This window comes from Archangium lipolyticum (assembly GCF_024623785.1).
Lineage (GTDB): Bacteria > Myxococcota > Myxococcia > Myxococcales > Myxococcaceae > Archangium > Archangium lipolyticum.
Genome location: NZ_JANKBZ010000002.1, coordinates 633,423 through 690,240, shown reverse-complemented (window position 1 = coordinate 690,240; position 56,818 = coordinate 633,423). Strand labels below are relative to the sequence as shown.

Genomic DNA, 56,818 nt, shown 5'->3' with positions numbered 1-56,818 from the left:
CCTCGGACGAGGTGCTCGCCGTGCGGCTCGTGGAAGGCAAGGTGGCCTTCGTGGACGCCTCGCTCTGGCCCGTGGTGTACCGGGTGGCCATGGAGCCCTCGCGGCGGCGCCGCTCGCTGGAGGGGCTCGCTCCCCAGGCGCGCGCCCTGCTGTCGGCGGTGGAGCGGGACCGGGTGGTCCGCCTGGACAAGGACAGCGAGTGGACGAAGGCCCGCGAGGCACTGGAGGAGCGGTTGCTCGTGCACCTCTCCGAGACCCAGGCCGAGAGCGGCCGTCACGTCACCGTGCTCCGCTCGTGGCGGGACTGGGTCTCCCCCACCGTGAAGGAAGCCGCGGAGACCCTCACCTATGACGAGGCGCTCGCGCGGCTGCGCGAGGCCTGTGGTGGGGCCCCCGCGGGGCTCGGCCCCTGGGTGCCCTGAAATCCGGTCATCAGCCGGTTGCGCCAGAAATCGAACGATCGTAATAATCCTTTGGCTTCAAGAACGGACGACCGACACCGTGGGCAAGCGAGAACAGACGCACCAGCGCATCCTGGAGGCCGCCGTGCGGGTGGCCAGCCGGGAGGGGTTGGAGGCGCTCACCATTGGCAAGCTGGCCGAGGAGACCCAGATGTCCAAGGGCGGCCTCTTCGCCCACTTCGGGTCCAAGGAGAGCCTGCAGCTCGAGGTCCTGGACTTCACATCGGAGGCCTTCAACGCCCGGGTCGTCCAACCAGCGCTTCAGATGGAACCCGGACTGCCGCGCCTGCGCACGCTGTTCGAGTGCTGGCTGGCGTGGCTGAGCCGCCCCGAGGTTCCCGGCGGATGCATCCTGCTCTCCGCCTCCTCCGAGGTCGATGACTGCCCCGGACCGGTGCGGGACAGCGTGGTGGCGCAGATGCGCAGCCTGCTGCTGATGATCGTCAAGCTCGCGCGCCAGGCCCAGGAGCAGCAGCAGTTGCGCGCCGGGCTGGATGTGCACCGGCTGGCCTTCTCCGTCCAGGGGCTGCTGCTCAGCTACCACCACTCGCACCGGCTGCTTCAGAACCCCAGGGCCCTGGAGCACGCCCGCGCGGCCTTCGACGACCTGTTGGCCCAGGCCATGAACTGACCTCTTCACCCCACGACGAACCCACGAGGACCACGCATGCCCGAAAATCATACGACCGTTCGATTCCAGGAGAGACCCATGAAGCGCAGGCGCGTGGTGGTGACGGGGCTCGGGCTCATCACTCCGTGTGGCACCGGGGTGGAGGCGAGTTGGAGGAATCTCATCGAGGGCCGGAGTGGAATCCGCCCCATCACGCTGTTCGATGCGAGTGCGTTGGAGACGCGCTTCGCGGGCGAGGTGCCTGACTTCAAGCCGGAGGACTTCATCGACCGGCGGGAGCTGCGAAGGATGGACCGCTTCGAGCACCTGGCGGTGGCGGCGTCCGACATGGCCCTGGCCGATTCGGGCTTCCGCGTGACGGCGGACAACGCCGAACGCGTGGCGGCGATCGTCGGGAGCGGAGTCGGCGGAATCTCCTCGCTGGAGGAGACATACCGGAAGGCCCTCGAGAAGGGCCCGGATCGCGTGAGCCCGTTCTTCATCCTCCAGATGATCGTGAATCTCTCGGCCGGCTACATCACGATGCGCCACGGCATCAAGGGCCCCAGCTGGGCCACCAACTCGGCCTGCTCCACCAGTGCCCACGCCATTGGCGAAGCGATGCGGGGCATCGAGCGGGGCGACTTCGATGTGGCGGTGACGGGCGGCTCCGAGGCGCCCATCTGTCTGCTGGCGGTGTCCGGCTTCAACGCGATGAAGGCGCTCTCCACGCGCAACGATGCCCCGGAGAAGGCCAGCCGTCCCTTCGACGTGGACCGGGATGGATTCGTCATCGCGGAAGGAGCGGCGATGCTGGTGCTCGAGGAGCGGGAGCACGCCCTGGCGCGGGGAGCGCGCATCCACGCCGAGCTCGCGGGCTACGGCGCCAGCAGTGACGCCCACCATGTCACCACCCCGGCGCCCGGACACGAGGGCGCGCGGCGCTCCATGCGGCTCGCGCTGAAGGACGCGGCCATGAGCCCCGCGGAGGTGGGGTATCTCAACGCACACGGAACCTCCACGGACATCGGGGATGCCCTGGAGGCGGAAGCCATCGAGGCGGTGTTCGGCGAGCATCTCCCCTCGCTGGCGGTCTCCTCCACCAAGTCGATGACCGGCCACATGAATGGGGCGGCCGGTGCGGCGGAGGCGGCGATCAGCATCCTGGCGCTGACCCGGGGGTTCCTGCCGCCCACCATCAACCTGGAGCGTCAGGACCCGCGCATCCGGCTGGACTGCGTACCCAACAAGGCGCGAGAGCGCCGGGTGGACGCGGTGATGAGCAACTCCTTCGGGTTCGGAGGAACGAACGTGTCGCTCCTGTTCCGCCGGCCCACCTGAGCCAGGAGGCATCACCCCGAGGCTCAGTACATGTCGGGCATGCAGGGCGGCGGTCCGGAGAAGAGCGCCGTGGCGGTGCGCAGGGAGGTCTCGTCCGCCTCGAGCACCCCGGCGAGCTGGAGGGCGGCGGGCGAGAGGAAGCCGCTGTAGAGCGACGCGAGCGTGCGCACGTGCAGCTTCATGTCCCCATCCCCTCCGGGGCGCACCTCGGCCTCGCCGTTCTCCACCTCCAACACGAAACGGCCCCGGTTCTCCGGGAAGAGGTCATCGTCCACCTCCAGGTGCAGTGAGCCCGAGAGCCCCGCCGGATAGCCACGCGCCTGGAGGGCCGCGGGCACGTCCAGCACGCGCAGCATCCAGTAGAAGAGGTGCTTCACCTGGTACGTCTGCTCGCGCAGCAGGAAGAGCATCGGGTCCGCCGGACCGCCGCGCCACACCACCTCCGTGGCCAGCGAGCGGTGGTCGCCGATGAAGCTCAGCAGCCGCCGGCACGCGGCCGGGGTGAGCGCCACCAGGTCCGTGAGGTTGAGCTCCTGCTTGAAGCTCCGCGGATCCGCCCGGCGCGTGAGGAAGAGGTAGCCCTCCACCCCGGAGGAGCCCTCCACGAGGTAGCCATAGGCGGTCTCTCCCTTGGGGTGGGTGACGCGGTTCCAGGTATACGGAGTCCGATCGATCCACCCCTGCTGCCGCTGCGCGTGGCGGCGGTAGACCGCGTGGAGGGCCGGCATGTCGGACGCCTGGACCGGCCGCAGCGAGAGGGACCTCTCCTGGAAGTCGAGCCCTGGGACCTGCACGCGGATCTCGAAGCGCGAGCCGGCCTGCTCGAAGCCCACGCGCCGGTAGAGCGGCTGGGTGGCGGGATAGAGGCTGACGAGGGGTACGCCCTGGCCACGCAATTCCCGGAGGCCCGCCTGCATCAGACGGGTGGCCGTGCCCTGGCCCCGGCTGGCGGGAGCCACGCCCACCCCGCCGACCCCCACCATGGGCACCGAGCGCCCACCGAACCATTGACCCATGGGAATGAAGACGAGCGTGGCGACCACCGAGCCACCCTCGCGCAGGACCCTCTGTTGGCCCTGCCCGTCCTCGACCCGCTTGAGCCAGGGGCGCATCTCGTCCGGGCTCATGCCAAACGCCTGAGCGACGATGTCACACATGGTGGAGATTTCCTGCTCCCCCTGCGGCTGTCCGAAATGCTGTGCGGTCGTATCCACGCTGTCCTCCCAGATGGCGCGCAGCCTAGGCCAGAAGTTCCCTGCCCGCTCCACTGCCGAGCGACCCGGCAGCTGGACAGCGCCTTTTCAATGGTTACAGGGAGGGCGTCCGCGCCCTCCGAGGGCGCCCGGAGGAAAAATGTCCGTCGATACTCAACGGGAGACCCACAAGTTCCAGGCGGAGATCAACCAGCTCCTCAACCTGGTCATCAACTCCCTCTACAGCCACAAGGAGATCTTCCTGCGCGAGCTGGTGTCGAACGCGTCGGACGCGCTCGACAAGCTGCGCTTCCGCTCGGTCACCGAGCCCGAGCTGCTCGAGGGAGCCTCGGCGCTGGAGATCCACCTCCTCCCGGACGTGGAGAAGGGCACGCTGACCATCGAGGACACCGGCATCGGCATGACGCATGACGAGCTGGTGAAGAACCTGGGCACCATCGCCCACTCCGGCTCGCGCGAGTTCCTGGAGATGGTGTCACAGCGGGGCCAGAAGGACGTGAACCTGATCGGCCAGTTCGGCGTGGGCTTCTACAGCTCCTATCTGGTGGCGGACCATGTGGAGGTGGTGAGCCGGGCGGCGGGCAAGGACACCCAGGCGTGGAAGTGGACCTCGGATGCCAAGGGCAGCTTCACCGTGGAGCCCGCCGAGCGCGCCACGCGCGGCACGTCGATCATCCTGCACCTCAAGGAGGACCAGAAGGAGTTCCTCGACGAGTGGCGCCTGCGCTCGTTGGTGACGCAGTACTCGGACTACGTGAACCACCCCATCAAGCTCCAGGTGAAGAAGACCACGGGCGAGGGGGACGCGAAGAAGACCGAGACGCAGCTCGAGGTGGTCAACAAGGCCAGCGCCCTGTGGCAGCGGTCGAAGAGTGAGATCACCGACGAGCAGTACCAGGAGTTCTACAAGCACCTGACGCACGACTGGGAGCCGCCCCTGGCGTGGACGCACTTCCGGACCGAGGGCAACCAGGTCTTCACCGGACTGCTCTTCCTGCCGAAGCAGCCGCCGTTCGACCTGAACAGCCCGCAGCAGCGCGGGGTGCGGCTGTTCGTCAAGCGCGTGCTCATCATGGACCGCTGCGAGGAGATGCTGCCGCAGTGGCTGCGCTTCGTACGGGGCGTGGTGGACTCGGACGACCTGCCGCTGAACGTGTCGCGCGAGCTGCTGCAGGACTCGGCGGTGGTGCAGGCCATCCGCAAGCACGTGACGAAGAAGACGTTGGACATGCTGGAGAAGCTGGCCAAGGACAAGCCGGAGGACTACCGCACGTTCTGGCAGGGCTTCGGCCCGGTGCTCAAGGAGGGCCTGGCGGTCGACACCGAGCACCGCGAGAAGCTGGGCGCGCTGCTGCGCTACGAGAGCTCGCGTGAGGAGGGCCTCACCTCCCTGGCGGACTACGTGTCGCGGATGAAGGAGGGCCAGAAGGCCATCTATTACGTCTTCGGCGAGTCGCGGAAGGCGGTGGTGGACTCGCCGCACCTCGAGGCGCTGAAGAAGCGCGGGTACGAGGTGCTGTACATGACGGACCCGGTGGACGAGTGGGCGTCGCAGGGGCTGCGCGAGTTCCAGGGCAAGCCGCTGGTGTCGGCGATGCACGCGGACCTGAAGCTCGAGGAGACGGAGGAGGAGAAGCGCGAGAAGGAGGAGCGCGCCAAGGGGCTGGGGCCGCTGGCGGACCGGATGAAGGAGGTGTTGAAGGAGCACGTGCGCGAGGTGCGCGTGTCGGATCGCCTCACGGATTCGCCGTGCTGCCTGGTGGTGCCGGAGGGCGGCTCGCACGCGTTCGTGGAGCGGCTGCTGCGCGAGCGGGGCCGGAGCGTGCCTCGGGTGAAGCGCATCCTGGAGGTGAACCCGGCGCACCCCATCATCGAGCACCTGCGCGCGCTCAACGAGAAGGAGGCGGGCTCGCCCCAGGTGACGGAGTGGGTGGAGATGCTCTACGACCAGGCGCTGCTCACCGAGGGCAGCAGCGTGGAAGACCCCAACCGCTTCGCGCGGCGGATGACGGCGCTGATGACGCAAGTGGCCCAGACGCCGGGCAGGACCACGCCCGCGGGCGCGGTGGCCTCGGGGCCCGAGACGCCCGCCTCGGACGCGGTGGCCTCCGGTCCCGAGACGCAGGTGACGCGCAACTGAGGGGACTCAACGGACGCCGCGGCGGCGGACCTCGGCGTCCATCACCCGCTTCTCCACCTTCACCCGGGCGAAGTTGGAGAAGATGCCTCCCGGTGGCTTCCCCGTCAGCACCTGCATCTGCTTGCGGAGCTCCTCCAGCGTCTTCTCCGCCTCGGCCCGCCGCGTCTCCAGCTCGGCGTTCGAGGCGAAGCGGATGGAGAGCATCGCGTCCACCTCGACCCGGCCGTCCAGCTCGCTCTCCAACAGCTTGAGCGAGATGGCGCGCGGCGACGGGTCTCCCAACGCCCGGGCCACCATGGCGCGGATCTCCTGCGCCACCGTGCTCAAGGCGCTGACGTCCGCGGCGGCCTCCAACCGCTCCATGCCCGAGGCCAGCTCTCCCAGCAGGGGCGACGTCGCCTTGCGCCCCGGCGGTGCCAGCAGCTGCGTGACGTAGGCATCCATCCCGTCCCCACCGGCCTGCTCCACCGCCAGGCGCAGCAGGGGGAGCCAGTCCTTCTTGAGCTGCCCTCGCACCGCCGCCACGGGGGCCTTGAGCTGCGCGGCCTTCTGGAGCGCCTCGTCCAGGCCCGCCAGGAGCGCCTCGGACGGCAGCAGCCCTCGCGGTGGGGCGGAGCGGTCATGAAAGAGGCTCTTCCGGACCTCGGGAGCCACGCCGGTGAAGGCCGGCCGTCCCGGAAGGGTGGCATCCCCGGTGAAGGCCGGCCGCCCCGGGCTCGTCTTCACCTCGGACGTCTCGAACCCGTCCCCTCCCGACCAGGCGGGCCGCCCGACGACGGTCCTCTCGCTCTCGCGCGACTGGGTGCGCGGAAGGGCGATCTTCCGCGGCTGCATCTGCGTGGGGGCCTCGTCATCCTCCCCCAGCGGCACACCCTTCGTTGGAACCTTCGGCTTGGACGGCGGAGGCGGCATGGGGCACCCTGGAGGCCATGTTGCTACGGTCCGGCCCGGCAAGGAAAGCGCGCCGGAGGAGGATGGACAACGGATGCCTCAACTCGACGAGGAGGCGCTCGTCCATCAGTTCTCCGGACTCGACCGGCGCGCGCTCGGAGCCTTCTACACACCCGCCCCCCTGGTGGAGCGCACGCTGGCGCTCGCCCTCGCGCATGCCGGCGACGGGCCGCTCGCCGTGGTGGACCCCGCCTGTGGCGCCGGAGCCTTCCTCGCCGCCGCGGCACTCGCCCGCCCCGAGGCCCACCTCGCCGGGCTGGAGCTCTCCCCCGAGGTGGCCCGCGCCTGTCAGGCCCGAGTGCCCGGCGCGGACGTCCGCGTGGGAGATGCGTTGCGCGGCGGGCTCGAGCCCCTGCTCGCCAATCTTCCCCCCTCGCACCGGGAGGTGTGGGTCGGCAACCCGCCCTACAACGGCACCTCCTCGCTCCTGAAGGACCGCGACGCCTACGCCCGCCTCCGCGCCCTGCTGCCCCTCGCGCTCCCTCCGGGCACCAGCCTGCGCGATGACTTCGCCTTCTTCCTCCTGCTCGCCGCGCACCGGCTCTCCTCGCGCCCCGGCGTCCTCGCCTTCATCACCCCCACCAGCCTCCTCGACGCCTTCCTCTACGCCCCCCTTCGCGCCACGCTGCTGCGCACGTTGACCCTGCGCCAGGTGGTGGACCTCGGTCCGGGCGCCTTCGCCGGCACCCAGGTGCGCACCTGCATCACCGTGTGGACGTCACCGCTGGATGCACGGGCTCGGGCCGTGTACTCCAGATACCCTCACCCCGACCCTCTCCCGGAGGGAGAGGGGATGGTGGGGGTTCCCTTCACTCCCGAGGCCCCCGAGTGGCGTCTGGCTCCGACTCCCCCGGAGGCCGCCGAGCTCGATGCCCGCTGGCGCTCCGAGGGAGAACCGCTCACCTCGCTCGTCCCCGTGAGTCTCACCGGCGTGAAGACGCGCTTCGATGAGCTGCTGGTGGATGGGGACCCCCGGCGGCTGCTCTCCCGCCTCGAGGACTTCGCGCGCACACCGCTGGAGGCGCTCGGGGAGTTCGCTCGCGCGCATGGGATTCCCGAGCCCCTGCTGCCCAAGCTGCGCGCCTTGAAGGAGGGACCGCCCTTCGCGGTGGACTCCTCCTGCGTGCGTCCCTTCTTCCGCTACGCCGGCGCGCGCCACCGCGGCACCCTCCCCCCCGAGGCTCGCGCCTTCTGCTACCTGGACCGGCGCCTCATTCCCCGCGGCGACCACCGGCTGCGCGGCCCGTGGGATCCGCATCGCGGCGCGGTGAAGCTCCTCTTCAACGTGCGCGAGCTGCCCCTGTCCGCCGCGCTCCTGGAGGAGGAAGGTTGTGTGCACGACCACCGGCACGCCCGCTTCGCTCCCCTGCTCGTGCCCCAGCGTGTACGTGACGAGGGCCTCGACATCACCCGGGTCACCCCCTCCGGGGAATCCCTGGGCCCGCTCGTGCCCAATCTGTCTCCCCGTGGACTGGCCTGGGCCGAGGGGCTCGGTGGCCCGCTCGCCGCCTTCCGGGCAATCGTGCGCTTCCTCAATGGCCCCGAGGTGCAGCGACGGTGGGCCCCCGTGTACGGCGCCTCGCGCGTGGTGCCTGTTCCCCTGACTGCTCTCCAGCCTTGAGGAACGCGCACGGCGCATTAGTGTCCACCTTCACTCTCGGCCCGGAAGTCCGGAACCGGGAATTCCCGTGGAGAAGGAGATACCCCGAATGAAGACTCGCGCGCTGCTGACCGCTGCCGTCCTCTGCCTCGCAGGCCCGGCGTTCGCCCAGGGCAAGGCGCCCACCGCCAAGGAGAAGGCCGCCACCAAGAAGGAGGAGAAGGCCGCCGAGAAGACCGAGAACAAGCAGGCCGCCGCCGGTGGCACCACCGCTCGCGCCGAGATGAAGGACCAGAAGGGCCAGTCCATGGGCGAGGTGACGCTCACCGAGACGCCCCATGGCGTGCTGGTGAAGGGCTCGCTCTCCAACATCCCGGCGGGTGAGCACGCCATCCACATCCACGAGACGGGCAAGTGCGAGGCCCCCTTCAAGACCGCGGGCGGCCACCTCAACCCGGCCAAGAAGAAGCACGGCATCCTCGCCGCCGAGGGCAAGCACGAGGGCGATCTGCCCAACCTGCACGTGCCCGCCGATGGCAAGGTGCAGTTCGACTTCTTCGCCCATGGCCTGAAGCTGAAGGACGTGGAGGACCAGGACGGCGCGGCCATCGTCGTCCACGCGGGTGTGGACGACTACCAGAGCGATCCCGCCGGCAACGCCGGTGACCGCATCGGCTGCGGCGTCGTGACGAAGTAGCCCTGGCCCTCCCGGCGTTCACCGCCGTGGAGCGGGTGGGCGCACCTCGAAGACGTAGGCCAACGGGACGCCCTGGCGGCTCACCACGTGGAGGAGCCGCCCCGGCGTCCGCTTGTGCCAGTCCCAGCGCTCGGTGGTGAGGATGATGTGGGGGTCGCGTCCATCGGACGCCCCCATGAAACGCCCCCCGGAGGCGCGCTCGAGGAAATAGGAAGAGAGGAAGTCGACGGAGCGGTTGGCCACGACGATGGGCTCGTTCGTGTCCGGGTGGTACTCGCGCAGGAGCCACTCGGCGGCCTCGCGGTAGCTGGCGCCCCAGTAATCGGTCTCGAAACGTCCGGCCGCGCCCCGCAGACCCCCCGCCAGCAGCCGGTTGAAGTACACCGACTGGTAGGGGTGCAGGCTCACCATCTCCCCCACCACCCAGGCCATTCCGGCGGCGCACGCCACCGCGACCCCCACCCGCACCGCGCGAGGCCCCACCACGTCCCACAGCGAGGACACGCCCCACGCCGCCAGCACCGCCAGCGGCGGCAGGACGAAGAGGAAATGGCGCATGCCGTCATAGACGGTGGAGCGCGCCACGATGGCGGCTGCGATGGGGAAGAGGACGGCGAAGAGCAGCAGTCCCGCCTTCATCCATCCTTCCCCGGCCCACCGCCCCCCCGCGCGCCAGCGGGCAACACAGGCGCCCACGCCCGCGAGCAGTCCCAGGTAGAAGAACTCGGGAAGGCTGATGCCGATGGACACCGGCAGGTACGTCCAGGGCAGTTGCCGCCCACGCACATCCCGGCCGAGGAAGCGCAGAGGCTGGTCCCATCCGAACGCCGCTGCCTGGCTGATGGCATGGATCGGGTTCTTGAACGGGCGCACCAGACCGTAGGGCCAGAAGAGCACCATCACCACCCAGGCCACGGCCAGCACCAGCAGCAACCCCAGGAGAAGCCGGCCCACGTCCCGGAGAAGCTCCCGGCTGCGCGAGTCGGTGCGCCAGTGGTGGACGAGCAGCCCTCCACCCCAGGCGAGCCCCACGTAACCAAAGTGGAAGATGGCGCCCGAGCGCACCCCGAGCACCAGACCCAGGATTCCGCCCGTGAGCAGCGCATGGCGCCAGGGCACGCGCGGCAGGAGCTCCATTCCGCGCACCACGGCCGCGAGCGCCCACACGGACAGTGCGGCCAGGGGCAGATCCTTGGGGTTGTTGAAGGCGTGTCCCCAGTAAAGGGGGTGCAGCAACAGGAAGAGCGCGGAGAGGAAGCCGACGCGAGGGCCACCGCACACGCTCCCCAACCGCCACGCGCCACCGAGCCCCACGAGCGCGAACAGCCCGTTGACCAGGTGGCGGCCCTCGTAGACACCAGCGGGGAAGCGTTCCCCCACCCACTGGGCGAGCGCCTCGAAGAAGCCCCCGTAGAGGAAGAGGTCGGCGAAATCGACCGCGGAACGGTCTCGCCCCAGCGTGCGGAACCAGGCGAGCACCCGCTCCGCGTACTGCCGCTGCATGTTCTCGTCCCAGGTGAGCCCGTAGTCGAGGAAGGTGGCCAGCGCCAGCGCCGTGGCCACCCCCATCAGCACACCGGAGGCGAGGTTCCACGGACAGGTACGCACCGCCTCGCGAAGCGCGGCCAGCGGGCGTGCCCGGGGCCGCGGCGAGGCGGCATCCAAGACGTCTGGGGGTGGGGCATCCATGGTCGCGGCGTCATACCACGCCCCTGGCTGCCCCTGACCCGCCGCCATGCCCACCAGGCAAGCACGCGCTCCCGGCGATCAGCCCGGCATCGGCCCCACATAGCGCGACGCGGGGCGGATGAGCCGCCCGGTCGCCCGCTGCTCGGAGACGTGCCCGAGCCACCCGGCGACGCGGCCGCAGGCGAAGGCGGGCGAGAACATCGTCCGATCGAGCCCCACCGCGTCGAGCAGCACGGCCGTGTAGAACTCCACGTTGGCGCGCAACGGGCGGTCCGGGTAGCGCTGGCGGAGAAGCTCCTCGGCCGCGCGCTCCACCGCCCGAGCCAGGGCGAGCCGTTCGGTGCGCAGACCGCCGCGCTCGAGCCGCTCGATGGCACGCTCCAGCACCGCCGCGCGTGGGTCGCGCACGCGGTAGATGCGGTGGCCCATGCCCATGATGCGGCGCCCGGTCCGTAGCTCCTCCTCGAGCCACGACGTGGCCCGCTCCGGCCGGGCGATGGCATCGAGCATGTCCAGCACCGGCCCGGGCGCTCCCCCATGCAGCGGCCCCTTCAAGGCACCGATGGCCCCCACCACCGCCGACACCGCGTCGGAGCCGGTCGAGGCAATCACCCGCGCGGTGAACGTGGAGGCGTTCAGCCCATGGTCGGAGACGGTAACCAGATAGGCATCGAGCCCGGCGGCCCTGTCGGGCTGGGACTCCCCCGTCACCATGCGCAGCAGATCGGCCGCGTGGGACAGCGCCGGGTCCGGCCGCACCGGGGCCAGCCCGCGCCCGCGCCTCGCCCATGCACCCGCGAACACCGCGAGGGCTCCCGTCAGCAGGAGGTGTGTCGCCAGCTCGCCACCGGGGTGCGCTGGCACGTGGGCCGCCGCGGCCCGCAGTGCATCCATGCCATCCTCCGCCGAGAGCGCGTCACCCAGCCCCTCGAGCAGCCCGAAGGCACGCACCCGCGCCTCGCCCAGTGCGGCCTGGAGTGAGCCCGGGAGCGGCTCCTTCGCATGAGGCGCCCAGAGCCTCGCGCATACCTCCTCGAAAGAGACGGAACCGGCGAGCGACTCCACGTCGCCACCGGCGATCACCAACCGTCCCCGCTCTCCATCCACTTCACTCAACCGGGTCTCGGCCACCACCACACCTTCGAGACCCGCCTGCACTGGTGCCTGCATCGTATCCATGCTCGTGTCCCTCCGATGCAGGCTGTAATGACCCGTCCAAGGGCTCGAAACTCGATTCGACATTCGACATGTCGTGAGGGAATTCCGGCCGGGCTGGCGGCGAAAATAAAGATTGCCCCGGGAACCCGGGTCCGCCGATCCTCGACCCCCCCGCGGACGAGGGAGGGCAAGACCGCATGCGAGGGATGGCTGGACTCCTCATTCTGATGGCGCTGGCCGGCTGCACCTCGGTGAACGTGGTCCGGGTGCCGTCGATGGGTGATACGCGTGAGGTCTTCGTCACCACGTCGGACGTGAAGGGTCCCTACCAGAGTCTCGGCCTGGTGCAGACCACGCGGCGGGGAGTGCTGCTCTTCGGCTTCGCGGACCTGGCGTCGACGGACCTGGAGGGCGGACTGCATGAGTCGCTCCTCCCCGAGGTGCGGCGCATGGGAGGCGACGGCATCATGAACGTGCGCTTCCAGCAGACGCAGTACCCGCTGCCCACCCGCATCCTCTTCGCCCTGCTCTTCTTCATCCCCCTGCCGAGCGAGGTCACCTTCAGTGGCGAGGTGGTGAGGCTCGCCCCGGGTGCCGTGCCGGCCTCGGCCGATACGGCGTCACGTTGAACCCGCCCCGCTCCTGGAGAATCCGGTGAGACTCCCGCTCCTCCTTTCCCTCCTGCTGTGCGTCGGATGCAGTGCCGTGTCACGCGGCTCGAAGCTCTCGGACCACCCACCCGATGGCGGACGCGGCCTGTACCTCAGCACCGGCGGCTCGCCCCGGCCCTACCGCACCATCGGGTTCGCCCAGGTGATGGGCTACGGCGTCACCGTGGCGGGCATCTCGGACGTGGGAGATGCCGCCCTCGACAGCACCATCAAGAAGGCGCTGGTGGACGCGGCCCTGAGGATGGGTGGCGACGGCGTCATCCACATCGAGTTCGAGGACGAGAACCCGCCCACCGACGTGGATCGCGCGTCCGACCTGTCCGAGTCCATCCACAACGTGGCGCGTGGCCAGGGTGGAGTGAAGACGCGCGACCGCAACATCACCGTCACCGGTGAAATCATCCACTTCCTCCCCACCCAACCGTGAGGCCTCCTTCGATGCGTTCCCTCCTCGCGCTCGTGCTCGTGGCGCTCACCGGCTGCACCGTCGTCAACACCACCACCGTCCCGTCCGACCGCAGCGGCAGGGAGGTCTTCGTGACGGCGGGCGACATCCCCGAGCCCCATGAGTCGCTCGGCATGGTCCAGGCCACGCGCTCGGGCGTGCTGCTCTTCGGCTTCGTGGACGTGGTGGGCACGGACCTCGACGCCGGCTTCAAGGATGTGCTCATCCCCCAGGTGCGGGAGATGGGCGGCGATGGCGCCATCAACGTCCGCTTCCGCCAGACGCAGTACCTGCCGGTGACGAAGGTGCTCGGCGCCATCTTCTTCTTCATCCCGCTGCCCAGCAGTGTGACGGTGACGGCCGAGGTAGTGAAGCTTCAGCGCCGCGCCGAGCTCCCCGCCGCGAGCCCGGCGCCCGTCGTCTCCCGCTGAAGGGGGGTGTTCTCCACCTCACCCTTTCGCTCGATCAGTCCTCTTTGCTATTGCACGCCCACCGCGGGCAATGCCGCCCGCCGTGTCGAAGGACTGTTCATGTTCGCAAGGCATCTGCTCGCAGGTCTGATGGTGTTGGTGGTGTCCGGGCTCGTCGGCTGCCAGCCCGATACGCAGGAGGGCACGGAGACCGCTCAGACCACCTCCGGACTGACCCTCTCCTGCGGTGAGCTGCCGGCGAGCACCTGCGGCAAGACCGCGGGCTGTGAGTACCTGACGGGCTGCTGCGGCGGCATGTGCGTGGACCAGTACCAGACCTGTCCCATCGTCTGTCCGCCTCCGCCGGGCGAGCAGAGCGCCCTGCCCGAGGCCACCTGTGACGGGCTGGCGTCCAGCATCTGCGGCAAGACCGCGGGCTGCGAGTACCTGACGGGCTGCTGTGGCGGCATGTGCGTGGAGAAGAACCAGACCTGCCCCATCGTGTGCCCGCCTCCGGAGAGCTAGGCACGAGCCCGGGCGTTCCGGCGTGACGGCTCGTCACGCCGTTTTCTCACCCGCGCGGAACCTGGGAAGGAGACATGCGCCCGGCGTCTCTGGAACAGGGTCAGATGGATGTGGGAGAAGAAGCAGCATAAGGAAGTCAGTGTCGTATCCGCCCCGCTACGTCTCATGACCCAACCAGTCACAAGCCCCATCCGCATCGGAACCGTCCTTCGAGACACCTATGAGCTCGTCTCGGAGCTGGGCCGAGGAGGGATGGGCACGGTCTTCCTGGCACAACATCTCCGGCTTCCCGGCAAGCAGGTGGCGGTGAAGGTCCTCCACGCCCAGGAGGAGACGAGCCCGGAGGTGTTCGCGCGCTTCCGCCGTGAGGCGGAGATCACCTCGCGGCTCGGCCACCCGAACATCGTCGCGGTGCTCGACTTCCACAGCCTGGAGGACGGCACGCCGTACCTGGTGATGGAGCACCTGCGCGGAGAGAGCCTCTCGAAGCGGCTCCGCCAGGGCGCCATCCCCCTCCAGGAGACGCTCCTCATCGCGCGGCAGATCGGCTCGGCCCTCCACACCGCCCATCAAGCGGGCGTGGTGCACCGGGACCTGAAGCCGGGCAACGTGTACCTCGTCCCCACCGAGTCCGGGGGCGTGGTGGGCCAGCAGGTGAAGCTGCTCGACTTCGGCATCTCGAAGCTCGTCTCCGCCCAGACGGTCCACACCCAGGAGGACGTGCTGCTCGGCACGCCGCGGTACATGTCGCCCGAGCAGGCGATGGGCAAGAACCGCGAGGTGGATGCCCGCTCGGACCTGTTCGCCCTCGGGTGCATCGTCTACGAGATGCTGGCTGGCCGGCCTCCGTTCAACGGGGACTCCGTGGCGGGCCTCATCTACAACATCGTGTATGAGCCCCCGGACGCCCTGGGACACCTTTGTCCGGACGCCCCCCCGTCGGTGCTCGCGGCGGTGGAGCGGGCGCTCGCGAAGGACCCGAAGGACCGCTTCCCGGATGTGGCGTCGTTCATCGCCGAGCTGACGGGAGCCCCGCTCCAGAGCCTTCCTCCGTCACAGCCCCAGCCCCAGCCGGTGGCCCGTCCCGAGACGGCCCCCAGGACACCGGGTTCCCCGTCCCCGTCCTCGTTCCCGACGCGCCGGGGGGACGAACCCGCGCGGACGGTGCCAGGGCGGCCCATGGCCCAGGCCCAACCCCTGGCGGAGGTTCCAGGTAACACGGTGCCGTTGGGTCCCACGGCCCAGCCAAAGTCGAAGACCCCGCTGATCGCGGGTGCGGCGGTGTTGCTCCTGGGTGCCGTGGCGGCCGGATTGTGGCTGCGGCCCCAACCTCCACCCCCCCCGGCCGTCAGCGCACCGGAGAGCACGGCGAAGGTGGAGCCATCCCCGAAACCATCCACACCGCCCCCCGCCGTCGTCGCGACTCCGGCCGAAACGCCTCCCGCGGAATCCGAGCCGAACGAGCCCGCGCCGTCCGAGCAGGTCGCCGCCACCAGCGCCGCCGAAACCCGGCCCACCCCGCGCGCCCCCGCGCGTCAGAGCCCTCCCGAGGTCATACCCGAGGAGGTGCGGAAGGATCTGGCGGATGCGGAGGAGGCTCTGGGCAAGAACAACGCCGAGGAGGCCCTCCGGCTCGCTCGCCTCAGCCAGCGGAAGAAGATCACCGGAGCGTCCTACTCGGTCATCACCCGGGCGCACTGCCGCCAGAGCGATCTCGCCAATGCCCGGGCGCAGTGGGCGAAGGTCCCCGCGGCCGAACGCACCCGGGTACGTCAGTACTGCAAGCAGTATGAGATCAACCTTTGAACCCACGTCCTTCACGGGGGGAGATGTGAACGTGCGAATCATCCTGACAGCAATCATCGCGATGGGACTGGTCGGTTGCGCCACGACCCGTGCACCCATCGGAGCGGGCAAGGTCTTCTCGGGCCCGCAGGGCGAGGAGGTCGCGGTCATCCCGCTCCTGCCCGAGCAGGAGAACAAGGCGCTCGTCTACGTCCAGGGCACGGGCAGCGAGTTCGACGGGAAGGCGCTCCTGCACGAGCACAGCGCATCCGATGGCAAGGAGGACTACACCACGACGCTTCGGGGCAGCGACTACAGGACCCTGATCGTGCGCTCCCGGAACGGAACCCGAAACCACCTGCTCTCCGTGCCCGGGCGCAACGACAGCATCACCGTCTCCTACGACGAGCCGCGCACCCAGGCACTGATGGCCGCGGACATCTATTTCATCTATTCGATGTACGAGAAGCAGAAGGCGGATGGCACGCTCGCCAGGCTCGCGGCGTTCGACCGCCCGGGTACGATGGCCGGGCACGACCAGTCGCTGGCCGAGACGTTGAAGTCGATGAACAAGACCTGCGGCACCTCGGTGACCGCGTCAATCGTCTGGGACTCCATCTCGGATGACCTGCTGAAGACGTACAGCATCGCATCCTTCTGCGAGAACCCGCTCACCGCGCTGGAGAAGCTGTGCGACACGAACGTGGGCAAGCGGATCATCCGCGAGAAGGTGCGGCAGGTGCGCTGCCAGTTCGGCGACGCCATGAAGCTGTCCATCGACGCGGGGCAGGTGACCTGGACGACACAGCAGGACGCCTCGAACCAGGAAGACTTCGCCATCCAGTACTTCGAGAAAAACCTCTAGGACGGAGCACGTCATGTCTGCTCGTCACATCTTCGCCGCCGCCGTGGTCGTCCTCTTGTCGAACGCCTCATGGGCCATCGAGCCGCCGTGGGGCAAGGCCCAGAACCTGGGAGAGAAGCGGCTCCTGGAAAAGACCACGGTCTGCACCGATGGGAAGGGCCACTACTTCGCCCTTTCACCCAACAAGGACGGCCCGGACCATCTCTTCTACGGGGATGGCCGCACGTTCGTGCAGGTTCCCCTCGCCCGGTACATGAGCAACACCTTCCTCGAGCCGCGCTTCGTCGACAAGGGCCGCAACCCGAGCTTCCGCGGCATGGACATGCGCGTGTACTCGGAGGTCATCATCGACAGGGAGAAGGGCAACTGCGCGGTCCGCTGCGGCGAGCGGACCATCCCCTACACCTTCGTCGAGTCCGAGAAGGCCGGGGAGCTGCTCCAGGCCGCCTCGTTCGAGGTGAATCCGCAGAAGTTCGTGCCCTATGCCCTGCTGCGCGACAGCAAGGGCATCTACTACCTGGTCGAGCGGGGCTTCCATCCGGAGGACGAGAAGCGCTTCCGGGTGTCCATCGGGCCCAAGGGCAATCTCAAGCTCCAGGAGATGGTCAACCTCGTCTCCGACTCGGAGGGGCAGATCTTCTCCACGAAGAAGGGAGACCTCCGGCTCGTGGTGGACCAGCAGAAGCCCTCGATGTGGATCCAGAACAAGAAGCGGCTCGAGCTGCGCGCGGTTCCCGTCTCCGAGAACCTGCCGCTCATCTACAACGAGCTGGGGCCCTACACCGGCGCCCGGCTGGGCACGCCCTGCGACGATCAGTGAGCCGGAGTGTGCCAGGGATGGTCCGGGTAGAACCGGGCCATCATCCGGGCCGTATAGGCTGTCAGGTTGGCGTAGCCCTCGGCCTTGCGGCGCAGGGGGCTGTCGAAGAACGGTGTCAGCATTCCCGCCAGGATGCTGAAGGCGACGGCGTCCGTTCCCGTCGGCCGCTCGCCGAACAGGAACGGCTTGTCGCCCAGCAGGCTCGATAGGGCCGACAGCGAGCGCTCTCCCAGGCCGGCGATCTCCTCCGGAGCGTGACGCGACACCCCGACCGCGCGGAGATTGGTCCCGACGCTCTCCAACAGGCCCTTGCGCAGTTGCCCGCGCATCGCTTCTGGCGCGCCGTCGAACCAGTGCGACGGCCCCTTCTCGAAGTTCTCCGGGACCATGAACCGGAACCATGTCGAGACCCAACCGAGCTGGTTCTCGAGCATCCGCTCGATGGCCCAGGCCTGGGCGCGCTGGACCGGATCCAACCCCGCGTCGAGATCCACGCCGTACTTCCGTTCGATGTGGGCGCGGATGAAGGTCGAGTCAGCCACCAACTCCCCGGCGTCCTCGATGAAGGGGAGCTGGCCCTTGGGCGAGGCGTTCGGCATGGCAGGGACCTTCTTGTAGGCCAGGCCCGCCATTCGCAGGTGGATCTCGGTCTTGGTGACGTAGGGGCTGGCTTCGGGCAGGCCAAATTGGGAACCAGTGCAGGCCAGGGTGATCATCGTGTCGTCTCCTTCGCGGCCTTGGTGGCCGACCCCCTCTTGATACTGCCACCCTGCTGCCAGCATGCTGTCAGCATCCTTTCGGGATGATGGCTTCATGAGACGCGCCGAACGCCTTTTCCAGATCATCCAGATCCTCCGGCGGGCGCGAGGGCCAGTCACCGCTGACGCCATCGCCGCCGAGCTGGAGACCTCCAAGCGCAGTGTCTATCGCGACATCGCGGCCCTGATGGACCAGCGGACGCCCATCCGGGGAGAGGCGGGTGTCGGTTACGTGTTGGATGCCGGCTTCGACATGCCGCCACTGATGCTGACGACCGACGAGATCGAAGCGGCGGTGCTGGGAGCCCAATGGGTGGCGAGGCGCGCCGATCCGGCCCTGGCCCGGGCCGCGAGGGATCTGATCGCGAAGATCCAGGCCGCCGTGCCCGAGCGCCTGCGGCCCTTCGTGCTCGAGCCGGCCTCCGGCACGCCCCCCGTCTGGAACGCGGCGCCTGACGGGCTGGACCTCGCCCAGACCCGCGCCGCGATCCACGGTGGCCGGAAGATCGTCCTCGACTACAGCGACGAGCAGGGACGGACGAGCCGCCGCACCGTCTGGCCCGTCATCGTCGGCTACATGGACACCGTGCGCATCCTGATCGCCTGGTGCGAGCTGCGAGGGGACTTCCGCAGCTTCCGCACGGACCGTGTGGTGGGCGCGGAGTTCCTGGACGATCGCTACCCGGAACGTCCCGCAACCCTCCGCTCCAGGTGGCACCACTCGATGGAGGCCCGTTCTGCTTCCAGGAGCACCACCGGCGGCTCGCGTCGCACCGGAACCGCGCCATGAGAGGATGGTGGACATGAACCACCACCTCCTGTTCCTGCCCGGTGCCGGTGGCGCCGCGTCCTTCTGGCATCCGCTCGGCGCGTTGCTGCCGGCGAGCTGGCGCAAGACCTATCTGAGCTGGCCGGGTCTGGGCCACGAGCCGCATGAGCCAGCGATCCAGAGCCTGGACGACGCGGTGGCACATGCCGCCAGCAGACTGGAGCGCCCGAGTGTGGTCGTGGCGCAATCGATGGGCGGCGTCGTCGCCGTGAGGCTGGCACTCACCCATCCGGAGCGCATCAGCCATCTGGTCCTGACGGCGACCTCCGGCGGCATCGACGTGGCGAGCCTCGGCGCCAGCGATTGGCGCGCGGCCTATCGCGCGGAATACCCGAAGGCCGCGGAGTGGATCCTCTCCGAGCGGACGGATCACTCGGCGCAGCTCCACCGTATCTCCATCCCGACGCTGCTCCTCTGGGGCGATGCCGATCCCATCAGCCCCGTGGCGGCCGGCCGTCATCTCGAACGACTGCTGCCCAGGGCCCGGCTGCGGGTGCTCGCGGGAGGCGACCACATGTTCGCCCGCGACCGCGCGGCGGAGATCTCACCGTGGGTCGCGGCGCATCTCGATGCTCCTGTGTGAGCACCTCGCGATGGCGCAATGATCATGGATGAGTTCAAAACTGTTGAACTTGTATTCCAGTTATTGCAGGATTCTCCCAGCTGTCCTTCTGGGGGATCCATCGCGTGCGTAAATCCGGCACCCGTCACCTCGCAGTCGCCCTGCTCCTCGGAGCCCTGGCCGCAGGCTGCACGAAACCGCCTCCCACGATCGAAGAGAAGCCCGATGCGGGGACACCCACCGGGGCGAGCGAGGAACCCGCCCCGACACGCGTCCGCCGGCTGACGCGCGCGGAGTACGACAACACCGCCTCGGCGGTGCTGGGCAGGCCCGTCACCGTGGGGCAGAGCTTCGCCGCCGAGGACACCGTGCTCGGCTATTCCACGCACGACAAGCTGCAGGTCTCCGCGCTGCTCCTGGATCAGGTGGACACGGCGGCCGCCGCGCTCGCCACGGAGGCCGTGGAGGACCTGTCCGCGCTCCACACCTGCAAGACCGGGCAGGCGGAGCAGGACTGTGCGCGAGACCTCATCGCCACCGTGGGCGCGCGCGCCTTCCGGAGGCCCCTCACCGACGAGGAGCGGAGCGACCTGCTCGCGCTCTACACGGCGGGCCGCGAGAACGGCGCGTTCCGTGACGGCGTGGAGCTGGCGCTGCAGGGAATGTTCTCCTCCGCCTCGTTCCTGTACCGCGGCGAGCTCGGCCCCACGGGCGCCAGCCCCGGCGCGGTGGTGGAGCTGACCCCCCACGAGGTGGCCTCCGCCCTCTCCTACCTTGTGACGGCCGGCCCGCCGGACGCCACGCTGCTCGCGGCGGCCGAATCGGGCGCGCTCGCGGACGGCGAGGAGCGGGTGCGCCAGGTGCGCCGGCTGCTCGCCACGCCCACCGCGCGCAAGCACCTCCACCGCTTCGTGGTGGAGTGGTTGGGGCTGACGAAGGTGGGCTCGCTCAACAAGAACAACCTCGTCTTCCCCCAGTTCGACACCTCGCTGCGCGAGTCCATGCTGGGGGAGACGGACGCGTTCATCGACCATGTCCTGGCCAACGAGAAGGGCAGCCTGCGGGCGCTGCTCGCCGCGGACTACACCTTCGCGGACGACCGGATGGCGGAGTTCTACGGCCTGACCCAGCGCCCGGGCACGGACTTCTCGCGGGTGCCGCTGCCCTCGCAGCGCGCGGGCCTCCTCACCCAGGCCAGCCTCCTGGCCACGTACTCCACCTTCGACTCCGGCTCTCCCATCCGGCGCGGCAAGTTCGTTCTGGATCGCCTGCTCTGCGTCTACATCCCGCCTCCGCCACCGGATGTGGTGACCGTCCCGCCCGAGCCCCGTCCCGACAGCACCACCCGCGAGCGCACCGCGGCGCATACGCGAGACCCCATGTGCAGCGGCTGCCACCAGCGGATCGATCCCATCGGCTTCGGCCTGGAGGACTTCGATGGGCTCGGCGGGTACCGGACGCAGGAGAACGGGCGGACCGTGGACGCGAGCGGCTCGGTCCCGCTGGCGGATGGCAGCACGTTCTCCTTCACCGGAGGCGCGCAGCTCGCACGCCAGCTCGCCGTGGATGACAGCGTGGCGGACTGCCTCGCGCTGCAGGTGTTCCGTTATGGCCTGGGGCGTGACTCGCTCGATGGAGATCTCCGGTCGCTGGAGTCCATGCGGAGCCAGTTGAGAGCGGGCGAGCGCACCATCGCCGCCGCCTTCGAGTCCCTGGTCCGTACGCCGGCCTTCACCCAGCGGCGCGTCCCCTCCCCCTAGGAATTCCCCATGCTCACGAACCTCTCCCGCCGCTCCATTCTGCAGGCGCTGGCTGGCACGGCCCTGGCCGCGCCGTTCGGGGCGAAGGCCCAGACCCAGACGCCTCCCCTGCGCTTCATCGCCCTGTTCACCCCACACGGAACGGTGCCCGAGTACTGGGTCCCGCGGGGGGGCGAGACGAACTTCGACATCACCTACCCGAACTCCATCCTCGCGCCGCTCGACAAGCACCGCTCCAGGCTGCTCATCCTGGACGGGCTGGACTACCGGGTGCTCTACGAGCACGGCACCATGGGCCACGAGGGCGCCCCGGTCACCTTCCTCACCGGAAGCAAGGTGCACATGAACGGGGGCGAGGAGTTCCCCGGGGGCATCTCGCTGGACCAGGAGCTGGCCCAGGCCGCGCACATCGGCGGCGCCACCCGCTTCCGCTCGATGAACCTCAATGCGTGGGAGGGCGGCCTCTCTCCGCAGAGCAAGTACAACAGCATCAGCTTCGCCTCCAATGCCGCCCGTATGCCGTTCGAGCTCAACCCGTTCGACGTCTACACGCGTCTGTTCGGTGACATGGCGGATCCGGGGGACCCCGAGGCCGCGCGGCGTGCGCTCGCGCGCAGGAGGAGCCTGGTGGACTTCCTCATCAAGGACGCCTCACGGCTGCGGGGACGGCTGGGCACCAACGAGCGCCAGAAGCTCGACTCGCACCTGCAGGCCCTGCGGGACATGGAGAAGCGCCTCGAGTCCTCCGGCCTGACGGGCTGCTCCAAACCCACGTGGGAGCCCGCGCACAACTACAACCAGTACGAGATCACCAACCTGGACCTGTACCCGACGCTCGTCCAGCTGCACATGCAGCTCATCGCCCGTGCGTTCGCGTGTGATCTCACCCGCGTGGTCACCCTGTTCATGGCGGGACCGCCCATGCCGTGGCTGGACATCAACGAGGACGTCCACCACAACATCGCGCACATGCTGGACTCGGGAGATGCGAGCCAGCGCGAGGCCACGCGGCTGCGGATGGTGAAGGTGCAGCTCTGGTACACCCAGCAGGTGGCGTACCTGATGGACCAGCTCGCCGCCGTACCCGAGGGGAACGGCACCGCGCTCGACAACACCGTCATCCTGTGGGGGAACGAGCTGGCCAACCCCGCGGGCCACACGGGGGTGGGCGTCCCCATGGTGCTGGCGGGGGGCGCGGGCGGCAGGTTCCGGATGGGCCGCTACCTGCGGCTGCGCCCCGGCGTGGACCCGCTCAGCACCTGGACGGGCTCGGGGATCCTCCAGGGGGCCGTCGCCCACAACAAGCTGCTCGTCTCCATCGCCAACGCCTTCGGCCTTCCGAAGAGGACGACGTTCGGGCACCCGGACTACATCGGGGAGCTCCCGGGCCTCGTCTGAGCCGGCGCCAGTTCTCTCTCAGTTCGCAAAGGGAAGCCGGAGCCGCACCTCGCCCCGGAAGGGCTCCCGTGGTGGGTAGAGCAGGTTTTCGCGCCAGGTGCCCTCCTCGTGGCGGAGCTCGACGAGCGGGTAGCGCACGGGCTCCAGGAGCTGGTCCGGGTACAGGAGGGCGCCTCCCCCGGCTGGGATGCCAATTCCGCGCGACCCCGGGCCGACGCTCCGCACCGCACGCTTCAATTCCGTCCAGTCCGGCTGCTCATGGACCCCCACGAGGAAGGGTGCCAGTCCGAGCACCGGGAACAGGGTCTCGGGGCCGGGCCCCGATTCGCTCCATGCCCGCTCTCCGAGCTGCATCGCGCCCGCGGAGATGCCCATGAGGACCGCGCCGTCGAAGTAGCGTTCCCGCAGGACGGCCTCCACGCCATTCCGCCGGAAGGTCTCCCACCCCAGGAGCGGATCTCCTCCCGCCAGCAGGATGACGTGTGCCCCCGCGAGCCAGGCGCGATCCTCGGCGGTGGGCTGCGAGGGAATCATCCGGCAGTGGGAGATGCCGGCCAGCTCCATGGCGGCGGTGAAGATGCCGAAGAAGTCGGGCACATCCCCGTTGGAAGCGCCCAGGTAGGCCGCCTGGATGGGGGGCACAGCGAGGTCCGCCCCCGTCAGCACGCGGAGGCACTCGAGGAAAGGCCTGTCCCCGCTGCGCCAGAACAGGAGTGAGCTATCCGCCAGGAGGAAGAGCGGCTTGAGCGGAGGCTTCATGGAGAGCCCGCCGGGACCGTCGCCGAAACCGGAGGCGTGTCCCAGGAGCCGCGCTCACACTGGAGCAGGCGATCGAGAACGGCGAGCGCTTGCGAGTCGCCCGCCTCGCGGACCTTCTGCTCCATGCCGATGTTGAGCAACTCCATGCGCAGACGCATGGCATAGGCGTCGGACTCTTCCGTTTCCGGCGTCGTGGTCTCGATGTTCTCGACCCAGGAGCGCTCGGGGACGAAGTGCAACCTCCGCACGAGTGACTCCACGACGAAGCGCTGCTCCGGACGCCCGGTCCGCGATACCTCGAGGATGGGGGTGGAGAGGAAGCGGCGCAGGTCCCCCACCCTGGCGCGCCGCTGCAGCCAGGCCTCCGAGGTGGAGACGGGCAGGTCCGTCGTCTCGCCATCCACCTTGGCGAACGCGTGCGCCTCGGCGTAGCTCACCCGTCCATCTCCGTCACGGTCGGCCGAGCCCACCGCGCTTCCCGTCCGGCTGACGCCCGCGAGCCCCGCGAAGAAGCTGGAGCTGTAGTCCCGGTAGTCCGCCTCGTTCACCTCGGGGGTGCACCCGACGGACGGGCGGTACTCCACGGTGGCGAAGAAGCCACAGCGGGGCTGCGCCACCACGGGCCGCCGGGGGTTGGCGTCCTGGTAGATGAAGTTGGCGAACGAGCCGGCGTAACACTGCGACATCACCGTGACGACCGGGGTGGTGCTCGGAAGCCTGCCCAGGAAGAGACCGAAGGCCCGTACCGTCAGCGTGTCCGAGTCCCAGAGCGCCAGGTGGTTGTTGTTCAGGTTCCGGCCGTTCAGTCCACCGTGGCCCGTGAAGTAGATGAAGACCGGCCGCTGGGGCGAGCCCTGGGTGCTCTGCTCCAACCACCCCAGGAACTGCTCCAGGGTCGCCGGTCCCTTGAGGTGGGGAACCTCGGGGGCCTTGAACAGCTCGCGCGAGCCCTCGCCGAGGTAGCGGACCGTGGCCTTCCCGTCATTCCCATTGGCGAAGTAGATGGATGCGGAATCGGGAGCGAGCCCGAGTGCCCGAAGCGTCCGTTGGAAGTAGAGGACGTTCTTCTCCAGGGCGATCTCGTTGCGGGCGGGCTCGCTGCCTCCGCCCATCACCAGGAAGTTGGAGGCACGCGGAGGAGCGACAAGGGCTTCGATGGGAGGCTGGGGCTCGGAGACCCCGGGCGCCTCTTCCTCGGAAGACACCCATTCATCGTCGTCTCCACCGTCCTCGATGACAGGGGCCCGTACACACCCCAGCGCCCCCACGCACAGCAGCACGGCCAGGCCGTTCTTGCCCCTGAATCCTCGCGTCATTCCGGGAGAGTCTAGTGCATGAGAAGCACGAGGACCCTGTGTGCTAACATGGGCCACGCGGTGCGGTGTCAGGGAGCGGATGTCACTCCGGGTGGCCGCACCATGGCGGGATGTGAATGAAGGCGCTGGTCAAGGACGAACGCACGGTGGGGCTGCGCGAGGTACCCCGGCCGGTGGCGTCGCGCGAGGATGACGTCATCATCCAGGTCGCGGTGGCGGGCCTGTGCCGCACGGACGTGTACGTGGCCGAGGGCCGGCTGCCGGTGCGTCCTCCCCTGGTGCTGGGCCACGAGCTGGCCGGCACGGTGACCGAGGTGGGCCGGTCGGTGAGCGGCCTGCCACCGGGCGAGCGCGTCACGGTCCACCCGCTGCTGGCGTGCGGCGAGTGTCCCGGGTGCCGCAAGGGCGAGCGGTGCGGGCGGCCAGCGCAGCTGGGAGTGCACCACGACGGGGCGTTCGCCGAGTACGTGCGGGTGCCGGCCTCGGCGGTGTACCGGCTGCCTCCGGGGCTGCCCTTCTCGCTGGGGGCCTACGTGGAGCCGGTGGCCGCGGCGCTGGGAGTGATGGGGGCGGGTTTGCGGCCGGGTCAGCGGGGGCTCATCTACGGGGACAACCGCATCGCCCAGCTCACGCGCCGGGTGCTGGCCGCACACGGAATGGGTGAGGTGCCGCTGTACGCGCCGCGCCGTGGAGAGCGGCTGGCGGTGGACGCGTACGACTTCATCATCGAGACGGAGCTCTCCGACCAGGCGCTGGCGGACATGCTGGAGGCGCTGCGGCCGGGCGGCACGCTGGTGCTCAAGAGCCGGCGGCACGAGCCGGTGGCGCTGCCAGTGGCGCGGGCGGTGCTCAAGGACGTGACGCTGAGGGCGGTGTCCTACGGCCCCTTCTCCGAGGCGCTCGCGCTGCTGGCCGAGGGACGTTTGAAGGTGGACGACCTGCTGGGCGAGGTGCACCCGCTGGAGGCGCACGCGGCGCTCTTCGCGGCGGCGGGACGCAGTGAGGAGCGCAAGGTTTTCTTCGCTCCGGGCCGGGGCTGAGGAGGAGCGACGGACGTGTGCGGGCTGGTGGCGTGGTACTCGGAGGAGCGGCCCGTACAGGCCGAGGCGCTGCACCGGACGGTGGGAGCGTTGCGCCACCGCGGACCGGACGGCGAAGGGCTGTGGGTGTCCGGAGACGGGCGGGTGGCGCTGGGGCACCGGCGGCTGGCGCTGGTGGACGTGGAGGGCGGGGCCCAGCCGCTCGCCAGCGAGGACGGGGCCGTGCGGGCCATCGTCAACGGCGAGCTGTACGGGCACGAGCGGCTGCGGGCGGAGCTGGAGGCACGAGGGCACCGCTTCCGGACGCGCTCGGACAGCGAGGTGCTGGTGCACCTGTACGAGGAGCACGGAGCCGGCTGCCTGCGCCACCTGCGCGGCGAGTTCGCCTTCGTGCTGTGGGACGGACGCAACCGGCTGCTGCTGGCGGGGAGGGACCGCTTCGGCGTCAAGCCGCTGTGCTACGCGCAGGTGGACGGAGGGCTGTGGCTGGCCTCGGAGGCGAAGGCACTGCTGGCGGCGGGGCTGCCCGCTGCGTGGGACGAGGGAGCCTTCTTCCACGCGGCGAGCCTCCAATATGTGCCGCCGGACCGGACGCTGTTCGCGGGCGTGAAGCAGGTGCCACCAGGGCATGTGGTGCTGGCGGTGGACGGGCACGTGCGGGTACGCCGGTACTGGGACCTGGACGTGCCTCGCCTGGAGGGCGCGCGGCCGGTGCGCACGGAGGCGGAGTGGGTGGAGGGGGTGCGGACACGGCTGGTGGAGGCGGTCCGGCTGAGACTGAGGGGAGACGTACCGGTGGCGTTCCAGCTCAGCGGAGGGCTGGACTCGAGCGCGGTGGTGGGGCTGGCGGCGCGGGAGGTGGCGGAGCCCATTCACTGCTTCACGCTGGCCTTCGAGGCGGAGGGCTATGACGAGCTGGCGCTGGCCGAGGAGACGGCGGCGCGAGTGGGGGCGGTGCTACACCCGGTGCGTGTGGGGCAGGAAGCGCTGGTGGAGGGCCTACCCGAGGCGGTGGCACAGGGCGAGGGGCTGGCCATCAACGGACACCTGGTGGCCAAGCACCTGCTGAGCCGGGCGGTGCGCGAGGCGGGCTTCAAGGTGGTGCTGACGGGAGAAGGCTCGGACGAGGTGTTCGCGGGCTACCCGCATCTGCGAAGGGACCTGCTCCAGGCGGAGACGGCGGGAGCGGGAAGGACCGAGCGGCTGGGGAAGCTGGAGGAGACGAACCTCGCGTCCGCGGGCGTGCAACTGCCCGAGGGCGAGTCCCTGCCCCTGGAGGCGGTGCGAAGGGCACTGGGTTTCATCCCGGGGTTCCTGGAAGCGAAGGGGACGCTGGGCAGACGGGTGCACGGGGTGCTGACGGAGGGATTCCTGCGGCGCTTCGAGGGGCGGGACGCGTACGCGGTGCTGATGGCGGGAGTGGACGTGGAGGGCCAGCTCGAGGGCCGGCACCGGGTGGAGCAGTCGCTGTACCTGTGGACGAAGCTGGCGCTGGCCAACTACATCCTGCGGACGCTGGGCGACGGGATGGAAATGGCACACGGGGTCGAGGGACGACTGCCCTTCCTGGACGGCGAGCTGTTCGACTTCGCGCGCGCGGTGCCGATGGAGCTGAAGATTCGGGGACCGGTGGAGAAGTACGTGCTGCGCGAGGCGATGAGGCCGTACCTGACGGAAGCGGTCTACCGAAGACAGAAGCACCCGTTGATGGCGCCGCCCCTGACACTGTTTGGCACGTCGAGGGCACAGGGCCTGGTGCAAGACGTGCTCCGCAGCCAGGCCTTCAAGACACAGCCCTTCTTCGACCCGGGGAAGGTGCTGGCGTTGCTGGAGCGGCTGCCCACGCTCACGTCACGAGAGCGGGTGGCGCAGGAGCCGGTGCTGATGATGGCGTTGACGACCGCCCTGCTGCAGGAGCGCTACCGGCTCTCCACCGGGTGAAGGAGTGAGGCCCGGTCCGGGACCGGGGTGGATAACCACCCCGGCCCCCCGGCGCACGAGCCTCAGAACTTGAATGCCTTCTTGAAGCCCTTCGAGACCGATTTGGTGACGCTCTTGGTGGTGTTCTCCACGGCCTTGGTGGCGGTGTTCACGCCCTTGGCGAGCTCCTTGGCCTCCTTGTCGGTCTTCTTGTAGACGTCCCGGAACACCTTCTCGGTGTCGTTCACCCCTTCCATCACGCCCTTGCCGACGGCGTTGGTCCACCGGGTGGCGTCACTGAACGCGTCGCGCAGCGCGGCCTCGACCTTCTTCGCCATCACCTCGGGCAGCTTCGTGAACGCATCGGGGGTCGCGTCGAGCTTGAACTTCGCGATCTTGAAGCCCTGGCCGGCGAACTCGAAGCTCGACTCGAGCACCATGTCGATGTTCTTGCCATCGATGTCGATATCGATGCTGGCCTCGATGTCGGTGTTGATCTTCGCCTTGCCCAGCGGGCCGAGGTCGATGGTCCCGATGCCCACCTTGACGGACCCGGACGCATCGAGGCCGCTCTTGCCGAACCGCACGTCGACGTCGAATTTCGCGCCAGGCACGAGCTGCCCCTTCAGCTCGAACTCGATACCCTTGGAGGTCACGCTCGCGAACAGGGAGCGCTTGACGCCGAACATCGTCAGGCCGCCGTTGATGTAGAAGTGCGGAGGCCGGAACTCCTCAACCGGTTGCTCGGGCTGGAAGAACGTCGAGATGGAGAGCTTCGGTCCACCGCCGCCCTGGGCCGCGGAGATGGAGAAGAACCGCTCGTCGACGAGCACGATCTTGTCCATCTGCGCATCCACGGAGAAGCCCTTGTTCTGCGAGATGTCGATGGTGGCCGCGGCGTCGAAGCCCAGGAACGAGATGGCGGCGTTGAGGTAGTAGCCCTGCGGGTACTTGATGGTGCCGATGAACGTCGGCTGCGGCGCGAAGTAGAACTGCGGGGAGATCCGCGCCTGGATGGCGCCCCCCTTCAGCTCCAGCTCGTAGTGCCGCATCGTGGAGAGGTCCGTCAGGTGCCACGCCGCGCCCTTCTTGTTCACCACCAGCGAGAGCTGCTGGGACGCGGACGGAATGGACACCTTCGCGGCGGCGAACGCGGCCGAGACCTTGTCGAAGGCCAGGCCGTCGAGCTCGCTGGCGAGGCTGGCCGGGAGGGTGAACTGGTGCGTGCCCTTGATGGCGAGACCCGAGAGCACCTCGTCGAACGGCGTCTTGGGGTTGCCCCCCACCAGCACGTCCACCACGTCCTTGGCCGTGAGGCTGCTGATCGACCCGGCCACCAGGCTGCGCGACGGGTCCGTCGAGTCGAAGAACACCGCCAGCGACGACTCGAAGTTCTTCACGTCGATCGTCGCGGCGATTCCCAGGCTGGGAATACCGCCCCAGTTCACTCCCATCTGCAGCGCGAGGTTGCTCAGCTTGAACGGCCCGCAGTTGATCGCCGTGGCGCCCTTCATCGTCGCCGACATGAACGCGCCGCCGGGAACGAACACCGTCGTGGCATCGAAGGTCTGCGGCTGGCCCTGGATCTTCGCCGCCAGCGTGCCGGTGAGGAAGAAGCTCGGCTTGCCGTTCGTGAGCATGACGCCGAGCTGGTAGTCGAACGGCATGCCTTGAATCTTCGTCCGCTGCCCGAAGAAGAGCTTGGAGCCCGCCGCCGGGTTCTGGCTGATGGCCACCGTCACGCGCTGCGTGCCGCCGAGCCCGAGCAGCTTCATCACCAGGTCGTGCTGCCGGTCATTCGGATCGAGCTGCCACTCGGCGAAGGCCATCAGGCCCTTGGTGACGCCTCCCGCCTGGGCGGGCAGGGCCAGCTTCTGCGTGCCGAGCTGGGGAGCGTTGAACTGCGCCAGGTCCGGGAACTGGAGGTTCGCGTTGTCCTGGCTGGAGATCACCAGCAGCAGCTTCTGCAGCCGGACGACGTCCTCGATGAGCTTGAGATCCGAGAGGCCCGGGATGCTCGAGAGCCGGACGGAGCCCAGATCCATCCCCGCGGCGAACCCCCACTGCGTCCCGGTCTTGCTGGCCTCGAAGGCGAAGAGCCCCACACCGTCGAGCGCGGTGGCGAGCTGGAAGACATAGCCGCTGCCCTGCTTGCGGATGAGCACCGACGAGTTCTTCAGCGTGAGGTCGAAGCCCGCGGGCAGCGGCGCCTTCTGGTCACACAGGCTGTCGATCAACTCGCCGACGTGGATCTCCGGGAAGCTGCCGCGGATGGCGAACTCACCCGGGTGGTTGTAGCGAGCCGAGATGCGGCTCTTGCCGAAGGCGATGTTGCCCTCGAAGGAGCCGGTCACCTTGCCCCCCTTCGCACAGGAGAGAGAGAGGGCGACGTCCTGCATCTTGAGCTTCTTGTGCCCGACATCGAGGACCCACTCGTTCGGGCGACCCGCCAGCGACGCGGAGAAGCTGTAGAAGGAGCCCGGAGCGACCGTGACGTTCATGCTGTCGATGGTCAGGTCCGCCGGGGGCGGGAGGTCCGGCACGTAGCTCTCGAGCAGCTGGCCCAGCGGGAGGCTCCGCCCGCCGAGCATCCGGGCGTACACGGCGAAACCGTTGGCGTTGCTGGCGCGGACCATGAACGGCACGCCCTCGATGTCGAGGATGCCGCCCACGTCGAGCGAGACCTGGCGCTGACCGAACGGGTCGGAGATGGAGAACTGGCACGAGAGGTCGCGCACCGCGAGGTGGTCGTCCCAGACCTTCCAGCGGCAGTCCGGCATGCCGATGGTGAAGTTGACGGAGCTGACGTACAGCCCGTTGGTGCCCACGCCGAGTGACAGGGAGACGTAGGTCAGCGCCAGCTTGCCGAGCGCCTGGCCCACCTTCTGGAGCTCGTCGGGCAGGTACTTCATGAGGTCGTCGCCACCGGCGAGGTCGGCGAGGTCGGCGAGCTTCGCCAGGGTGACACCCTGGACCTCGCCGAACAGCGTGAGCTCGTCCACGCCCCAGCGGCTGGTCGCGGTCACGTCGATGCCGATGCCAGCGCTCGGAACGGCGAGCGTGCCGGTATACGCCACGACGGGCTGGAAGCTGGGGTGCTCGCGCATCCACTTCTCGTCGTGCGGGCTGTAGATGCGGAGCTTCGGGTTCTCGAAGCGGACCTTGCCGAGCGAGCCGCCCTTGCCCAGCGAGGCGTCGAGGAGCACGCCGGGCACGTCCTGGCGCTGCCAGGGCCACTCGCGGGGATTGAGTGGGAGGGTGACGTCGGTCTCCTTGGGAATGCGGAGGGTCCCGCCCAGTGTCAGGGGCACGTCGCCGCCGAAGGTGTTGAGGAGGATGCCGAGGAGGCCGTCGGGGCGGAGCTTGCCGAGGAAGTTGATGCCGCGCTCGAGCCGGCGCCCGGTCTGCTCCACGTCCCGCGGCTCGCTGGCCACCACGAGGTAGGCGTCGGACAGGTTCAGCGAGTCGAGATAGGGAATCTGACCGGCGAGGCGATCGACGGGCGTGGGGGAGTTGCCGTCATACGGCGAGGGGATGGGGGTCTCGTAGTTGAGGACCCTGGGCAGCCCGGGCAGGCTGCGCGAGAACTTCCAGCGGTCCGTCCCGGGGGTGGCGCCGATGAGCTGGTACCAGAGCGCCGCCCCGACGTTGCCGTTGGCGAGGCTGGAGAACGTGGCGTCGACGGGGAGGTCCGGCATCTCCATGAAGCTGGAGCGGCCGGAGACGCGCACCTGGTTGGACCCGCTCTCCGGCGCGGGCTGGGCCCCGGTGATGACCAGGGGCTGGTTGCCGTAGTAGTCGATGAGCAGGTTGTCGATGTTCGAGGTCAGGGTCCCGGCGCTGGCGACGACCTTGCCGTCCACGCTCTGGAGCGCGTTCTTCAAATCCTGGCTATTCATTTCAAGTCACCCGTGTAGATGAGGAGGTCCCGCGATCAACCAGACGTCTGGGATGGCTAGGGCAGCTGCAACTTGACCGGCGTGAAGGGTTGCGGCTTGTAGGCGACGAGCCGCTGCGTGCCCTCGGGCGCCCAGGTCTCCAGCGCACCCGTGGGCTTCTCCACCCAGGCGGGGTCGAGCAGGGTCTGCCCCTTTTCGTCGAGGTGGGAGAGATAGATGGGGCGATCGTTCACCACCGGGAGCTCGCCCAGGTACTCCTCGGGGTCCTGGTAGTTCTTGGCGGGCTTGCCCTCGCTGGCGTCCTTGGCCTGCTGGGCTTTCCTGGCAGCCTCGGCGTACTCCGGCGGCATCTCGTTCTTCGGTACGCAGCGGAAGATGCTCGAGGACTTATAGGGCAGCAGCCCGTAACCTCTGGCCATCTGCGTGGCCATCTTCGCCACGCCGAGGTCACCGTCCACCCGCATGAAATAGCCATCCTCGTAGAGGGCGAAGTTGGCGGGCTCCACCGCCTTGTTGCAGGCCACGAGCAGGTGGACGTCGACGCAGGGACCTTCTCCCTTCTGCTTCACGAAGTAGTCCCGCATCACGGCGTTCTTGAGGATCTTCGCGCCGTGATCCAGGCAGACCTCGAGGCCGAAGCGGAGGCCGTCCGTGTCGAGGACGTTGTGACCGATCATGCTGAACTTCGGGTCGTCCTTCTTCGCCAGGAGGTCCTTGAACAGGATGTTCTTCTCGGCGCTCTTGCTCGCGTCCACCTTGTCGGAGTCCGAGACGGCGTGCTTGTGGATGCACGTGAACGGCGCGTTCACCGCCCCGCCCTTGAACATGATGGCGGTGTTGAAGAAGGCGTAGTCGTCGACGAGCTTGCTCCCCAGTATCGTGCTCTTCTCGGTCTTGACGGGCTCGCTCCACAAGATGGTCCCGGGCACGAACAGCCAGTCGCGGTAGTTCTCGTGGCTGAACAGCTCCCGGAGCTTGCTGATGATCCGCGTCATGGCCTCCCGGGTGTAGGTGTTGCCCTTGCCGATGCCATCGTCCTTCGCCTTCGAGGAGGCGTCCTTCCACGGCCGGAAGGTGAACTCGGGCGTCATGAAGATCTTGAGGGTCTTGGAGCTGTCCGTGTTCTTGAGCTTCTCGCGCGCGAGCTCGACGATGGCGTACAGGCGTTTGAGCCGGATCCGCTCATCGACCGCCATCTTCTCGTCGAAGATCGCAACGGGAGGCTTGTTCGCGTCCTCGTCAGGCCGCGTGGGGTTGACCTTGGGCTCGTCGCCGGGCTTCGTCGCGTCGTTGGTGAAGTGTTCCCAGGCGATGAGCTGGAGGTGGGTATAGGTGCGGTGCTCGTAGGGCTTCGGCTGCTGGGGCATGAGCGATCTCCTCGGGCGTCGGAAGCTGAGACACGTGAGCCGGCGGAGCGGGCAAGCCGGTGCGACGGGCCCTTGGATGATGCGGCGCGTTACCGGAATTGTCTGAATTCAACGTCTTGACCCCCGGTACGGAATTCATTCACCCTGCCACGGCATGTTAACGCTCACATGCCCAGCCGTTGCCGCGCCCAGACGTCTTCCGTCGTCGAACGTCAACGAAAGGTAGGAACCCGATGGCTTCGTCATCCGTCACGAGGCGACTCACGCTCGCAGCCGAAGAAGTTGTCAGCGGGATTTGTGTCCCGCTGCTCTGCCTGGCGCTCGTTCTCCTTCCTGCGTCGAGAGCCCATGCCACGGGGGAGCTCACGTTTCTCAACCCGCTGCTGGAGAATGGAGCGGACCCCTGGTTGCAGTACCACAACGGCAACTACTATCTGGCCACCACGACGTGGAACTCCCAGGTGGTGATGCGCAAGGCACCGACGCTCGCGGGCCTGCGCACCGCGGCTCCCGTCCACGTGTGGTCGGACACGACCGCGGACCGGTGTTGCAGCCACTGGGCGCCAGAGTTCCACCGGCTCACCGGGCCCAATGGCACCCGCTGGTACTACATGTACAGCTCGGGCCGCAGTGGCACCCTCGACTACCAACATCTCACCGTGCTGGAGAGTGCCGGCGATGACCCGATGGGCCCGTACTCGCTCAAGGGGTCTCCGATGGAGACGACCTGGAACATCGACGGCACCTATATGCAGCTCAACGGGGCCCTCTACCTGCTCTGGTCGGAATGGGAAGGCCCGGATCAGAGTCTGTGGATCGCGCGGATGAGCAATCCGTGGACGATCACCGGCTCGAAGGTGAACATCTCCAAGCCTGTCTATAGCTGGGAGATCGAGGGCGGCCGGACCAACGAGGGTCCAGAGGTGTTGCAGCGCAATGGCCAGACGTACATCGTGTTCTCGGCCAGCTCCTGCAACACGCCGTACTACAAGCTGGGCCTGTTGACCCTCACCGGGAGCAATCCGCTCAGCGCCTCGTCGTGGACCAAGTCCCCCACCCCTGTGTTCCAGGCCGCCAACGGCGTCTACGGTCCGGGCCACAATGGATTCTTCACCTCACCCGATGGCAAGGAGAACTGGATCGTCTACCACGGCAATGCGAGCTCCAGTCAGGGCTGTGGCTCGACACGGTCCACCCGGGCCCAGCCGTTCTCCTGGAACTCCAATGGCACGCCGTCCTTCGGCTCCCCCGTGTCGACCAGCACCGCTCTGGCCGTCCCCTCGGGGGAACACGGACCGATCACCACCGCGGTTCGAGGTGCGGCGTACCAGTTGGTCAACCGCAACAGTGGCCTGTGCGCGGGAGTGACCGGCGGTTCCGGCTCGGACGGGGCCGACGTGGCACAGCACGCCTGCGGCACGACCTCCACCGAGTGGGTGCTCGACTCCACCGCGGACGGCTACTACCGGCTGGTCAACCGCTCCAGCAACAAGGTGCTGGATATGGCTGACTGTGGCACCAGCGACGGCACCAACGTGCGCCAGTGGGCCTGGGTGAACAATGCCTGCCAGCAATGGCAGGTCACCCCCACCACGGACGGCTGGTTCCGGCTGCAGAACCGCCATAGCGGCAAGGTGCTCGACGTCGCCAACTGCTCCACCACCAGCGGCGCCGACATCCGTCAATGGGGCTGGCTGGGCAACAACTGCCAGCAGTGGCGGCTGCAACCGGTGGGCAATCTGGCGATCGTCAGCGCGCAGAGTGGCAAGGTGCTCGACGTCGCCAACTGCTCCACCGCCAGCGGCGCCGACGTGCGTCAATGGCCCTGGCTCGACACCACCTGCCAGAAGTGGACCTTCCATCACACCGACAACGGCTTCTACCGGATCGTGCCGACCCACGCCGCCAGCAGCTGCCTCGCGGTCAGCGGAGGCTCCACCGCGGACGGCGCCAACATCGACCAGGGCGGATGCTCGGGCACCCAGAGTCAATGGCGCGTCGATTTCCTCGCCGATGGCTCGGTGCGGTTGGTCGCGCGGCACAGCGGCAAGGTCGTCGACCTGGCCAACTGTGGCCTCGCCGACGGCACCGACATCGCCCAGTGGAGCTGGTTGGACAACATCTGCCAACGCTTCCACCTGATGCCGGAGTAGCGGCGGCAGGGGCGCTCCCGGCCTCGCGGCTCACGCCTTGTCCAGCACACCGTTCCGATAGTCCTCGATGGCCCGTTGGATCTCCGCCTCGGTGTTCATCACGAACGGACCGTACTGGACGATGGGCTCCCGGAGCGGCTTCGCCGCGGCGACGAGCACCGCGCTGCGCTGGTTCGTCGCGCGAATCCGCAGCCGCTTGCCGGGACCGAAGAGGGCGAGCTGGCCGGCGCCCACCCTCTTCGTCCCCGCCTCCGGGCCGAAGGTGACCTCTCCACCGGAGACGAACGCGAACGACGTGTGAGCGTCCGGCAGCTCGAGCTCGAAGGGCTGGTCATCCTCCAGGGTCAGGGTGAGGAGGATCGGCTGCGTTGGGCGCTCGCGCACGGGACCGGCGAGTCCGTTCGGCGCGCCAGCGATGACCCTCATCCGGCTCCCGGCCGACGAGAGCTTCGACTCGGCGAGCCGCGTTGGCTCGAGGTCCTGGTAGTACGGAGGGCACATCTTCTCCTTCGCCGGCAGGTTGAGCCAGAGCTGGAAGCCGGACATCAACCCCTGCTCCTGCTCCGGCATCTCGGAGTGGATGATGCCGCGACCGGCCGTCATCCACTGCGAGCCGCCTCCCTGGATGAGCCCCGAGTTCCCCTGGCTGTCGCGGTGCCGCATGTGACCGTCGAGCATCACCGTCACCGTCTCGAAGCCGCGGTGGGGATGGGACGGGAAGCCGGCGATGTACGCGTTCGGGTCATCCGAGTGGAAGCGGTCGAGCATGAGGAACGGGTCGAGGTGGCGCAGCGCGGGCTGGCCAATGGCGCGCGTGAGCCGCACGCCAGCGCCATCCGTCGTCGCGAGGCCCGGCAGCGTCCGCACCACGGTCCGGTCGGACGTGGGGAGATAGGCGGGAGCCCGCGATGGGGATTCGGTCCCGGAGCGGCACCCCGCCGCCAGGGCGACCGTCGTCCACATCGAGTCACGGAGGAACTGCCGGCGCGTCGTTCTCATGGAGGACGGAATGATAGATGGACTCGGGGCCTCATGGGGGGCATTGACGTGCGCTACGCGGGTAGGTGAAGTGGAAACCTGGTTCTGGCTCAGGAGTCCTGGGCCCCGGAGGCCCGTGGATGTCAGCCCTTGGCCCGAATGAGCCCTGCTCGTGTGGGAGTGGCAAGGAGTCCAAGCACTGCTGCGCGCCTCCCGTGGATTTCGATTCCGTGGAGTCGCTCGAGTGTGCCCTGGCCCGTGAGCCTCTGGACCTGGAGTACAGGTACAGACTCGTGGACTTGTACATCCGCCAGCGGGGAGAGCATCGGAAGGCCTTGAAGTTGCTGGAGGAGATATCGCCGTGGCAACTGACGGCCACCACCGCGCAGGAGGTCTGGCGCCTGAGGGGCGAATGCCTCAAGCAGCTCGGCGAACTGCCGGCCGCGGTGGAGGCGTACCAGCAGGCCGTGACGAGCGAGCTCGCGGCGCTGGAATCGGGAAACCCGCCAGAGCGAGCCGCGGGGACTTCGTTCTTCCACCTCGGCCGCGCGCTGCTGCTGACGCGGGAGCTCGCCAGGGCCGAAGCCACCGCGCGGCGGGGATTGGAGCGGTTCCCGGAGCGGTGGCAGCTCCAAGACATCCTGGCGGTGGCGCTCCACAAGCAGGGGCGCACGGCGGAGGCCCTGGAGGTGTACCGTCAGGCCGCGCGGCACCTGCAAGGGATGTATCCGCCCCAGGTCGCGCGCGTCTCGGGCATCTACGGCAGCATGCTCGCGTACATCCTGCATGGCTCACCGGCGGCCAGGGTGGAGGAGCCCACTTCGAGCGGGGCGCATCCGGATGGTGGGTGGGCAGTGGAACGGGTGCCCGAGCTGGACTCCCCATTTCGGAACATCGAGCGCCGGGACCGGTTGAGCCCCGAGGAGTTCATTGCCGAGTACGCGCTCAAGAATCGTCCCGTGCTGCTCAGCGGAATCCTGGAGGACTGGCCCGCCTGGCGGAACTGGACGAAGTCCGCGCTCCTGCAACGACATGGGGACACCTGGGTTCAGGTGCGCAAGAGCAGCGACGTCACGGACGACAACTACCAGGAAGGCCGCCAGCGGCCTCGCATGCGGCTGCGTGAGTACGTCGAGCAGGTGATGGGCAAGGGGGCCTCGGGCGAGCGCGATCCGCTCTATCTCTTCGGATTGCAGTTGCTCGAGGGGGTGGAGAGCGATTACCGCCACCCGCCGCATTTCGCGGGCCCCATGTATGCCTTCGATGAGGAGCAGCGCCATGCCAGGGCGTTGTTCTACGTGGGGCCGGCCTACTCGGGGGTGAGCTTCCACCAACACACGGCGGCCTGGAACGCGTTGCTCTTTGGCTACAAGCGGTGGTTCCTGCTGCCACCGTTCCACTTCCATGGCCCCACGACGATTGCCATGCACGAGTGGGCCCGGGCCCACCGGGAGCCCTTCGCGGCGGAGCTGCATGAGTGCGTGCAAGGGCCGGGAGAGGTGCTGTTCGTGCCGCAGTACTGGTACCACGCGGTGCTCAACGTCTCGGATTGCGTGGGGATCGCGGTGGAGCTGGGGCCCAACTCGAGGCTCTTCCAGCACCAACTCGACAGTGCGGCTTCAGGAGCGGCCTGACGGAGGGTGGACACATGGGCAGCCGCATCATGCCCGGCACCGGGAATCAGCACACACGCCGGTCTCCGCGGGCGGGCGGCGCTCAGCCCTGCGGCACCGACCAGCTGCCCGCCCACTCCGAGGGGCTGTCCGGGTGCAGCGAGGTGAGCTTGTAGTTGCAGTGCTTCTCGCCGCTCGGGTCCGGGCTCCGGATGGTGAAGAGCGGCGACAGCCGCGAGCCGCGCTCCGTACCGCCGTACTGAACCTCGTACTCCTTGCTGGTGGTGCTCGTGGTGGTCGTCTCGCCGCGCTCCGTCTTGCGCATCGTGGTGCACTGCGCCTCGAACTTCACCTTCCAGGTGCCCTTCTCGCCCACGCGCGGCACCTTGAGCTCAGCGCGCATCATGTACTCGCCTGGCGGCAGATCCTCGGCGCTGGTGCCGAGAAACTCCTCGCAGTCGCGGCCCTGGCCCTTGCAGATGCCGATGCTCTGGTCGCTCCAGGGCTGCACGCCCGCGCGCACGTCCGAGAGCAGCGGGCCCACGAGGCCCTCCTCGAAGGACGTGAGCCCGGACGAGCCCGAGGACGTGGAGCAATTGGTCGAACCGGCCGCGCCTCCCGTGCCGTCCCCCTTGCACGCCAGGAGCGTGCCCGCGGCAGTGAGTGCCAGGATGAATGTCCGCATGATGTTTCCCCTCGTATGGTTTCGGGAGCGCGCGGCATAGCACTGCCTCCCGATGGCGGATGTGAACGGCTTCACACGCGCTCGGAGGGCCCAGAAAGAATTCCCATGAAAAATCCCTCGGGCGACGCACGGAGAGCCACCGACTTCCGCCAAGGCCCGAATACACATGGTCCCACTTGCCTCGAGTCCCCCCACCCTGCCCGTCCCGCGCTCCTCCCCCTTGTGGCCCGTACTCCTGACCCTGGGGGTCCTGGCCGTGGGCTGCCAGGTGACACCTCGGGAGGACACCGCGCCGCGAGCACTCGCGGCGAGCCGTGAAGCGCTGACGGCGACGTGGTCCCCCGCGAGTGCCATCAAGGTGAGCCGGGCCTTCCACACCACCACCCAGCTCCGGGGAGGCGAGGTGCTCATCGCGGGTGGAATCCATGTCTCCTCCTCGGGAGGCTCGACGCTCGCGGAGGCGGAGCTGTACGACCCGGCCACCGGCACGTGGTCCATGGTCGGTTCCCTGCACACCGCCCGCAGCTCCCATGCCGCCGCGCTGATGCCAGACGACGCCGTTCTGGTCGTGGGAGGTTCCAGCGGGTTGGGCATCTTCACCAGCACCGAGCGCTACGACCCGCCCACCCGGCTGTGGAAGCCCGTCAGGCCGATGAGCATGCCCCGGCATCAGCACACGGCGACAACGCTGCGGGATGGCCGGGTGCTGGTGGTGGGCGGCTGGAAGGATTTCCAGGGCACCGCCCTGGACACCGCCGAGTTGTACGACCCGGTCTCGAACACCTGGTCCGCGACGGGGGCGCTGAGCACCGCGCGCGCCTCCCATACCGCCACGCTGCTGGAGGACGGCTCGGTGCTCGTCGCGGGCGGCCGCGACGCGACCAACGACCTGGCCAGCGCCGAGCGCTACGATCCCTCCACCGGCCAGTGGGCTCCGCTCAGGCCCATGAACGCCTCCCGCCTGCAGCACACCGCCACCTGGCTGACCGGCCGAGGCCAGTTGCTCGTCACGGGCGGTGACCCCCTGGGCACCTCGGCCGAGGTGTACGACCTGGCGAGCGATACCTGGACGCCGGTGCCATCCCTGGCCGTGCCCCGCTACAGGCACACGGCCACGCGGCTCGCGGATGGAAGCGTGCTGGTGGTCGCGGGCCTGGACCAGTCCAGTGCCGAGCGCTTCGACCCGGCCACGCGCACCTGGAGCCCCGCGGGGACGCTGAGCAACACCCGGGGTGGACATGGCGCGGCCCTGCTTCCGGGAGGCGCGGTGTTGGTGGTGGGCGGCCAGGAGGTAGATCTCACCCTCGGCAACACCGAGCTGGGCACCGTGCGCGACGAGCGCTGGCGGATGGTGGGCACGATGGAGCGCATCCGCTGGATGCATGCCGCGGTCGCGCTCTCGGATGGCGACGTGCTCGTCGTGGGCGGCTTCCAATGGGGAAATACCGGGCTGGCGGCCGCGGAGCGCTACCATCCGGTGGGGCCCGGCTCCGGCTCCTGGTCCTCGGCCGGCGCGATGAGCACGGCTCGCACCGGCATGACCGCGACGCTGCTCTACAACGGCAAGGTACTCGTCACGGGAGGCAGCAATGGGAGCGTCCTGGCGAGCACCGAGCTCTATGATCCCGTGACCCATACCTGGACCCCGGCCGCGCCGATGCAAATCGGGCGCAACTGGCACACCGCCACCCTGCTCCCCGATGGCCGTGTGCTGGTGGTGGGTGGAAATGCCTCCAGCAACTCGAATCAGGTCCTCGCGAGCGCGGAGATCTACGATCCGGACCTGGACACCTGGACCTTCACCCGCCCGATGGTCACCGCGCGCTACCTGCACCGAGCCACGGCGCTGGCGGATGGACGGGTGCTGGTCACGGCGGGCAATGGCAGTAGACTCCTGGAGTCCAGCGCCGAGCTCTATGACCCCGTTACCGGCAGATGGGCCTCCGCCAGCGCCATTTCCAGCCCACGTGTCTACCACACGGCCACGCTGCTGCTGGACGGCAGGGTCCTGGTGGCGGGGGGGATGACGAGCTCCCTCGGCCTCATCGCCACCGCGGAGTTGTATGACCCCGGGACGAACACCTGGACACTGACAGCGCCCATGCGTCAGCCGCTCCGGGGACATGCCGCCGAGCCGCTGGCGGATGGACGCGTGCTCGTCTCGGGGGGCGTGTACGGCCCTGGGATGATCGCGTCCAGCGCGGATACCTACGACTTCATGACGGAGCGCTGGTCTCCCACCGTGCCGATGAATCTGGGTCGGAACAACCACAGCCTGACGCTCCTCCAGGATGGCACGGTGCTGGCAGCCGGAGACGCGGTCTCTAGCGAAGTCTTTCTGGGCAACTGAGCCCGCGCGGCGCTCGGGACGGGTCGGCTCCGGAAGAGAGCCGCCTGTTCGAGGGTCAGGGAGTGGCTCGAGCGGGGTCGAAGGCGGACCAGCGTGACGCGAGGATGGCCAGCAGCTCGACCATGCGCGGATCGAAGGTCTCGAGGTAGGGCGCGAGCCGTGCGCCGGCGATGCCCTGGCGCAGCCTCTGCAGGATGACCCGGCTCTCGGACTCCTCGACGAGGGCCGTGACCAGCTCGCGCTGGTACCGGGCGAGCTCCTCCGTGTCGAGCAGCTCGGGGGGCGGCGCGGAGGCGGAGACACGGACCGGGCTGACGGGGGTTGCGCTGGCCTCGGCCACCAGCTGGACCACGGCGCGGTACTGGGCGCGCCACCCGGCGCGCACTTCCTCTGACTCGAGGGTCTCGCTTCGCCGCTCGACGATGACGACCTCGCAATGAGGGCAGAGGGCGAGCGCCCGGCGGAGCAGGGACAGCACGGGTGACAGGAGGGGTCCGTCGTGACTGTCGAGCCGGACGGGCCTGGAGTCCCCGGCGCCGAGCGCGCGGCCCCAGCTCCCACCCGAGAGGTGGATTTCCCGGACGCACTCCAGCGGATAGGTCTCGAGCAGGAGCTCTGGAGGCAGGCCGGTGTTGACCGCCTGGGTCCACACGTTGTGGACGTCGAGCACCAGGAAGCCCTCGGTGGGGGTCAGCACGGCATCGAGGAACGGGCCCTGGTGGAGCGCATCGACGGGGGCGAGGGTGTTGGCCAGCACCTCGAGGCCGACGGGGCCGCCGGTGGCGGCGCGCAGCCGTTCGAGCCGGTCGCGGCCGATGTCCACGGCGGCGGTGCAATACGGCAGGGGCAGCATGGTGCTGCGGGTGAACGGCCCCGCGGCGGTGAAGCCGAAGTGCTCGGAGACGTGGCGGTAGCGGCGGCGGCGGCACTCCTGGGCGAGACGCTCGATCCACGCCTCCTGCCGAGGCTGCCAGGCGGCGGTCAGCACCGACAGCCACACGCCGTGGCCGTACAAGGCTCCCTCCTCCGCATAGAGGTCGAGCATGCGCTCGGTCCAGCCGGGGAGGGCCCTGGTGGAGAATCCCCAGGAATCGTCGATGTCCCACTCGAGCGCGGCGACCAGCCCCTCGGCGAAGAGCGGCCGTACCGCCTCGCGGAAGGCGTCATCGGTCAGAAGATTCAGACCCACGCGAGGCGGCATGGCGGCTGTTCGTTCCGCTCAGCGGGTGGCCGGGGTCACGAGTTGGGGGCTGGACTCGGGCAGCGCCATCATCATGCCGCAGGCCGGACAGGGAAGAGGACTGCTCGACTTCATTCCCTGGGTGTTGCTCGCCACATCGAGGAGCTGGGTGGCCTTCTCACGGAGATTCTGGTTCATGGCTCTCTTCCTGACTGGGGGGTTACACGCTGGAGGGCGTGAGGAGCCGGACGAGGCAATACCTGTCCGGCTCACTTGGGAAGGTGGAGTTGCCCCTCGCCGGAGGTGACGAGAAAAGGCGGGAGGAGACGCGAGCCCTGTCTGGATGCCCGCTGTGGAGTCGGGCTGCCTTGTCGCCCAGACCCATCGATGTTAGGGCCCTCGTATGGGTCGAACCTTCACCCCCGTCGTCGTGCGCGACTACCGCCCCGCGGACGTGGACGCCCTGATGGACCTGTTCCGCACCGCGGTGCTCCAGGTGGCGCGGCGCGACTACACCGAAGCCCAGGTGCGGGCCTGGGCCGGGCGGATGGATCGGGCGCGCTGGATCGAGCGCCTGAAGGCCAGACCCACCTTCGTCGCCGAGGTGGATGGGCGGATCGCCGGCTTCAGCGACCTGGAGCCCGACGGCCACATCGACATGCTGTTCGTCCATGCGGACCATCAAGGCCGGGGCGTCGCAACGGCGCTGTTCAATCACATCCTGGCCCGTGCGAAGGAGGCGGGCCTCGGGCGCCTCTACACCGAGGCCAGCCTGACCGCCCGGCCGTTCTTCGAGCGCCACGGCTTCACCGTCATCGCGGCGCAGGACGTACCCGTCGCCGGGGAGGTGCTACGCAACTTCCGGATGGAGCGGGTCCTCTAGACGGTTCAGCGCGCGGAAGTAGCCACTGCTGGGGACAGTCCGCCCCCTCACTCCAGATATGCCGGGAACTTCGGCAGTGCGCGAATGTCCTCCGGCGCATGCTGTACCAGGAAACGCCCGTGGGTGTCCTGGATGAGCGCCTCGACCCGTTCGAAGGACGCGAGCGTCTCCGGGCGGCTGAGGTTGAAGTGCGGCACGACATGGCTCCGCCAGTTCTCGCGCGTATGGCAGAGATCGCCTGATAGGACGAACGTGCCCGCCTGCGGGAGCCGGACGACGAGCGACTGATGTCCGGGAGTATGGCCGGGCGTCTGAACGATGCGCACGCTGCCATCGCCGAAGACATCGGCATCGCCGTCGAGGAGTTGCAACTTCGCCGTGCGATATGCGGAGAACACCGTCACATCCACACCGAGTGGCGTCGGGGTCTGGGTCGCCCAGTCGAACTCGCGCCGCTGGAGGAGCCACGTGGACGAGGTGAACGCATTGGCATTGCCGGCATGGTCGGCATGCAGATGTGAAAAGGCGACATAGCGCACGTCCTGGTGGTCGAGACCGAGCTGCCGCAATTGAGTGCTCAGCGGAGTATCGACGTAGGTCCGATTCCCCACCGGGTCGGCTCCGGGCGCCTGGGCAATGGAGTCGCTCAGCCCCGTGTCCCACAAGAACACGCCTTGGGGATGCCGGATCAGGAAGCAAGGAACGGTGAGCGTACCGGCCTGGCCCGTGGGCTCGCCGCTGCCCGAGAAGAACCCCATGTCCTTGATTTCGATCCGACCGCAGTCGAGCACGTAGAGACGAATCGGAGGTGGCTCCTCGGCGGCGGAGGCCGGCGCGCCGGCAGCGGGTGACCTCGCCCCGGTGCACGCGGTGCAAAGGACAGGCATGAGCATGAAAAAAAGCAGGTGGGAGATTCGGGACATGTTCTTCTCCTCCAGATGTCGGCTCGGGACCCGAGTCTCCACTCTGTAATCTCAGGGACGAATCATGTCGAAGCAAAATCGCACCCGCCCGAGGTGGCGCCTCCGCCAGAGATGAAAGACATCACTGCCTGGCAGCCCGTTCCACACGCATGGATTGACAATCAAAGCGCAGCCGTCCGTCAGCCCACTCCTTGAAAAACGCATGCTTCCGTGGCGGGGCCCACCTCCATGGGCCTCCTATCTTTCCTACGTGCCGAGGCAGGCGAGCCCGTCTACGGGCAGAGGAAACTGGCGATGTGCGCGGCAGCGGCATCAGCCGAGGCCGGTTCCCGCCACATGTTGTGGGTCGACCCGGAGAGCTCGACCCAGCGCCCATGCCGGACGTTGCTCTCGAACGCCATCGCGGCCTGTTCGAAGGCCGAATCGGCGGCACTTGTGTCGACGCCCAGGGAAAGCGGAATCGTGGGCAGGCTGAAGTCACGGGTGATGAGCAGCGCCTTCCGCACCGCGGGCCACGTCTCCGTCACATCGAAGTAGGTATAGGCGGTGAGCCCGGTGATGTACTCGTCGTACGTCATGCCCGAGGAGACCGGATCGAAGAACAAGGTCTCGAGGTCGATCACGCTGTAGGGTCCGGCGGGCAGGCCGAAGGCGTTGTCCGGGAGGAACTGGATGGACGGAACCTCGCCGAGCGAGATCTGTCCATCATCGAGGAGCACCACCTTGTTGAGCACCCGGTTGGGATGAGCCTTCTGGAAGGCCAGTACCTGCAGCGCTCCGACCGAGTGGCCCGCGAGGTATGCTTTGTGGATCCCCTCCTGCTTCATGAAGGCGAGAATGACCTTGTTCATCAGGCCGACGAGGTCGGTCCTGGTGGCATGGTCCGACAGCCCCTGGTTGAGGGGGTCGATGGAGAGAACGGCGTAATTCGCGAAGATCTCCCGGTGGAAGATGGAATCCCCGGTGCTGCCCGGGTTGCCGTATCCGGGGATGTAGATGATTGTCTTCTGCTTGCCGTGGTTCCAGTACACGCCGTGGAACGAGAGTCCCTCCTGCTCGACCCAGACATCTCGAATGGAGACCTGTGCCCTGGCTGAAGTGGCTCCCACCAGGAGCACGGCAGCGGCAATCCCCATCATCCATGACCCGATTCTCGTGCGATTCATCTGGTTGTCCTTCCCCGAGGAGAGCGCAATCGCTCCCATCTGCTGGTAGCGGTCCATTGGCAGTCATGACGAGGTCTGTCAATGGCGAATTGTCCGGCGGGGGGAAGGGGCGCTGCCATTGGAAACGCCTTTCCAGACCGCTGTTCAGATGGGTTGGGCCGTGACTTCCATCATCTTCTTCACGAGCGCGGAGCGGTCGGTCTGGGGCGCCCCCTGCATCTCCCAGTCGCCGATCTGGATCGAGCTCTCGACGATGAACTTGCAGCGCTCGTAGCGCCGTTGCATGAATCGGGACAGGAGCGCCTCCACCGGAGCGACCTCCGCGAGCAGCTCCGAGAGCACCACCGCGTCCTCGACGGCCATGCCCGCCCCCTGCGAGAGGTGCGGCGTCATCGCATGGGCCGCATCGCCCATCAGCACCACCCTGCCCCGGTACCAGGGCTCGGGAACGAAGATCACCTCCATGGGCTTGTAGACCACCTGCTTCGGGTCGGTGATCTGCTCTCGCAACCGGCCGAGGAGCCCGCCGAACTCCATCAGGCGCTCCCTCATGAGCTCCGCGAGCTGGTCCTCCGGCATCCTCGGGTTGCCCGGCTCCGAGGATGTCAAGAACATGTACATCAGGTCCTTGGACAAGGGACAGAGCCCGGCGTTGTGATTCTTCCCGTAGCAGACCACCAGATGGTCGACCTCGGGTGGGCGCGGGAAGTTGTGACGGAAGACCGACTGTCCCGTGAAGCGCGGCTTCAGCTCCTTCCCGAAGACCATGCTCCGGACCTTGGAGTAGAGCCCGTCGGCACCCACGACGAGGTCATACCGGCCCCGCGTGCCATCGGTGAACAGGACCTCCACGCCGTCGGGGTCCTGCTCGAGGTGCTCCACCGTGAGGCCCAAGCGGATGGTGGTGCCCTTCTCCACCGCGGTGGTGCTGAGCACTTGATGGAGCGCCAGCCGGGAGATGCCCAGGTTGGCCGGGTACTCCGGCCCCGCCGCACGCGCCCCGGGCAACATCCGCAGAAGCTCGCCCGCCGCCGTGTAGAGGCCCATGTTCTCGTACGCGAATCCCGCTTCGAGAATGCGGTCGACCAGACCCAGCTGGGCCATGGCCCGGATGACGTTGCATTGCTGGATGATGCCAACGCCGTAGACGGTCCACTCCTTCTTGACCTCCACGAGCTCGACCTCGATGCCCCGGTTGCGCAGGCCCGAAGCCAACGACAAGCCTCCAATCCCACCACCGACAATCAACACCTTGTTCACACGGGCCATCCTGGCTGTCTCCTGAAAGCAGGGCGTGCGCCCCTCACCTGGTACGAGGCGTCTGGGTGACTGGCGGCCACGGTATCACCTGGACGTCGACCTGCCTGCGCACTCGAGCTGTATTCCGCTAGGGTACCGCTGCTCTGGAGGGGCCATGGGGAAGCAGTACGAAGGAATCGCGGCGCGGCTGAACTTCACCACGCCTGGGCGCTCGGCGCGCAAAGCGTGGCCGAAGCTGAAGCTCGGGGATGGGCAGTCCGTCGAGGAGATCCTCGAAGCACTCAAGGAGCGGCCCGCGTTCGAGGTGGCCGCCTCGAGCGACTGGTTCGTGGAGCTGCAAGGCGTGGTGGCGGCGAGCGACATCGATTCCATTGCCGCACAGGTCGCGGGCCTCGCCTCGGCGGCGGCGGCGAAAGGTGCGCACGCGGAGTGGGCCCGCTTCCCCCTGGAGGGGAATGCCTTCCTGTGTCAGGTGTGGGACGGCAAGCGGAAGAAGTTCGTCGAGGCGGAGCCCGAGGCCAGGCACGTCCAGGCCGACTATCGCTTCATCCAGAAGGGGCTGCGCGAGGAGGCGAAGAAGCTCGAGACCGCGCCAGCGAAGGCCCCCGCTGAACGGGGGCTCGTGTGCGGCTGCGGCGCGCCGGTCCAGCGGACGGCCACGCGCTGCGGTTCCTGTGGACGAAACTTCAAGGAGCCCCTTCTCACGGATGCGCTTCCCCCGAACTGGAAAGAGGCACTCTCCTCCGCAAGAAGACGGCTCCGCGAGCTCGGGCTCCATCCCAACGCGGAAGACAGCTTCGAGGGCTTCGCCGAGCTGCATCCCCAGAACGCGAAGCAGGCGCTGGGGGCTCCCGGGATTCTCCGTGACGTGGGCATCACCTTGCTCGCGCCCGAGGAGCTCGAACGGCGCAAGAGGCTCTTCGAGGACGTCTCGAGCTGGCCCCGGAAGTTTCCGCTGGGTCGCAGCAAGGACCTTCTCGAGTGGGTGGATTACGCGATGGAGCGGGCGCTGGATGCGGACCGCCCGACGATCGAGAGGCTCGTGGCCGAACGGCGAGACACCCTCGAGACGCTCCGAGACGTGAAGCGCACCCAGCCCGGTTGGTTCACCGCGGCTGCCGCGGCGGGCGAGAAACGCGGGTATGTCGCGACCCTCGGACCCCGGATGAACGTCCTGCTCGCGGTGGCGGGCAAGGCGCCGGTGGGGACCGAGGAGTGGGAGCTCCGAGCCGTCCTTCGCATGGCGCCCGAGCGCGTGCCCGCGAACCGCAAGCGCGCGCTGCTCGCTCAGGCGGAGAAGAACGGGCTCGCCTCCAGCGCCGGGCTCGGCCGCTGGCTGGATGCCATCCGGTGGGTGGAGCGTCGAAGCCTCGCGGAGGCCCTCTCCTCGCTCCTTCGACGAGCGGCGGAGGCGAACGCGAAGAAGCCGGCTCCCGAGGGACTCGTCTGGCTCGCCCAGCACGTGCTCGCATGGAAGGAGGATGGACGAAAGTTGCAGCTGTGGCCCCTCCCCGATGAGGAGCTCGAGCGCGCGCTGAAAGAGGTCGTGAAGGCGGGGCTTCCGGCGGGTCTCACCCGCTTCCGCGAGGAGAAGGTGGCAGCGCCGCGAGGCATCGAGGGCCGTGAAGCCTGGGCGCTCGAATTCCACCGGGTGAAGACGCCCAAGGTGCGCTGCCCGGAGTGCGGCGCGTCCATCGCTCCGAAAGCGGAGCTGCGCATCCCCAAGCTGGGCAAGACCCTCGGCGCTCGGACGGTCCGCATCTACGAGTGCGAGGCGTGTGCTCGCGAGGAGCCCACGCCCGACAAGCTTCAGGTCCTCGTGGAAGCAGGCGCGCCCGGGAAGACGAAAGCGCCCGTGCACTTCGTGGATTATCCCGATGTCCACGAGGCACGGACGCTCGTGAAGAAGGGCTTCGACGAGAAGCGCTACCGCATGTTCCTCGAGCAGAACGGGTTACTGGCGCCCCGTGCCGTCAAGCTCGGTGGATACGCTGGCGCCTACGAAGACCCGGAGCAGCTCCAGATCGGAGTGAGGTGCGAACACCCGTCGGTGCTTCTCCACCTCTCGCCCGCGGCACTTGGACTTCAGCTCCCCAAGTCCCGGGTCGCGGTGGAGCTCTGCATGAAGCCCGGCTGCAAGCGGCCGGGCGTGTCCGAAGAGGTCAGCACGGACTGACGCACAGCGGTTGGGCAGGCAACCCTCCCGTGGCTTTGACAGGCTCCGTCCAGCCTCCCTATCGTCCCCCAATGCGGAACAGGTTCAGGATCTTCATCATCGCCACGCTCTCGGCATGCACCCTGCTGGGTGTGCTGCTGGTGATGAACTTCGCGTCCATCTTCTTCTGGTCGATCACCCCCAGCACTCCGTTCAGCGAAGCACGCCGCCCCGCTCCGCCCGACTACAGCCAGGCCTCCGCCTGGAGCGCACTTCCCGAGCTCCACGATCTCGCGGACACGCTCCCGCCGTCGAGCCCGGGGCTCGATCAATCCCAGGCGCTCGTGGACGTCTTCTACGTCCATCCCACCACCTATGTCGGCGGCGAGTGGAATGGCCCCATCGATGACACCTCCCTCAATGCGGCGACCGACCGGGTGGCGACGCTCGTTCAAGCGAGCGCCTTCAATGCCTGTTGCGCCATCTACGCGCCTCGCTACCGGCAGGCGAACATCACCGCCCTCACCGGACAGGTTGAGGAGAGCCAGGCCGCGGTGGACCTCGCATATCAGGACGTCGCCGCGGCGTTCCGCCACTGGCGGGAGAAATACAATCACGGACGGCCCTTCATCCTCGCATCACACAGCCAGGGGACCGTGCATGCCAGGCGCCTCCTCCGTGAAGCCGTGAGCGGGACTCCACTGCGGCACCAGCTCGTCGCCGCGTATCTCATTGGGATTCCCATGCCAGAGGGTGCGCTCCGGCAGAGCCTTCCCGACATTCCCATTTGCACGTCGCCCGAGCAGACCGGCTGTCTCATCAGCTGGAACGCACGCGGCGCTGGCTACACGGAGCGCATCCAGGTGCGGGAGCCCGTGACGGACACGACCGCCGCGTCGGGTCCCTCCCTCTGCGTGAATCCCCTGACCTGGCGGCACGACACGGAACCGGCCCCACGGGAGAGAAACGAAGGAGCCGTGTTCCTCGAAGCGACCCCACCCCGGGTGATGCCAGGACTCACCGGTGCGCAATGCAAGGAGGGGAAGCTGGAGGTCCTCCTCGGCGAAGACCTGCAGCGCGACTTCATGAGCCGGCTGCTCGACCACACGCTGGGCGCGGGCAACTACCATCCCGTGGAGTTCCAACTCTTCTACATGAACATCCGCCGCAATGCGTCCGAGCGGGTGGCGGCGTTCCTGCGCACGAGAGCCACCGCGAACACCCGGAGTGACCCGTAGCTCCACGGGCCCACCTGGGTGGTGTGCTCCCTGTTTCCCGACACCCTGTATTGACGGGAAAACACGGCAAACCCCATAATGCCCGAGCTGGTTGCTGGAGCAGCAAGCGCCCGGTCGCGCGGATCGCCAGTGCTGCGCGACGTCCACGCCCTTGGCCCGCGCCGCTCACGGGTGATTCCAATGCCACTTCAATTCGAGCGTCTGGTCTGGTGGTTCGTCAAGGGTCGATTCCGCTACACGGAGGCGGAAAAAAACCTGATCACGTTGGAGAGCGAGGTTCGGGCGCTGCTCGAGAAGGCTTCGAACGAGAAGCTCCTCGAGAAGCTCGATGCGCTCACCGCGAAGAAGATCCCCGAAACCGGGTACAAGGAGCTCGAAACAAAGCTCAAGGCCCTCAAGCGGGAGGCGACTCCCAAGGGCCCTCCGCCCAAGCCCAAGAACACGACCTCCCCCGGACCCAAGGGCAGGAGCCACAGCGAGAGTGAGAGCGAGAACGAGAGTGATAGCGAGAGCGATGAGGGCCTGAACGAGCTGGTGCGCATGTTCGGCAAGCCTCAGCCGGAGAAAAAGCCAAAAGCCAAACCCGCTTCGACCCTGGCGCTCAAGCAGGAAACTCCGCTCGAGACCAAATCCCGCCATTGGGAGCAGGAGTACATCGATGCGGCGACCCAGGCCAACCCCAAGAGCAGGGCCTCCAAGAACATCATGAATCATCCTGTCAACCAGCCAGCCGTTCTGCGCGAGCTACCGCATCCCCTGGCGGGTGGCAGATACGTGCAGATCCGAACGCAGACCTCGCGGAGTGACGACCATTTCCGGATCGTCCTCGAAGTCAACGACCAGGGACCCATCAAGGGCGGCATCGTCGCGGCCATCTGGGGACTGAGCCACGATGAGATGCGTCGAACCAATAAATTCTGGGTCTACACGCGCGTGAAGAAAAACGACTGGGTTCACCACAGCGGAGACGAGCGGTGGTGATTCGCCGGGACGGCAGCGGGTCGAACCGCACGCCGTCCCAGCCACTCCCTGCCTACCACATGTCCGCCCCACACGCCCAGCGACGGCTCGAGCACTGGCAGAGCCCAGGCGTGCCATTGTTGAAGACACACGTGGTCTCAGAACCTTCCACGCGGCAGAAGGTGTAGTTCATGGACTCGCACGAGGTGGCAAGGGCTTCGCTTTGAGGAGAAGCACTCTCGGACGAAATCTCCTGCTCGGATTCGACACCACCACAGCCCGTGGTGACCGTGACGAGAGCAAAAGCAAACGCAAGCAGGTGACGACGCAGCATGATGACTCCTGGGACTGCAAGTGAAACCCCAGGATTGGACAAGAGGAATCTACCTGTCAATCAAAGAACCGTGGTGGGGAGGGAGGCGAACCCTCGTTCTTCCAATACCCTCACCCCGTCCCTCTCCCGAAGGGAGAGGGGTGATTCACACGTACCCGAAACGGCGGCGCAGGAACCACTCCGTTCCCAGCAGCCCCACCAGCGCCACCAGGTAGTACCAGCGATCCCACAGCGGCCGGTCCTTCGCCCGCCCCACCTCCACCACCGGTGGGTCCAGCAGCGGCACGTCATCCGGTAGCCCACTCATCGGCAGCCGGAAGGCCTTGCCGCTCGTGTACTTCGCGATCTGCTCCATCAGCTCCGGCCTCACCGAGGCGTCCGACAGCTCCGGGCCCACCGCTCGCACCGCCACCGCGTCCTCGCCCTTCCCCAGGTCCGTCTCGCCCTTCTTCGCCGTCGCCACCAGTTTGTATGGGCCCGGCGCTGGCGGCGCGAACTCCAGCCGCACCACCCCGTCCGGCCCCGTCTGCCCCACCTGCACCGCCACCGGCTTCTGCGTGTCCACCGACACCAGCTCCACCCGCACCTGCGCGTCCTGCGCCGGCTGGTAGTCCGCCGTCCTCGATGACACCACCACCCCCACCGGCTTCCCGGGCTCCACCGAGGGCGGATCCGCCGTCACGTTCAGCGTCGTCAGGTCCGGGTCTCTCACCAGCCAGCGCAGCGCGTTGCCCCAGAACCGTTCATACGTGCGGCTCGGCGAGCCCCCCTTGTGCGCCGTGAACGCCCAGTACCAGCTCGCGTCCGTGGCCACCACCATCGCCCGGCCCCGCCCGTAGTCCCACACCGCCACCAGTGGCGCGTTCTTCCCGTCCACCGTCATGAACGGATGGTCCATCAGCACCGTCGCCCCCGGTTTCGCCCTCGTCAGGTTCGCTCCCGGAATCGCCGGCAGCTCCGCCCACGCCGTCTCCGTGCTCGCCCCTCCCGAGGCCATCGCCGTCACCGGGTGCCTCAAGCCCTCGGGCGTCAGCCGCACCTTGAAGGCCTCCGGATTCGCCGGGCCCGCGCCCTCCACCGGCAGCGACTCGTACAGCGTGGGCATGTTCGCACGGCCCTCGCCCAGCACGCTGTCCCCGCCAATCATCACCAGCGCCCCGCCGTTGTGCACGTAGCGCTCCAGGTTGCGCTCGTACTGGGCAATCGACAGCGACGAGTCCGTGTATCCAAAGTTCTGGAAGATGACGACGTCGAACGTGTCCAGCTTCGTGTCGAAGATCTCCTCCATCGGGAAGGGAATCAGCGACAGCTCGCGCTCCTGGCTCACCACTCCCGGATCATCCGACATCGTCCTCAAGATGTAGAAGGACACCAGGTCCACGTTCGCATCCTGGCGCAACAGGCCCCGCAGGAAGCGCTCGTCCCACGAGGGCCGGCCCACCACCAGCAGCACGCGCACGCGGTCTCGAATCACCTTCAGCACGAACGAGCGCGTGTTGTTGTCCCCCACCGCCTCGTCCGGGTACACGGGCATGCTCACCGTGTAGACGAAGCGCCCCGTCTGGTCCGGCGTGAACGTGAAGCCCACCGGCTTCACGTCGTCCGAGGACTCGAAGCGCACCGTCTTGCTCGCCACCACCTTGCCTTCCTGCTTCAGCACCACCGGCACGTCCTGCCCCGAGAAGCCCCGGCCGTGCACCTGCACCTCCACCGTGATGGAGTTGCGCACGAAGGCGAAGTCATCCACCTTCACCCGCTCCACCGCCAGGTCCTTCAACGCCTCCTTGCCCACGAGGAACGTCGACACCGGCACGCCCAGGTCCGCCAGCGCCGCGCGCGCACGGCCCACCGCCCCGCCCGCCAGCTCCACGTTGTCCGCGCCGTCGCTCACCATCAGCACGCCCGCCAGCTTCTTCGAGCCCTGTGCCCCCGCTCCCACCGAGCGCAGCGCCGACAGCAGGTCCGACGTCCCCGCCCGCGCCGGCTCCTTCGCCAGCGCCTCGGCCGACGTGGGCGACAGCTCCGGGTCGAAGCCGTACACCTCCACCGTGTACCGGTCCTGCAACGCCGCCAGCCCCGGCGCCGCCTGCTCCAGGAAGGCGGCCGCCTGCGCCGAGCGCGTCATGCCCCCCGGCTCCACCGGGAAGTTCATCGACGCCGAGCGGTCCACCAGCACCGCCACCCGGTTCTTCATCCGCGCCACCTGCAGGTTGCGGATGCCGGGCTCCAGCAGGAAGAAGAGCGCCGCCAGGCCCGCGCCCGCGCGCAGGAGCCACAACGGCCAGCGCCGCAGCCGTGAGGGCTCGCGCCTCACTCCCCACGCCGCCAGCCCCACTCCGAGCGCCACCCCCACCCCCAGCAGCACCAGCGCCCACACGGGCAGTGGCGAGAGGCTGACGAGCTTCCAGGCATTGAAGGGTGTGGTTTCCATGAAGGTGGGCCAGGGCCTCTCGGGTCAGCGGCGCTTGTTGAGGATGAGCGGCAGGTGGACGGCGTCGTCCTTGTAGTCCAGGCAGAGCGCGTACATGCACAGGTTGATGCCCAGCCGGATGGCCAGCTCGCGCTGCGGCTCGCCGCCCGGGGAGACGTCGAACTCGTAGTCTCCCGCCTCGCTGCGGCTCCAAGCACCCGCCACGTCGTTCTGCGAGTACATCACCGCCGCCCTCTTGCCGATATTGGCCGACAGCAACTGTGGTTTGTTGAGCAACCGCCCTGGCGCCGAGTCCAGCAGGAAGAAGCTCTTGAAGACGACGTGGCTGGAGGGCACCGGGGTGAGCGGGCTCTGCGGCAGCACCCGCGCCAGCTCCCGCCGGAAGCTGGCGTCGAAGCCGTCCCCGTCGCTGGCGTCGTTGGCATCCGCCAGGAGGAAGCCGCCGAAGGTGAGATAGCGCCGGAGGTTCTCCACCTCGGTGTCGCTGAAGGGCGGGAAGCCCCCGTCCCCTCCCAGGTAGAGGAAGGGGTACTCGAAGAGGTCCGCGCTCGAGAGCGCGAAGGGGCGCGCGTCCGGCACCACCTCCACCGAGGTGCGCCGCTGCACCTCCCACGCGATGCGTCGGAGGCCAGACAGTCGGGCATCCCACCGGCCGCCGTGCCGGGCGACGGCGGGGATGAAACGGCTCTTCTCACCAAAAGCGGACGCACGTCCGGCCAGCAGCGGGACGAGCGCCGCGCCGCCGAGCAGGAGGTGTCGTCGGCTGAGGGGGCGCACGGGCATGGGGGTTCTATATACCGTCGACGCGCCCTTGCATTCCCCGCTATAGAGGTCCCCCATGGCGAAAGGCGGACAGACGCCGAAAGACCCTGCCTCCCCCCGGATGCAGGCGGCATGGAAGCTCAAGGACTCGGGGGATGTGGTGGCCGCGCGCCGCGAGGCCGAGCGCATCCTGGCGGACAATCCCGAGCCGGACGACAAGCTCCAGGCCGAGGAGCTGCTGCGCCGCTCCACCACGCCTCCCGCCCTCTACGGCTTCGCGGCCCTGGGCGCCTTCATCCTCGTGCTGCTCGTGGTGCTCGCCGCCACGCGTTCCTAGGACACCGTCTTGGACGCCTACCTCGCGGCCCTCAAGGCCTATCAGACCTTCAATCCCTCCGGCTGGGTGGCCATCTACCGGCTCCTCCCCATGTGGGCCGGCATCGTGTGTTGCGTGCTGGGGCTCCTGCTGCTGCTCTTCGGCGGCGGGCGCTTCTTCCGCGTGCTGGCCGGTCCCATGGGCGCGCTCATCGGCCTGGGCTGGACGGGCGTGCTGCTCGCGAAGTTCGGCGTCACCGGCACCGACCCGCGCCTGCCCACCGCCGCCGCCGCGGTGCTCGCCATGGTGGGGTTCCTCTTCCCTCCCGCCGTCGTCTACCTCGGCGTGGGCATCCCCGTGGGGCTGCTCGGAGGGGAGATCGCCGGGCCCAAGGACTACCTCGTCGGCTTCGCGCCGGGCCTCATCCTCGGAGGCCTCGTCGCCGCGGTGCTCAACCGGCAGGTGTCCGCCATCCTGGCCTCCATGCTGGGGGCGTGGATGCTCGTCATCGGCGCGCTGGCCGCCCTGCACCAGTTCGGCGGGCTCGTCACCGCCATGGCCAGCCAGCCCTGGGGCCTCATCATCGCCGCGGGGCTCTTCGCCCTGGCCGGCAGTGTCTACCAGATCGCCGTGCGGCCCTCTCCCGAGGAGGTCGAGCGGCAGAACGCCGAGCGCCAGCGGTTGAAGATGCGCAAGGCCGAGCAGAAGGCCCTGGAGAAGCGCTGGAGCGCCTCCCGGGGTGGCGAGTAGGCACCTCGGAGCGACCTTTACCTCCAACCGGGGCCGCGCGTAGAGTCCGCGCCCCCCTGCACCCCCCCTCGGGGGACGAGCGACACCGATGGGCCAGGCCAAGCGCAAGGAGAAGAACCCGGAGGCGAAGGAGCCACCGCGCCCCGATGCGGAGGGCGCTCCCGCCGCGGGCGCGGACGCCGGTTCCCCCGTGCCCTGGAAGAAGCCCGAGGGGCTGTCGCGCCGGGGTTGGGCGGTGCTCGCCGCCGTCCTCCTCTTCATCCAGTTCCCGCTCATCCACTACGCCCTCTTCCGGGGCGAGGCGGACACCACCACCACCGTTCCCTACCAGCAGGACTTCTCGGATCCGGGCGTGGTGCAGCGCGACTTCTTCTCCACTGGCGGCCACTGGCGCGTGGTGGACGGGCAGCTGCTGTCACCCGGCGTGAAGAACAACCCGCTGTGGCTCCAGGCGAAGCTGCCGCGCGACGTGGCCATCGAGTTCGACGTCCGCTCCGAGTCTCCCGAGGGCGACATCAAGGTGGAGGTCTTCGGCGACGGCACGGACCACGCGTCCGGGTACGTGTTCATCCATGGCGGGTGGAACAACTCGCTGTCCATCATCGCCCGGCTGGACGAGCACGGCACCCCGCTGGAGGCGCTCCAGCGGCAGGCCCGGCGCGTGGCCGAGAAGAATGGCGGCAAGGGCGAGGGCCTGGTGGAGACGGGCGTCTTCCGCGAGGACACGCACATGCGCGTGGAGGCCCGGCCCTACCCGGTGGAGATCGGCCGCACCTATCACTGGCGTATCGAGCGCAGGGGCTCGCTGCTACGCTGGACCATCGACGGCAAGCCGTTCATGGAGTTCGATGACCCCATTCCCCTCGAGGGAAGGGGGCATGATCGCCTGGGGTTCTCCAGCTGGGAGGCCCAGCTCTTCTTCGACAACCTGAAGATCCAGCCGCTGTGAGTCGGGACATGACCAGCGGCGGATCATCAGAGGTCAGGGGTACCAACGTGCGCAGAGTCGGAATCTTTGGCTGGGGAGTGGTCGCTCCCCGCTCGCGGAACATCGAGGCCTTCGAGCGGAACCTGGCATCGGCGGAGAGCTGGCTCTCCCCCTTCGAGGGCTTCGGTCCCAACAACTTCCTGGTGGGCCAGCCGGACTTCGATTTCACGGAGTACAAGCCGTGGATCGACGCGCGCTTCCCCGCCACGCGCTTCGCCCAGCTCGAGAAGAAGATGGGCATGCCCACGAAGATGGCCATCGGCTCCTTCATCCAGGCGCTGGGCCAGAACCCGGGGCTCGAGCAGGAGCTGCAGGGGCTGGGGCCTCGCGCGCACGTGTACGTGGGCACCGGGCTGGGAGATCTGCCGACCATCCACGACATCACCCTGGGCCTGCACCGCGCCCAGCGGCGGTGGGACCGGTTCTGGGCCTCGCCCGAGCGCAACAGCGCCCTGCGCCGCTGGCAGGAGACGCGCGAGCCTCTGCCGGGCATGCCTCCCGAGCCCTCCACGGTGGAGGAGCTCGAGCGCGACGTGGCCGAGGAGGCCTGGTGGCACTTCTGGGCCGGCAAGTCCCCCGAGCTGCGCGAGTACCTCGCCGAGCAGAAGGAGATCGAGGGCCTGGGCGTCGAGGGTGGCAACGTGGAGGCCGCCAAGCTGGCCGTCATCAAGGAGAAGCGGACGCGCAACCAGCGTCTGCAGAA

The 56,818-nt window shown here is 68.3% G+C and carries 48 protein-coding genes (2 of these 48 only partly in view); 30 read left to right on the top strand and 18 right to left on the bottom strand.

Annotation, left to right across the window (positions count from 1 at the left end; translation table 11 throughout):
- The 3 genes from NR810_RS06515 to fabF form a co-directional block, all read left to right on the top strand.
- On the top strand, window positions 1–422 hold the 3' portion of the coding sequence (locus NR810_RS06515; protein ID WP_257449034.1) for an RNA methyltransferase. It extends 241 nt beyond the left edge of the window; the window shows 422 of its 663 coding nt (coding positions 242–663); its start codon lies off the left edge, out of view; it ends in the stop codon at window positions 420–422.
- Window positions 423–501: 79 nt separating this feature from the next.
- Complete coding sequence (locus NR810_RS06510; protein WP_257449032.1) at window positions 502–1,092, top strand: TetR/AcrR family transcriptional regulator; 591 nt, start codon at window positions 502–504, stop codon at window positions 1,090–1,092.
- Window positions 1,093–1,170: 78 nt separating this feature from the next.
- On the top strand, window positions 1,171–2,412 hold the full coding sequence (gene fabF, locus NR810_RS06505) for a beta-ketoacyl-ACP synthase II (RefSeq protein WP_257449030.1): 1,242 nt from the start codon (window positions 1,171–1,173) through the stop codon (window positions 2,410–2,412).
- Window positions 2,413–2,435: 23 nt separating this feature from the next.
- Here fabF and NR810_RS06500 read toward each other — a convergent pair whose 3' ends face one another.
- The gene (locus tag NR810_RS06500; RefSeq protein WP_257449028.1) at window positions 2,436–3,626 is read right to left on the bottom strand and encodes a GNAT family N-acetyltransferase; all 1,191 of its coding nucleotides are present in this window, start codon (window positions 3,624–3,626) and stop codon (window positions 2,436–2,438) included.
- Between the two features lie 139 nt (window positions 3,627–3,765).
- Between NR810_RS06500 and htpG the strand changes: the two genes are divergently transcribed.
- The gene (gene htpG / locus NR810_RS06495) at window positions 3,766–5,766 is read left to right on the top strand and encodes a molecular chaperone HtpG (protein WP_257449026.1); all 2,001 of its coding nucleotides are present in this window, start codon (window positions 3,766–3,768) and stop codon (window positions 5,764–5,766) included.
- Window positions 5,767–5,772: 6 nt separating this feature from the next.
- Here the strand turns inward: htpG and NR810_RS06490 are convergent, their stop codons facing one another.
- Window positions 5,773–6,678, bottom strand: coding sequence for a hypothetical protein (locus tag NR810_RS06490; protein ID WP_257449024.1), 906 nt, complete (start codon window positions 6,676–6,678; stop codon window positions 5,773–5,775).
- A 73-nt stretch (window positions 6,679–6,751) separates the two neighbouring features.
- Between NR810_RS06490 and NR810_RS06485 the strand changes: the two genes are divergently transcribed.
- Together NR810_RS06485 and NR810_RS06480 are read left to right on the top strand one after the other, a co-directional pair.
- Window positions 6,752–8,338: a BREX-1 system adenine-specific DNA-methyltransferase PglX gene (locus tag NR810_RS06485; RefSeq protein WP_257449021.1), complete on the top strand. Its 1,587-nt coding sequence runs from the start codon at window positions 6,752–6,754 to the stop codon at window positions 8,336–8,338.
- An 88-nt stretch (window positions 8,339–8,426) separates the two neighbouring features.
- The gene (locus NR810_RS06480; protein ID WP_257449019.1) at window positions 8,427–9,014 is read left to right on the top strand and encodes a superoxide dismutase family protein; all 588 of its coding nucleotides are present in this window, start codon (window positions 8,427–8,429) and stop codon (window positions 9,012–9,014) included.
- A gap of 18 nt (window positions 9,015–9,032) precedes the next feature.
- On the opposite strand, the gene NR810_RS06475 is transcribed toward NR810_RS06480, so the two are convergent.
- Both NR810_RS06475 and NR810_RS06470 read right to left on the bottom strand, forming a co-directional pair.
- Window positions 9,033–10,703 (bottom strand): hypothetical protein, encoded by a 1,671-nt coding sequence (locus tag NR810_RS06475; RefSeq protein WP_257449017.1) that lies wholly within the window; start codon window positions 10,701–10,703, stop codon window positions 9,033–9,035.
- A gap of 78 nt (window positions 10,704–10,781) precedes the next feature.
- A complete protein-coding gene (locus NR810_RS06470) occupies window positions 10,782–11,882 on the bottom strand; it encodes a citrate synthase (RefSeq protein ID WP_257449015.1) in 1,101 nt (366 codons plus the stop codon).
- 185 nt (window positions 11,883–12,067) lie between these two features.
- On the opposite strand from NR810_RS06470, the gene NR810_RS06465 reads away from it, so the two are divergent.
- The 7 genes from NR810_RS06465 (at window position 12,068) to NR810_RS06435 (ending at window position 17,382) form a co-directional block, all read left to right on the top strand.
- On the top strand, window positions 12,068–12,490 hold the full coding sequence (locus tag NR810_RS06465) for a hypothetical protein (RefSeq protein WP_257449013.1): 423 nt from the start codon (window positions 12,068–12,070) through the stop codon (window positions 12,488–12,490).
- Window positions 12,491–12,515: 25 nt separating this feature from the next.
- A complete protein-coding gene (locus NR810_RS06460) occupies window positions 12,516–12,959 on the top strand; it encodes a hypothetical protein (RefSeq protein ID WP_257449011.1) in 444 nt (147 codons plus the stop codon).
- 11 nt (window positions 12,960–12,970) lie between these two features.
- Entirely contained in the window at window positions 12,971–13,408 is a 438-nt protein-coding gene (locus NR810_RS06455; protein WP_257449009.1) for a hypothetical protein, read from the top strand.
- Between the two features lie 99 nt (window positions 13,409–13,507).
- The gene (locus tag NR810_RS06450; protein ID WP_257449007.1) at window positions 13,508–13,912 is read left to right on the top strand and encodes a hypothetical protein; all 405 of its coding nucleotides are present in this window, start codon (window positions 13,508–13,510) and stop codon (window positions 13,910–13,912) included.
- Between the two features lie 108 nt (window positions 13,913–14,020).
- Window positions 14,021–15,718, top strand: a complete 1,698-nt coding sequence (locus NR810_RS06445) for a serine/threonine-protein kinase (RefSeq protein ID WP_306817898.1) — start codon at window positions 14,021–14,023, stop codon at window positions 15,716–15,718.
- Between the two features lie 31 nt (window positions 15,719–15,749).
- Window positions 15,750–16,562, top strand: a complete 813-nt coding sequence (locus tag NR810_RS06440) for a hypothetical protein (protein WP_257449002.1) — start codon at window positions 15,750–15,752, stop codon at window positions 16,560–16,562.
- A gap of 13 nt (window positions 16,563–16,575) precedes the next feature.
- Entirely contained in the window at window positions 16,576–17,382 is an 807-nt protein-coding gene (locus NR810_RS06435) for a hypothetical protein (protein WP_257449000.1), read from the top strand.
- On the opposite strand, the gene NR810_RS06430 is transcribed toward NR810_RS06435, so the two are convergent.
- Window positions 17,376–18,098 carry a glutathione S-transferase family protein gene (locus tag NR810_RS06430; protein ID WP_257448998.1) on the bottom strand — a complete coding sequence of 241 codons (723 nt, stop codon included), beginning with the start codon at window positions 18,096–18,098 and terminating at the stop codon, window positions 17,376–17,378. The two genes, NR810_RS06435 and NR810_RS06430, sit on opposite strands and share 7 nt — an antisense overlap.
- Window positions 18,099–18,195: 97 nt before the next feature.
- On the opposite strand from NR810_RS06430, the gene NR810_RS06425 reads away from it, so the two are divergent.
- The 4 genes from NR810_RS06425 to NR810_RS06410 all read left to right on the top strand — a co-directional run bounded on the left by NR810_RS06425 (window position 18,196) and on the right by NR810_RS06410 (window position 22,689).
- Window positions 18,196–18,930 (top strand): helix-turn-helix transcriptional regulator, encoded by a 735-nt coding sequence (locus NR810_RS06425; protein ID WP_257448996.1) that lies wholly within the window; start codon window positions 18,196–18,198, stop codon window positions 18,928–18,930.
- A gap of 13 nt (window positions 18,931–18,943) precedes the next feature.
- Window positions 18,944–19,552 carry an alpha/beta fold hydrolase gene (locus NR810_RS06420; RefSeq protein WP_257448994.1) on the top strand — a complete coding sequence of 203 codons (609 nt, stop codon included), beginning with the start codon at window positions 18,944–18,946 and terminating at the stop codon, window positions 19,550–19,552.
- 104 nt (window positions 19,553–19,656) lie between these two features.
- Window positions 19,657–21,291 carry a DUF1592 domain-containing protein gene (locus NR810_RS06415; RefSeq protein ID WP_257448992.1) on the top strand — a complete coding sequence of 545 codons (1,635 nt, stop codon included), beginning with the start codon at window positions 19,657–19,659 and terminating at the stop codon, window positions 21,289–21,291.
- 9 nt (window positions 21,292–21,300) lie between these two features.
- A complete protein-coding gene (locus tag NR810_RS06410; RefSeq protein WP_257448990.1) occupies window positions 21,301–22,689 on the top strand; it encodes a DUF1552 domain-containing protein in 1,389 nt (462 codons plus the stop codon).
- Window positions 22,690–22,707: 18 nt separating this feature from the next.
- On the opposite strand, the gene NR810_RS06405 is transcribed toward NR810_RS06410, so the two are convergent.
- Window positions 22,708–23,448, bottom strand: coding sequence for a Type 1 glutamine amidotransferase-like domain-containing protein (locus tag NR810_RS06405; RefSeq protein ID WP_257448988.1), 741 nt, complete (start codon window positions 23,446–23,448; stop codon window positions 22,708–22,710).
- Window positions 23,445–24,764, bottom strand: a complete 1,320-nt coding sequence (locus NR810_RS06400; protein ID WP_257448986.1) for a Caspase domain-containing protein — start codon at window positions 24,762–24,764, stop codon at window positions 23,445–23,447. Before NR810_RS06400 ends, NR810_RS06405 begins: the two co-directional genes overlap by 4 nt.
- Before the next feature lie 116 nt (window positions 24,765–24,880).
- Here NR810_RS06400 and NR810_RS06395 point away from each other — a divergent pair, with 116 nt between their 5' ends.
- Window positions 24,881–25,804, top strand: coding sequence for a zinc-dependent alcohol dehydrogenase (locus NR810_RS06395; RefSeq protein WP_257448984.1), 924 nt, complete (start codon window positions 24,881–24,883; stop codon window positions 25,802–25,804).
- Window positions 25,805–25,819: 15 nt separating this feature from the next.
- Window positions 25,820–27,745 (top strand): asparagine synthase (glutamine-hydrolyzing), encoded by a 1,926-nt coding sequence (gene asnB / locus NR810_RS06390; protein ID WP_257448982.1) that lies wholly within the window; start codon window positions 25,820–25,822, stop codon window positions 27,743–27,745.
- Between the two features lie 62 nt (window positions 27,746–27,807).
- Here the strand turns inward: asnB and NR810_RS06385 are convergent, their stop codons facing one another.
- On the bottom strand, window positions 27,808–31,623 hold the full coding sequence (locus NR810_RS06385; RefSeq protein ID WP_257448979.1) for a hypothetical protein: 3,816 nt from the start codon (window positions 31,621–31,623) through the stop codon (window positions 27,808–27,810).
- A gap of 56 nt (window positions 31,624–31,679) precedes the next feature.
- Complete coding sequence (locus NR810_RS06380) at window positions 31,680–32,990, bottom strand: hypothetical protein (protein WP_257448977.1); 1,311 nt, start codon at window positions 32,988–32,990, stop codon at window positions 31,680–31,682.
- Window positions 32,991–33,397: 407 nt separating this feature from the next.
- On the opposite strand from NR810_RS06380, the gene NR810_RS06375 reads away from it, so the two are divergent.
- Window positions 33,398–35,143 carry an RICIN domain-containing protein gene (locus NR810_RS06375; protein WP_257448975.1) on the top strand — a complete coding sequence of 582 codons (1,746 nt, stop codon included), beginning with the start codon at window positions 33,398–33,400 and terminating at the stop codon, window positions 35,141–35,143.
- Between the two features lie 30 nt (window positions 35,144–35,173).
- On the opposite strand, the gene NR810_RS06370 is transcribed toward NR810_RS06375, so the two are convergent.
- Entirely contained in the window at window positions 35,174–36,142 is a 969-nt protein-coding gene (locus NR810_RS06370) for a pirin family protein (protein WP_407653760.1), read from the bottom strand.
- A gap of 119 nt (window positions 36,143–36,261) precedes the next feature.
- On the opposite strand from NR810_RS06370, the gene NR810_RS06365 reads away from it, so the two are divergent.
- Complete coding sequence (locus NR810_RS06365; protein WP_257448973.1) at window positions 36,262–37,755, top strand: cupin-like domain-containing protein; 1,494 nt, start codon at window positions 36,262–36,264, stop codon at window positions 37,753–37,755.
- Window positions 37,756–37,837: 82 nt separating this feature from the next.
- Here NR810_RS06365 and NR810_RS06360 read toward each other — a convergent pair whose 3' ends face one another.
- On the bottom strand, window positions 37,838–38,419 hold the full coding sequence (locus NR810_RS06360) for a hypothetical protein (RefSeq protein WP_257448971.1): 582 nt from the start codon (window positions 38,417–38,419) through the stop codon (window positions 37,838–37,840).
- 166 nt (window positions 38,420–38,585) lie between these two features.
- On the opposite strand from NR810_RS06360, the gene NR810_RS06355 reads away from it, so the two are divergent.
- Window positions 38,586–40,769: a kelch repeat-containing protein gene (locus NR810_RS06355; RefSeq protein WP_257448968.1), complete on the top strand. Its 2,184-nt coding sequence runs from the start codon at window positions 38,586–38,588 to the stop codon at window positions 40,767–40,769.
- A gap of 55 nt (window positions 40,770–40,824) precedes the next feature.
- On the opposite strand, the gene NR810_RS06350 is transcribed toward NR810_RS06355, so the two are convergent.
- Window positions 40,825–41,970 carry a DUF692 domain-containing protein gene (locus NR810_RS06350; RefSeq protein WP_257448967.1) on the bottom strand — a complete coding sequence of 382 codons (1,146 nt, stop codon included), beginning with the start codon at window positions 41,968–41,970 and terminating at the stop codon, window positions 40,825–40,827.
- An 18-nt stretch (window positions 41,971–41,988) separates the two neighbouring features.
- Complete coding sequence (locus tag NR810_RS06345) at window positions 41,989–42,147, bottom strand: hypothetical protein (RefSeq protein ID WP_257448965.1); 159 nt, start codon at window positions 42,145–42,147, stop codon at window positions 41,989–41,991.
- A gap of 205 nt (window positions 42,148–42,352) precedes the next feature.
- Here NR810_RS06345 and NR810_RS06340 point away from each other — a divergent pair, with 205 nt between their 5' ends.
- Window positions 42,353–42,832, top strand: a complete 480-nt coding sequence (locus NR810_RS06340) for a GNAT family N-acetyltransferase (protein ID WP_257448963.1) — start codon at window positions 42,353–42,355, stop codon at window positions 42,830–42,832.
- A 47-nt stretch (window positions 42,833–42,879) separates the two neighbouring features.
- On the opposite strand, the gene NR810_RS06335 is transcribed toward NR810_RS06340, so the two are convergent.
- The 3 genes from NR810_RS06335 to NR810_RS06325 form a co-directional block, all read right to left on the bottom strand.
- The gene (locus tag NR810_RS06335) at window positions 42,880–43,755 is read right to left on the bottom strand and encodes an N-acyl homoserine lactonase family protein (RefSeq protein WP_257448961.1); all 876 of its coding nucleotides are present in this window, start codon (window positions 43,753–43,755) and stop codon (window positions 42,880–42,882) included.
- A gap of 272 nt (window positions 43,756–44,027) precedes the next feature.
- The gene (locus NR810_RS06330) at window positions 44,028–44,921 is read right to left on the bottom strand and encodes an alpha/beta fold hydrolase (RefSeq protein ID WP_257448958.1); all 894 of its coding nucleotides are present in this window, start codon (window positions 44,919–44,921) and stop codon (window positions 44,028–44,030) included.
- Between the two features lie 144 nt (window positions 44,922–45,065).
- On the bottom strand, window positions 45,066–46,190 hold the full coding sequence (locus tag NR810_RS06325) for an FAD-dependent oxidoreductase (protein WP_257448956.1): 1,125 nt from the start codon (window positions 46,188–46,190) through the stop codon (window positions 45,066–45,068).
- A 145-nt stretch (window positions 46,191–46,335) separates the two neighbouring features.
- Here NR810_RS06325 and NR810_RS06320 point away from each other — a divergent pair, with 145 nt between their 5' ends.
- From NR810_RS06320 to NR810_RS06310, 3 genes are all read left to right on the top strand, one after another.
- Window positions 46,336–48,357: a hypothetical protein gene (locus NR810_RS06320; RefSeq protein WP_257448954.1), complete on the top strand. Its 2,022-nt coding sequence runs from the start codon at window positions 46,336–46,338 to the stop codon at window positions 48,355–48,357.
- Between the two features lie 71 nt (window positions 48,358–48,428).
- Entirely contained in the window at window positions 48,429–49,574 is a 1,146-nt protein-coding gene (locus NR810_RS06315; protein WP_257448951.1) for a DUF3089 domain-containing protein, read from the top strand.
- Window positions 49,575–49,703: 129 nt separating this feature from the next.
- On the top strand, window positions 49,704–50,555 hold the full coding sequence (locus NR810_RS06310) for a hypothetical protein (protein WP_257448949.1): 852 nt from the start codon (window positions 49,704–49,706) through the stop codon (window positions 50,553–50,555).
- 458 nt (window positions 50,556–51,013) lie between these two features.
- Here the strand turns inward: NR810_RS06310 and NR810_RS06305 are convergent, their stop codons facing one another.
- Both NR810_RS06305 and NR810_RS06300 read right to left on the bottom strand, forming a co-directional pair.
- The gene (locus NR810_RS06305; protein WP_257448947.1) at window positions 51,014–53,299 is read right to left on the bottom strand and encodes a glutamine amidotransferase; all 2,286 of its coding nucleotides are present in this window, start codon (window positions 53,297–53,299) and stop codon (window positions 51,014–51,016) included.
- A gap of 24 nt (window positions 53,300–53,323) precedes the next feature.
- The gene (locus tag NR810_RS06300) at window positions 53,324–54,082 is read right to left on the bottom strand and encodes a DUF4159 domain-containing protein (protein ID WP_257448946.1); all 759 of its coding nucleotides are present in this window, start codon (window positions 54,080–54,082) and stop codon (window positions 53,324–53,326) included.
- A gap of 55 nt (window positions 54,083–54,137) precedes the next feature.
- Here NR810_RS06300 and NR810_RS06295 point away from each other — a divergent pair, with 55 nt between their 5' ends.
- The 4 genes from NR810_RS06295 to NR810_RS06280 all read left to right on the top strand — a co-directional run.
- Window positions 54,138–54,398, top strand: a complete 261-nt coding sequence (locus NR810_RS06295; protein WP_257448944.1) for a molecular chaperone DnaJ — start codon at window positions 54,138–54,140, stop codon at window positions 54,396–54,398.
- Between the two features lie 9 nt (window positions 54,399–54,407).
- A complete protein-coding gene (locus tag NR810_RS06290) occupies window positions 54,408–55,127 on the top strand; it encodes a hypothetical protein (RefSeq protein ID WP_257448942.1) in 720 nt (239 codons plus the stop codon).
- Window positions 55,128–55,215: 88 nt separating this feature from the next.
- Window positions 55,216–56,076, top strand: a complete 861-nt coding sequence (locus NR810_RS06285) for a hypothetical protein (RefSeq protein WP_257448940.1) — start codon at window positions 55,216–55,218, stop codon at window positions 56,074–56,076.
- Between the two features lie 47 nt (window positions 56,077–56,123).
- Window positions 56,124–56,818, top strand: partial view of a beta-ketoacyl synthase N-terminal-like domain-containing protein gene (locus tag NR810_RS06280; RefSeq protein ID WP_257448937.1) — the start only. It continues 868 nt past the right edge of the window; only the first 695 of its 1,563 coding nucleotides appear in the window; its start codon is at window positions 56,124–56,126; its stop codon lies off the right edge, out of view.

What these genes read in the sequence shown, in the direction of transcription:
- fabF (WP_257449030.1), top strand. Translation starts at nt 1,171, where the DNA reads ATGAAGCGCAGGCGCGTGGTGGTGACGGGGCTCGGGCTCATCACTCCG.
- htpG (WP_257449026.1), top strand. Translation starts at nt 3,766, where the DNA reads ATGTCCGTCGATACTCAACGGGAGACCCACAAGTTCCAGGCGGAGATC.
- NR810_RS06490 (WP_257449024.1), bottom strand. Translation starts at nt 6,678, where the DNA reads ATGCCGCCTCCGCCGTCCAAGCCGAAGGTTCCAACGAAGGGTGTGCCG.
- NR810_RS06485 (WP_257449021.1), top strand. Translation starts at nt 6,752, where the DNA reads ATGCCTCAACTCGACGAGGAGGCGCTCGTCCATCAGTTCTCCGGACTC.
- NR810_RS06480 (WP_257449019.1), top strand. Translation starts at nt 8,427, where the DNA reads ATGAAGACTCGCGCGCTGCTGACCGCTGCCGTCCTCTGCCTCGCAGGC.
- NR810_RS06475 (WP_257449017.1), bottom strand. Translation starts at nt 10,703, where the DNA reads ATGGATGCCCCACCCCCAGACGTCTTGGATGCCGCCTCGCCGCGGCCC.
- NR810_RS06470 (WP_257449015.1), bottom strand. Translation starts at nt 11,882, where the DNA reads ATGGATACGATGCAGGCACCAGTGCAGGCGGGTCTCGAAGGTGTGGTG.
- NR810_RS06465 (WP_257449013.1), top strand. Translation starts at nt 12,068, where the DNA reads ATGGCTGGACTCCTCATTCTGATGGCGCTGGCCGGCTGCACCTCGGTG.
- NR810_RS06455 (WP_257449009.1), top strand. Translation starts at nt 12,971, where the DNA reads ATGCGTTCCCTCCTCGCGCTCGTGCTCGTGGCGCTCACCGGCTGCACC.
- NR810_RS06450 (WP_257449007.1), top strand. Translation starts at nt 13,508, where the DNA reads ATGTTCGCAAGGCATCTGCTCGCAGGTCTGATGGTGTTGGTGGTGTCC.
- NR810_RS06445 (WP_306817898.1), top strand. Translation starts at nt 14,021, where the DNA reads ATGTGGGAGAAGAAGCAGCATAAGGAAGTCAGTGTCGTATCCGCCCCG.
- NR810_RS06435 (WP_257449000.1), top strand. Translation starts at nt 16,576, where the DNA reads ATGTCTGCTCGTCACATCTTCGCCGCCGCCGTGGTCGTCCTCTTGTCG.
- NR810_RS06430 (WP_257448998.1), bottom strand. Translation starts at nt 18,098, where the DNA reads ATGATCACCCTGGCCTGCACTGGTTCCCAATTTGGCCTGCCCGAAGCC.
- NR810_RS06425 (WP_257448996.1), top strand. Translation starts at nt 18,196, where the DNA reads ATGAGACGCGCCGAACGCCTTTTCCAGATCATCCAGATCCTCCGGCGG.
- NR810_RS06420 (WP_257448994.1), top strand. Translation starts at nt 18,944, where the DNA reads ATGAACCACCACCTCCTGTTCCTGCCCGGTGCCGGTGGCGCCGCGTCC.
- NR810_RS06410 (WP_257448990.1), top strand. Translation starts at nt 21,301, where the DNA reads ATGCTCACGAACCTCTCCCGCCGCTCCATTCTGCAGGCGCTGGCTGGC.
- NR810_RS06405 (WP_257448988.1), bottom strand. Translation starts at nt 23,448, where the DNA reads ATGAAGCCTCCGCTCAAGCCGCTCTTCCTCCTGGCGGATAGCTCACTC.
- NR810_RS06400 (WP_257448986.1), bottom strand. Translation starts at nt 24,764, where the DNA reads ATGACGCGAGGATTCAGGGGCAAGAACGGCCTGGCCGTGCTGCTGTGC.
- NR810_RS06395 (WP_257448984.1), top strand. Translation starts at nt 24,881, where the DNA reads ATGAAGGCGCTGGTCAAGGACGAACGCACGGTGGGGCTGCGCGAGGTA.
- NR810_RS06385 (WP_257448979.1), bottom strand. Translation starts at nt 31,623, where the DNA reads ATGAATAGCCAGGATTTGAAGAACGCGCTCCAGAGCGTGGACGGCAAG.
- NR810_RS06380 (WP_257448977.1), bottom strand. Translation starts at nt 32,990, where the DNA reads ATGCCCCAGCAGCCGAAGCCCTACGAGCACCGCACCTATACCCACCTC.
- NR810_RS06370 (WP_407653760.1), bottom strand. Translation starts at nt 36,142, where the DNA reads ATGAGAACGACGCGCCGGCAGTTCCTCCGTGACTCGATGTGGACGACG.
- NR810_RS06365 (WP_257448973.1), top strand. Translation starts at nt 36,262, where the DNA reads ATGTCAGCCCTTGGCCCGAATGAGCCCTGCTCGTGTGGGAGTGGCAAG.
- NR810_RS06360 (WP_257448971.1), bottom strand. Translation starts at nt 38,419, where the DNA reads ATGCGGACATTCATCCTGGCACTCACTGCCGCGGGCACGCTCCTGGCG.
- NR810_RS06355 (WP_257448968.1), top strand. Translation starts at nt 38,586, where the DNA reads ATGGTCCCACTTGCCTCGAGTCCCCCCACCCTGCCCGTCCCGCGCTCC.
- NR810_RS06350 (WP_257448967.1), bottom strand. Translation starts at nt 41,970, where the DNA reads ATGCCGCCTCGCGTGGGTCTGAATCTTCTGACCGATGACGCCTTCCGC.
- NR810_RS06345 (WP_257448965.1), bottom strand. Translation starts at nt 42,147, where the DNA reads ATGAACCAGAATCTCCGTGAGAAGGCCACCCAGCTCCTCGATGTGGCG.
- NR810_RS06340 (WP_257448963.1), top strand. Translation starts at nt 42,353, where the DNA reads ATGGGTCGAACCTTCACCCCCGTCGTCGTGCGCGACTACCGCCCCGCG.
- NR810_RS06335 (WP_257448961.1), bottom strand. Translation starts at nt 43,755, where the DNA reads ATGTCCCGAATCTCCCACCTGCTTTTTTTCATGCTCATGCCTGTCCTT.
- NR810_RS06330 (WP_257448958.1), bottom strand. Translation starts at nt 44,921, where the DNA reads ATGAATCGCACGAGAATCGGGTCATGGATGATGGGGATTGCCGCTGCC.
- NR810_RS06325 (WP_257448956.1), bottom strand. Translation starts at nt 46,190, where the DNA reads ATGGCCCGTGTGAACAAGGTGTTGATTGTCGGTGGTGGGATTGGAGGC.
- NR810_RS06320 (WP_257448954.1), top strand. Translation starts at nt 46,336, where the DNA reads ATGGGGAAGCAGTACGAAGGAATCGCGGCGCGGCTGAACTTCACCACG.
- NR810_RS06315 (WP_257448951.1), top strand. Translation starts at nt 48,429, where the DNA reads ATGCGGAACAGGTTCAGGATCTTCATCATCGCCACGCTCTCGGCATGC.
- NR810_RS06305 (WP_257448947.1), bottom strand. Translation starts at nt 53,299, where the DNA reads ATGGAAACCACACCCTTCAATGCCTGGAAGCTCGTCAGCCTCTCGCCA.
- NR810_RS06300 (WP_257448946.1), bottom strand. Translation starts at nt 54,082, where the DNA reads ATGCCCGTGCGCCCCCTCAGCCGACGACACCTCCTGCTCGGCGGCGCG.
- NR810_RS06295 (WP_257448944.1), top strand. Translation starts at nt 54,138, where the DNA reads ATGGCGAAAGGCGGACAGACGCCGAAAGACCCTGCCTCCCCCCGGATG.
- NR810_RS06285 (WP_257448940.1), top strand. Translation starts at nt 55,216, where the DNA reads ATGGGCCAGGCCAAGCGCAAGGAGAAGAACCCGGAGGCGAAGGAGCCA.